Genomic DNA, 57,671 nt, shown 5'->3' on the forward strand with positions numbered 1-57,671 from the left:
TCCAGAGCTATACCTTATTTGTCTTTAAAATTTTACCTGCACCGGATTCGCCAGCTCACGGGCTGTTCTGTCCAGGTACTGCAGGAAAGTGGCTTCGTCTTTAATACCTCCCGGCTCCAGCTCCCAGGCAGCCAGGTAGTAGTACTCCAGCTTCTGGCCGCTCGGCTTTAGCTTCACCACATGGCTGTGTTCATCTGTGGTAAACTCCATGAAATCCTGCGGGCGGAAAAGCACCGCTATACCCAGGTTGTCGCCTTCGCCGTTCAGACTCTGCTTGCCGTAGGTGGCGATGTAGCCCCACTCGTCGCTGCCGCCTTTTTTGGTATGCAGCTTGGCTCGCTTGTCTTTAATCAGACCTGTGGCCAGGTTCTGTGGTTCATCACCTGCTATACCTACCTGATGGTGCGTCAGTCGTGTACCGGCGTGTATGTTGATGTTGGAGTTAATGTTAAGGTTCATGCCGGCGATCTTCCAGCCGTAGTAGTTTGTGCGGATGGACGAGTATACTGGGCCATTCTCGGTAATCACGCTGATCATGCTGTCGGTTTCGGCCATGCGGTTGGCAGCTCCGTTGTGGAAATGCGCCAGTGTGCCTACGCCCAGCGACTTGGCTACTTTGAGCACATCCATGCCCCAGTCCTGCAGTTCGTGGTACGAGTCGTAGCCGTCCTGCCCTGCCTTTTGCAGCACCATGTCGTGGGTAGTTTTGCCGAACACGTCGGTGCCGTTGCGCCAGTCCAGGTAAAAGCGGTAGCCCACCTTATCCGACTCCCAGCCCGGACCTTCGTAGCGGATATAGTAAGAGTGGTCGGTCACTTCATCCGGCACTCGCAGTGAATCCACATTTTGGAAGGTCCCGCCAATGTATTTACGGTCTTTGAACTCACCACCTACCTTATGCGATAGTTCGGCCTGCGTGCGCTTGGTATAGTTGCGGGTAGCTTCGCCGTTTTCTTTGTAGCGCACCGTAAGGGTACGGCTAGCTTTGGGGGCCATTTTGTCGAGCACCAGGTATACACCCGGCTTGTCGCCGTCTTTGTGATTGAATTGGCTCGGCACCTCGGTCTTCCCATCCAGCACCACAAAAGCGCGGCTGTTGAAATTCGGATACTTCTTCTGCAGCTCCCGAGCGCTCAGGTATACCGGGGCACTTTCACGCTCCTGGCTAAGGGGATTCGTCACTTTCACGGTGAAAGACTTCGGGTACTCCTTGCGCAGATCCTGGGCCGAAAGGTTGAGGCTGAGCAATACAGCCGCCAACACACACGCTCCTTTTTTCCACACCTTCATTTTAGTATTCATTTTCACTGTTATCGTCTTTATTTCACCTGCTCTTTGATGATATCATGCACCAGACTGTTGATGTACACTTCGATATCGTCGTAGGCAGTGCTTAGATTTCTTTTGTCCTGTGGCTTGTTCGGGTCCAGCTTGCGGGCCGTCTCCCAGTCATCCGGTATACCGTCGCCGTCTGTGTCTTTTGCAGCCGCCTTCGATTTCAGCTCAGGCCAGCCGCCCACATCCTCCTGCGAATCGATGATGCCGTTTGTGCTGCCGCTGGAACCCGGGGCCGTGTAAGAGTTATTGCGGACATTGTCCACTACCCGTACATCCACGGCATCACGCACCAGCGAGGCACCTGCGTAGTCCAACACTCTTTCGTAAGCAGCCTCAGCCGTATGGGTCGTCACATTGCTATTGATCGGGTGCGGAGATTCCAGGCGCATGGCTGCTTTGTCGGCGGCAGATACAGTGCCGTAGCTGCCATGAAACTGGTTGTACACCCCATAGGTCCAGTTGTCATTTGTAGCGCGGCTACTGCCCTCCACCACGTTGCCGTTGATGTAGAACTTGCCCCAGATGTCGTATACCTCTGTGCCTGCTGTCTTATTTTTATCGATTGAGAAGATACGTTCCTTTTTAGTGGTGACAGGCCCTGGCTTGTAGTAGTTGTTCACGATGTTGATGTTCATCGCTTCTCCGCCATAGGCGCTGTTGTTTCCCCAGTTGAAGGTCACGTTGTTGCGCATGTCCACCAGGTTGGTGAGAGCAAATGCTTTTCCGGCCTCTTCTCCGAAGCGTGGGTTACGACTGTCGTGATGAGCTAGCAGGTTGTGGTGAAACGAAGCATTTTTGCCACCCCAGATGCCGCCGTAGCCATGTGCTCCTTTCGCATGGGCGGAGTTGCGGAGGCTTTCTGAAATAATGCACCACTGCAGGGTGAAATTCTCGTTGGCGTAGAAGGAAACACACTCATCGGTCGACCAACTCATGGAGCAGTGGTCGATGATAATGTTCTTGCGGAAGCGCCCTTCCAGCGCATCAGCTTCCTGCCCGGCCGCGTCTCCCATCCGGAAGCGCATAAAGCGGATGATCACGTTATCCGCATTCACAATTACCGGATAGTTACGGATGGTAATACCGTCGCCCGGAGCTGTTTGCCCGGCTATGGTCAGGTCTCCGTTGCTGATGGTCAGCCTCGAGTTCAGAGCGATCGTACCTGACACTTCAAACACGATGATCCTTGCACCCGGCGTCGCAACAGCAGCCCGCAGACTGCCGGTACCGGAGTCGTTCAGGTTGGTCACTTTGATCACCTTACCGCCACGGCCACCTGTTGCATCCTTACCAAAGCCTTCGGCTCCCGGAAAAGCCAGCGCTTTCTCCACAGTAGGAGTAGGTCCTCCGGTAGTCGGTTCCTCTATCTTTGGATCGGGCTCAGGCAACTCACCTTCACCTCCCTTACAGGAGGCCAGCGCAAGCAAGATCACAAAAGCTCCTATAAATTGGTTGAAACGAAACAAGCTACTGGTATTAATTATTAAGGCTTAGAAAAGGTGCGGCTTCCAGGCCGCACCTTTTTTATTGATTTTTAGAACTATTAGCGTGTCCAGCGCAGGTCACCGATGGCGCCACCCGTAGTGCTGGCCGTGCGAAGCGGAGAACCAGCGGGCAACTCAAATGTGCGGGTTGCTGTAGTCCAGCCTAGGTCTACAGTCAGGTTATTTGACTGCTGTACAAAGCTTTGGAAAGTGAGCGGAGCTGGTGTATCGCCACCAGTTGTCAAGTTAAACAAGTTGTTGTTTCGAACAATAACTTCAGAACCGTCAGCCGAAGCACGTATCAAATTGGTGCCTACGGTTTCCTGACGCGGCGCATTTGCCACTATGCTGTTCTGTAGTGTGAAATTCACTTGGTTTCCATTCGCATCCAATAGAATGTGATTTCTGGTCGCATATCCAAAGCTATTAAGGGTTACCTGATCGACTGTGATTACAGGCTTAACCGGTGCCGTAATATTAGTACCCCAGCTGATAAAGGCTCTGGCGCTGTTAAAGAAAGTTGAGTTCGTGATCTCCAGTTTCTTAAACTCCATTTTATCGAGCAAAATGTAGTTGTAAGTAGAAGAGCCTCCGTTGTCAAATCCGATAGTGTTGGTAATCACGATGCTCTCGATTTTATGTGCATTGTTACCACCTCGGTTGGCACGCATAAAGCAGTTAGCAGTGTACTCTACAATGCAATTTTCTACCAGGATAGATGTAAAGTCAGCTGCCTCCCCATCGCTGTTCATACCAGACAGATTCAGGAAGTAGGCCGCATTGGCTTTTTCACCATTGAAGTGTATACCTGACAGCTTCACGCCTGCACCTGTACCTCTCAGGTTCACTTCCTTGAACAGTAGCTTGGTATCATCAGGGTTACCAGAAATAGACTGTATAGTCAGATGCTTCTGAGCGATCACAATGTTGGCATCGGAGTAGTCGTGTATACCCGACTCCAAACCGATCAGGTCGCCACTCTCAGCAGCCTCAATCACAGCTCTTAGATCTTCTGTCGGAGATACAGTTACAGTAAACAAGCTCAGTTCTTTGGTGGCAAACTCGGCGGAGCCTTTAATTCTGTTACCTGCAAAAATCTCTACTGTGTAATTAGTGCTTGGCGTCAGACCAGTCAACTGCTTCTGGCGGGCTTCCATATCCTCGGCTGTTACCTCATACTCTATCGCAGTACCACCTACAGGTGTCACAATGATCTTGGTCAGACCAGCCGTGTTTCTCCAGCGCAGTATTACAGACTTGTCTTTAATGTCAGCACTGGTAATCGGTGAAATAATTTGCTCGCCAGTGATCTGGAATTGTGGACTCACCATCCAGTTGGATTCTCCAGAGGTCCCTGTTGCGTTTGCTTTAACACGGGCAAAGTAAGGCACATTGATTTCCAGGAACTCGTCAGTGATAATCGCACCGGCCGTATCTGATGTTACGGTATGCACGATATTGCTAAACTCAGGGGTTTCGGCTACCTGCACAGTATAAGTAATGTCTTTACCCTGCGTAAAAAGCGAAGGATTCCAGCGAATGATAGCCTGTGTCTCGCCGCTAGCTGCGGTCATGTTCACTGGTGTGAATATGCGCTTCGGCTCAAAGTCCTCCAGTTCCTTATCCTTACAGGACTGTAGCGCTCCGCCTGCCAACATGGTCAGGGCAAGCCCTCCTATTACTATCGAGTTATATCTCTTTTTCATATTTGATCTCCTTGTGCATTCAATTAATAACCGTACTCCTGGTTGATGTTCGGGTTCACGTCAACCACTGTAGTATGCAGCGGCAGCAGCTCGCTCTTGTTCGGTGTGAAGCCTTGTGCATAATAGGTGAGGATTGTACTGGTAATCCCAGTGCCAGCCCATGACACGCTTCCAACATCAGCACCGGATGGCACAGGGCTCGGAACTGGCTGATACAAGGAATTTAACCACTCCAATGAAGTAGAGTTGGTGCGGAAGTACATAGTAGCCGGCAAGTTCGCATAAGCTCCCTGGCGAGCTGCCATAGCGGCTAGCTGCTGCTTAGTCTCCTCCAGTTTCTGTCCCAGCATGTTCCATCGGATCAGGTCATACTTGCGTATACCTTCGCCGCCAAGCTCCCAAGCTCTCTCCTGCACAATGGCATTAAAGAAAGCTTCCTTACTCAGGCCTGGCTCTAGATCCACAGTCGGATCTGCACTCATAATTGGTTTCCCGAAACCTCTTCTGCGAACCTGGTTAAATGCATCATAAGCTGCCTGTGTTGGGCCACTCAGTTCATTTTCTGCTTCAGCGAACATCAGTAGCACATCGGAGTAACGGATCATTGGCCAGTTCACGCCAAAGTACTGGGCAGACGAAGTAAGCTGATTCGGAATCCAGTCGCGACGGAATTTACCATCCACCATCGTTTGCAGCGTACGCGGCTGTATAACACCAGCAGCACTAATATTGTATGGAGCAGCTGTCACATCGCGACGCGTATCGCGCTCGTCAAACGAGTAGAAATAGGTTGGCAGAATAGTAAGAGCACCATTACCTATGCTTCCATTTAGTCGCGGACCGTTGTAGTAGCCCAGCTTGCTGTCACCATTTGCACTGTTGCCACCTGCCATGGCTACTTCCCATAGCACCTCACCGTTTGGCTCTATTCTATGTGCGGCTATCGCGTCCTTGAACACAGCTTCATAACTTGGGTTTAGGCGGTGATCACCACGCTGGATAATGGTATTAGTTTCCTCACGGGCAATTCTATAGTACTCCTGGTGATTAGAGCCTCGTTCCATCTGTCTGTTCAACCGAAGCGAGTAACCGCCACGGTACAGCGCGATCCGGGCGCGAAGCGCTCTTACCGCTCCTTGTGTAATTCTTTCATTAGCAGCACCTGCTTCAGATCTCCATGGCACCAGCGACGTGGCTTCCTCCAGGTCTGCAAGCAGTTTATCGTAAATTTCATCTCGGTTAGTCCGCCCCTTGAACAGGTCCGTCTCAAAGCTGGCTGGTTGGAAATGTGCTGGCACATCGCCCCAGTTACGGATCAGCTCCAGGTAGAACTGCGCACGCAGAGTAAGCGCTTCGCCGTGCAGCCTGCGCAACTCCCGCTTTTCAGCATTGGTGCCAGTCTCATACATCGGCATACGCGGAATGTAGTAGATGCTGTTATTGGCTCTTTCTATACCTTCATAAAGCTGTCTGTATGGTCCGGCCAGCTGCGTATTACTAGGCTGCACATTGTAGTGGGCAATGTCTCTTCTTTCATTGTCAGGAAAAGGATTGCCTCCCTGCCCCATCATCTCGTCATTGTCTAGCGGGTAGTACATGCTCAGACGAATACCATAACCTTGGTCACCAGCCAGAGCGGCATACACGCCCAGCACCTGCTTCTGCACATTGCTGATATTACTGAAAACATATTCCGGACCAAAAGACGAGACAGGCTCTTGTTCCAAATAGTCTTTACAGGAGGACATCGACAAGGTCATGCCGCCCGCGAGGAGTGCACTAAGTATAAATCTGGATAGATTATTCGTTCTCATGGATAAAGACATTTTAAATTAGATAGTCAGGTTAACTCCAAAGATGAAAGCACGGCTTCTTGGGTAAGCAGCATAGTCAACGCCTGCCGTAATTGGGGAAGCACGACGTGTGTTCACTTCCGGATCGTAGCCTGAGTAATTTGTAAATACTTTCAGGTTGTTCACGGTGCCATACACGCGCAGCTTGCTGACCTTAACTCTATTAAGCAGATTGGTAGGCAAGGTATAGCCCAACGTAATGTTATTGATGCGAATAAAAGAAGCATCTTCTACTGCCCATGAGTTAACATAGAATGAAGTAGATGTAGTGAGTGGGGTCCAGAGTGTTGCATTCTGGTTTAAAGCTGCCAACTCCTCAGGAGATGTTACCACCACACCCTCGCTGTTCACATTTGTCCAGCGGTTGTTCATCATCGACAGCAGGTTAGAGTTCTGGGTATAGCCGCTGCTAAACTCTAGCTTGTTAGCATTTAGCACATCGTTACCATACTGGAAGTTCACAAACACGCTCAGGTCAAAATTCTTGAAAGTCACCTGGTTGTTCAGGCCGCCAAAGAAATCCGGGTTGGCATCGCCAATGGCTGTTCTGTCTTTGTCATCTACAATTCCGTCTCCGTTCAGGTCACGGTATTTGATAACGCCTGGCTGTGGATCAAGCGCCGTAACAGAGCGGTTGTTTGCTATTCCTTCTCTTAAGACATAAACACCATCGGTGTAGTTGAAGTCATCCAAGGTATAGAAACCATCAGACACGAGGCCCCAAATAGTACCGACAGGCTGTCCAACAATAATAGCGTAGTCATGTGGCGCATTGGAACCAGCCCATCCAGACGGGAAAGTGGCACTGTTCTGCAGACCGTAGCTTTCCACGCGGTTTCTGTTAAAAGAAAGGTTAAAGCTTGTAGTCCAGTTAACAGCAGACGTTGCAACAGGCACCCCTGTCAATTGAAGCTCCACTCCTCTATTAGATGTTGATCCTACGTTCTGTAACTGTGTGCTATACCCTGAAGAGGTAGGGATTGGAACACGTACCAGCAGGTCTTCTGTTGTATTGTAATAGGCATCGGCTGTAAACTGTACGCGGTTGTTCAGGAAGGCAAGGTCCAGACCGACGTTCTTTGAAATCGTGGTCTCCCATTTCAAGAATTCATTTCCGAGCTCAGTTGTTCTGAATGCTGTTGTCTGTGTGTTACCCAGGCCGTAGAAGGTATTGGCTTCATACAGTGTTCTGTAAAGGAAGTCATCGATGCGGTTATTGCCGGCAGTACCATAACTCACGCGCAGCTTCAGGTCGTCCAGTTTTGTTCTGAAGCCTTCCATGAAGTTCTCGTTGAGCACACGCCAGGCAACAGAAGCCGACGGGAAGTATCCCCACTTATTATTTTGGGAGAATTTTGACGAGCCGTCCGCACGCATGGTCAGTGTCACCAAATATTTATCGTCATATGCGTAGTTGGCGCGGGAAAAGAAAGAGAGAAGCGTCGATTTCACTTCATTAGAACGCGGAATTTGAGGTGTTCCTAAAGACATATTCCCTAAGGCTATATCAGCAGATGTACCCAATGGGAAAAGTCTGTTCTCAATGTAATAACCTCTGTTGGTCACTTCGTATATCTCGTGGCCTAACAAAGCATCGATACTATGACGCTGACTGAACGGTGTGTTTGCTTTGCTGTTGGTAAAAGTCAGCACATTTGAGTTGTTCAGAATATTACGTGCACGTGTGTCGATCGAAGCGATCGGCTGACCAGAACCTTGCAACCTTGAGATACTTGTAATAGAATCGTTGAAGGCGTTGATGCGATTGTTGTTCATATCGACACCTACCGTGGTTCTTAATGACAGGTACTTGTTCAAATCAAAATTGACATAACCGTTCAGGTTAATCAGATTACCTGTATTTCGCTTGTACTCAGCAGCTGTCAGCAGGATAGGGTTTACCAGAGCCAAGCTGTTTGAATTGGTTTCCTCTGCATAGTCCGCATCATAATCGTTTATACCCTGTCCCGGAGTCAGGAATGGGCGGTACTTCACGGCATGGCGCAGTCTGTTTACAGAAGAAGAGCCTTCTGTAGCTGTACCTGCTCCATTTACAGTTGTATTATTGTAGCGTACATTAAAGCCGGTTCTTACTGCCTTGCTAATGTTATGGTCAAAGCGGAAGTTGACAAGTTTTCTGTCAAAATCGGAGCCTAGCATAATACCCTCTTCTTTATTAGAAGTGAGGCTCAGACTGAATTTGGTAGTAGCTGTACCACCCGCAATGCTCACGTTATGCGTCTGCATCACAGCATCTCTTCCAAACACCTCATCCTGCCAGTCTAAAAAAGGAGCATCGCGATAGAGCTCAATATCCTGGAAAGTGCCGTACGTGTTCATAAAGCTGGTTTCGTTGGCTGAGCTGCCTCGGCTTCTTTCGTACTGGTATCTCACAAAATCATACGGATTCATTACATCCAGCTTGTTGGCCAGTTGGCGTATACCTGTGAGGCCATTATAGCTAACTGTTGTCTTCATTTCCTTACCACCCTTGGTTGTAATGATCACTACACCATTGGCTCCACGTGCACCATAGATCGCAGTGGAAGAAGCGTCTTTCAACACGTCAATAGTTTCGATATCCTGCGGAGAGAGTACTGACAAGGCATTTTCAACCTGGATACCATCCACAACATATAAAGGAGAGTTGTCTTGTGTGATAGAACCGCCGCCACGCACACGAATCTGCACCTCAGCATTAGGCGTACCTTCAGAGCCCGTTACCTGCACACCAGCCAATCGGCCGGCTAGTGCCTCAGCAGCAGAGTTGATCGGGATATCAGCCAGCTGCTTGGAACTCACAGAAGAGACTGAACCTGTCAGATCCCTGCGATTTACGGTTGCATAACCGATCACCACTACTTCTTCCAAAGCTTTATCATCAGGCATCAACGTGACATTAACTACGGATCGCCCCCCTAACGGCACCTCCTGGCGCTTGTAGCCTATATAAGTAAACACAAGCGTAGCGTTGCTCTCCGAAACTGTCAGGCTATATGTTCCTTCTACACTAGTGCCAGTGCCAGTAGCCGAGGCACCCTTTTGTAAGACGGTCACCCCGGGCAAGCCCTCTCCTTTCTCATCCACTACTTTGCCCGTAACATTAAAGCCCTGGGCAAACGCGCCGGCAAAGGCGGCGAAGATAAACGATACCGTGAGCAGGTATTTCATCTTCTTTAGTAAAACATGTTGCATAGGTATAGATTAGTTTGTTATAATAAGGACTATATTTATTCTTCAGGTTTAAGACCTTGTGCATGTATTTTCGCCGTTGTGCCGGCTGAGCTTAAATTCGTGGAGAGCAGCAGTATAATTGCACCGTATGAACCTAAACTTTCGCCTTGTTTGCACAAATAATTTGCGCAACCGATTGCATTTTAATAACTCTCCTCAAAAAAAACAATAAAAAGTTCTTTTATTTTTCAATAAATCATTTCTAAGCAACCTTGTTTAAACATTTTTAAAAATAAGCTAATAAATAAGGCATTTCATTGACATTTTAAAACCCCTCCTCTCCAAATCATCTTTCATGGCGCCAGCAATCACAGGACATAATTTTTCTAAATTATTTATTGTTGTGTAAAAAAATTTACTACTTTGCGCAAACGATTACGCAAACTGAGAGTATAAAATAGCCATGAGCATTACCTATAAAGTAAGACACGCCACCCACCCGGCCGACAGCCGGCACTATGATACCGCAAAGCTGCGCGAGCACTTCCTGATCGAGCAATTGTTTGAAGCAGACACTGTACACGCAACCTATACCTTGCACGACAGACTGGTAGTGGGCGGCGCACATCCCGTACAGCAGCCATTGAAGCTGGAAACCTTCCCGACGCTGCGTTCCGAACACTTTCTGGATCGCCGGGAGCTGGGCATTATCAATGTTGGAGCGGCAGGAAGTGTAACCGTGGATGGCGAGACCTATGAGCTGGCGCCAAAAGAAGCCTTATATATAGGAAAAGGCGCAAAAGAGATCTATTTCAACACGAGCGAAGCAGGAAAAGCACTCTACTACTTTAACTCTGCCCCTGCGCACCACGCTTACCCTACCCGCAAGGTGTCGCTGAGCGAAGCGGAGACAGTAGAACTGGGTGCTCTGGAGAACTCGAATCACCGCATCATCCGCAAAGTGCTTATTAATAGTGTGGTCGAGACCTGCCAGCTTCAGATGGGCATCACGGAGTTGCAGCCGGGCAGCGTATGGAACACCATGCCGGCACACACCCATGACCGACGCATGGAGGCGTACTTCTACTTTGAATTGCCCGAAGACCAGGCCGTATGCCACTTCATGGGCGAGCCGGAGGAGACGCGTCACCTTTGGGTGAAAAACAACCAGGCCATCATTTCGCCACCATGGTCCATTCACAGCGGTGCGGGTACTTCCAACTATACCTTTATCTGGGGTATGGCCGGGGAGAACCTGGACTACAACGATATGGACAAAGTAACACCCACTGACCTGAAGTAAGATGAGCATGAACGCATTGTTTGACCTGACCGGACAAGTTGCCCTGATCACCGGTGCTACGCATGGCTTAGGTATGGCCATGGCCAAAGCACTTGGCAAGGCTGGTGCTACGCTGGTAATCAACGGCAATACGCCGGCCAAGATGGAAGCCGCCTTGGGAAGCTATGCAGCAGATGGCCTGAGAGCCTATGGTTACCTGTTTGATGTAACAGACGCACAGCAGGTAAAGCAAAACATTGCACAGATAGAGCAGGAAGTCGGCCCGATAAACATACTGGTGAACAATGCCGGGATCATCAAACGCATACCTGCACTGGAGATGGACGAGGCAGACTTCCGACAGGTGCTCGACGTAGACCTGACCGCCCCTTTCATCGTTTCGAAGCACGTGGCAAGGTATATGGTGGAGCGCCGGCAGGGCAAGATCATCAACATCTGCTCCATGATGAGTGAGCTGGGCCGCGACACAGTTTCGGCCTACGCAGCGGCCAAAGGCGGCCTTAAAATGCTGACACGCAACCTCGCCACGGAATGGGCCAGGTATAACATACAGGTGAACGGCATCGGCCCGGGCTATTTTGCCACTGAGCAGACCGCCCCTATCCGTGTGGATGGGCATCCGTTCAACGACTTTATTGTGCGCCGCACCCCGGCCGGTCGCTGGGGCGATCCGGAAGATCTGGGCGGAACGGCAGTTTTTCTATCCAGCAGCGCAAGTGATTTTATAAATGGCCAGATTATTTATGTAGATGGTGGTATATTAGCAACCATCGGTAAACCGGCCAACGAACAGTAGGGCACCGGTATCCGGTAAAGGCCCTAAGAGACAGACATGTCAACAAAGACGAAAGTAACCATACATGATATTGCAGAGAAGCTGAACATCACGGCTTCTACGGTGTCGCGTGCGCTCAATGACAATCCGCGCATCAGCGATGCCACCAAGAAAGCGGTGCTGAAAGCAGCCAAACAGCTCAACTACCAGCCCAACAACATAGCAGCGGCCCTCCGCCACGGCAAGAGCTACATCATCGGTGTGATCGTGCCAACGGCTGACCGTTACTTCTTCGCCTCCGTGGTACGAGGTATAGAGGAGATCGCCAACAACCTGAACTATAAGGTGATCATCTGCCAGTCGTATGACAACTACGAGAAGGAGGTGCAGACGATTGAGGCACTGCTGAATGCACGGGTAGATGGCATCATCGCCTCTATCGGAAAGAACACCGAGAACTTCGACCACTTCAAGAAGGTGCAGTCGAAAGGTATACCGCTCGTGTTGTTTGACCGCACCACCGACGAACTGGAAGTCAGTCAGGTGATGATCGATGACTACCTGGGCGCCTATAAAACAGTGGAGCACCTGATCCAGCAAGGCTGCAAGCGCATTGCGCACTTCACCAGCCCGAAAAAGGTAAGCGTGTTCAAGGAACGTTTGCGCGGCTACACCGATGCCCTGCGCGATAACGATATACCGTATGACGAGCAGCTGGTGATCAAAAGCGACTTACAGCTGGAAGACGGCAGGGAGAGCATGAAAAAATTGTTGAAACTCAAGCAATTGCCAGATGCCGTGTTCTCAGCCAGTGATTATGCCGCCATGGGCGCCATGCAGGTTCTGAAGGAGCGCGGCATCCAGATTCCACAGCAGGTAGCATTGGCCGGATTCAGTAACGAACCTTTTACCTCATTTACGGATCCGCCGCTAACCACCGTGGATCAGCGAAGCATTAAGATGGGCAATATCACGGCAGAGCTCTTTTTTGAGCACTTTAAGGCCGGCGAGAAGGGCATCGTATCGCAAAAGACGGTATTGAAACCTGAGCTGATCATCCGGAAGTCAACGCTGCGCAATTAGCTGGAGGCGCTGGAAGCTACACCTAAGCCGCTGTAAAAGGCGGCTTTAATTTAGGAGCGAAATACAATCGATTGCACAGTTTTGCTAAAAACAAGATGCCCTGGGCATAGCAGACAATAACGAGAAGTAACAAAGATTAAAAGAAGCTTATACCTATTCAAAATCAGACAATTATGAAGCAGCTCAACCGTCGTACAGCAAGTTTGCCGCAGCGGCACCCGGTGAAGGTATTGCAGTTCGGGGAAGGCAATTTCCTCCGTGGTTTTGTAGACTGGATCATCGACTTGCTCAATGAGCGCACCAGTTTCGATGGGCAGGTACAGATCGTGCAGCCGCTGGATAAAGGGATCGTGCATTTGCTCCAACACCAGGAGGGACTGTACCATGTTTTGCTGGAAGGTATACAGGGCGGCGAAACGACCCGCGAGCTGCGCCTGATTAGCTGCATCGCGGATGCGACCAACCCATACGAAAACTACAAGGCATACCTGGCCCTGGCCGAAAATCCGGAGCTGCAGTTTGTCATCTCCAACACCACAGAGGCGGGCATCGCTTTCGATGAAGCCGACACAGGTATGGAGTACATCCCCAACAGCTTCCCGGGTAAGCTTACGGCGCTGCTTTACCACCGTTTTAAGCAATTCAATGGTGCTGCAGACAAAGGCCTATACCTGATTCCCTGCGAACTGATCGAGAAAAACGGAGAAGCCCTGCGCGACTCCATTCTGGCATACGCCAAACACTGGAATCTTCCGGCCGGTTTTACAGCCTGGATCGAGCAGCACAATCACTTCTGCAACACACTGGTGGACCGCATCGTGCCGGGCTTCCCGAAAGACAACATACAAGAGATACAGCAGGAACTGGGCTACCACGATAACCTGGTTGTAAAAGCTGAGCCATTCCATCTGTGGGTGATCGAAGCTCCGGAAGTTGTTAGAGCAGCTTTCCCGGTTAATGAAGCCGATTTGCAGGTGAAGTTTGTAGAGGACCTCACCCCTTACCGCACCCGCAAGGTGCGTATCCTGAACGGAGCGCACACGGCGCTTGTGCCCGTGGCTTACCTGCAGGGACTGCGCACCGTGCGTGAAGCTGTTGAAGACAAAAAATCCGGTGATTTTATTCGTAAAGCCATCTTCGAGGAGATCATTCCGACACTGGACCTGCCGCAGGAAGAACTCGAGCAGTTTGCCAACGATGTGATTGAGCGATTCCAGAACCCGTTTATCCGCCACGAACTGATCAGCATTTCGCTTAATTCTATTTCAAAGTACAAGGTGCGCGTGCTGCCGTCGGTGCTGGAATACCACAAGCGCAAAGGGCAGTTACCAACCAGGCTGCTGCAGTCGCTGGCAGCGCTTATCCAATTCTACAAAGGGGAGTGGAACAGCGACAGCATTCCGCTGAACGATACGCCGGAAGTACTCGCTTTCTTTGCGCAGGCATGGCAGCAGGAATCAGCTGAAGAGGTGGTAACTGCTGTGCTGGCTAACAAGGACTTCTGGGAGATGGACCTCACAGAGATCCCTGGATTGAGGGACTTAGTTACAGCTAAGTTGAAAGCCTTGCAGCTAGCCGAGAAGCAGGCGAACATGGCCTAGCAACACGACAGGTATAGCCTGGCTATACCTGAACTGCCTAAGCTATACCTTCATTAAATCAGAAGACTCTAAATCAGAGTTTTCATCTATACATCAGAATTTAGTAGGCGCATTGCCTATACCGTACCCATGAGAACGATTACAGACACTTACACCGTTACCCCATTTCTGGACGAGAACTTTCTGTTGCAGACAGAGACGGCTCGCAGGCTATACCATGAGCATGCCAAAGACATGCCCATCATTGACTACCATTGCCACCTGTCGCCGCAGGACATTGCCAACGATCGCAAGTTCAAAAACCTGACGCAGATCTGGTTGGAGGGCGACCATTACAAGTGGCGCGCCATGCGCACCAACGGAATACCGGAGCGCTTCTGCACCGGTGATGCCGACGATTACGCCAAGTTTGAGAAGTGGGCCGAAACCGTGCCTTATACCATGCGCAACCCGCTTTACCACTGGACACACATGGAGCTCAAGCGTCCCTTCGGCATCGACACCATCCTGAAGCCGGAAACAGCCCGTGAGATCTATGACGCCTGCACCGACATGCTGCAAACTGACGAGTACAGCGTGCGTGGCATCCTCAAAAAGATGAACGTGGAGATCATCTGCACCACCGACGACCCGATCGACACGTTGGAGCACCACCAGAAGATAAAAGCTGACAACTGTGGCATTCAGGTACTCCCGGCCTTCCGCGCTGACAAGGTGCTGGCCATCGATGACGAAGCCGTGTTCCTGCCATACCTGCAGAAACTGGCCGAAGCAGCAGGTATAGCCATCGACAGCTACCAGGGGCTACAGGATGCCCTGCAGCAGCGCCACGACTTCTTCCACGAGAACGGCTGCCGACTTTCGGATCATGGTCTGGAAACGATCTATGCCGAAGCTTACACTGAGCAGGAAGTAAAAGCTATTTTTGAGAAGGCGCTGCAAAAGCAGTCGCTCACAAAAGAGGAAGTGCTCAAGTTCAAATCAGCCATGCTGATGCAGCTGGCCCTGATGGACCACGCTAAGAACTGGACACAGCAATTCCATCTTGGTGCGCTGCGCAACAACAACACCCGCATGATGCGTGAGCTCGGCCCGGATACCGGCTTCGATTCGATCGGAGACTTTGATGTGGCACGCCCGCTGGCTAAGTTTATGGACAAGCTCGATAACTCGAACCAACTGGCCAAGACTATCCTCTATAACCTCAACCCGAGCCAGAACGAGCTATACGCTACCATGATCGGCAACTTCAACGATGGCAGCACGCCGGGCAAGATCCAGTACGGATCGGCCTGGTGGTTCCTCGATCAGAAGGACGGTATGGAGCGCCAGCTGAACGCCCTGAGCAACATGGGCCTGCTGAGCCGCTTCGTCGGTATGCTCACCGACTCACGCAGCTTCCTGTCATACCCACGGCACGAATATTTCAGAAGGATTCTATGCAATCTGATTGGCAATGACGTGGAAAATGGCGAGCTTCCAGCTAGCGAAATGGCCTGGTTAGGCCAGATGGTAGAAGATATCTGCTATAACAACGCCAAGTCATATTTCAACTTTTAGAGCGTATGGGAAAGGTCCTTTCTTTTGGTGAGTTGCTGTTGCGAATCTGTCCGGATGAAAAGGGGCAGTGGCTTCAGGAGAATATGCTGCCATTTTATGTAGGTGGCGCAGAAGCCAACGTGGCGACAGCGCTGGCCCTTTGGGGTGTTCCTTCTGCATACCTGACCGCCCTGCCTGACAACTTTGTGGCAGAGCAACTGGTCGGCTACCTCAACAGCAAACAGGTACAGACGAATAGTATCGTGTACCAGGGCGACCGCGTCGGCCTGTATTACCTGCCCAAAGGAAAAGACCTGAAGAATACCGGCGTGATCTACGACCGGGCCGGGTCGGCTTATGCTGACCTGACGCCAGGCACGATTGACTGGGAAAAAGTATTTGAAGGCGTAAGCTGGTTCCATTTTAGTGCGATCTGCCCTGCCATCAACCAGAATGTAGCCGATGTGTGCGAAGAAGCCCTGAAAGTAGCAGTGCAGAAGAACATCACTATTTCCCTGGATCTGAACTACCGCGCCAAACTGTGGCAGTATGGCAAAGACCCGGTGGAGGTGATGCCCGCCCTGGCGCAGTATTGTGACCTGATCATGGGCAACATCTGGGCAGCCAACAAAATGCTGGGTATACCGCTCGGTGAAAACCTGATCGCAAACCTGGATAAAGAAAGCCTGCAGCAGCATGCCACCCTGACATCCAGGGCCATTCTGGAGAAATTCCCGAAGTGCCGCATGGTAGCCAATACTTTCCGATTCGACTACCAGCAGGGTATTCGGTATTTTACCACGCTTTTCGAAGCAGATAATCTGTATACCTCGCACGAATACCAGGTAGAGCAGATTCTGGACAAGGTGGGAAGTGGCGATTGTTTTATGGCAGGTCTGATCTATGGTTTCTACCACCAGCTCCCCCCTACCGAAACGGTTGAGTTTGCCACAGCCGCCGCCTTCAAGAAATTATTTATTCCGAGTGATGCCACGACCAGCACGGTTGCGGAGATCAATGATACCATCTTAGCTTATGCAAACTAAAGAAAGCGCCCTAAACGCCATTTTAGAACAAGGTCTACTGCCCTTGTTCTTCTACGAAAACCCCGAGGTAAGCCTGGAGGTTGTGAAGACGCTGTATCAGGCTGGCATCCGAACACTGGAATACACCAACAGAGGCCCGGCAGCACTCGAAAACTTCAGATTTCTTAAGAAAGAACTAACCGAGCTATACCCTGATCTGCATTTGGGCATCGGCACGATCAAAACCACCGACCAGGCTGAAGCTTTCATAGAGGCAGGCGCAGATTACATCGTGTGTCCGATCGTGAACCCGGCAGTGGGCGACCTGACACACGAAGCGGGTTTGCTTTGGATACCGGGTTGCTTTACCCCAACGGAAATACACACCGCTCAGCAGCACCAGGCGGCGCTGATCAAGATCTTCCCGGCCAATGTGCTGGGACCGGGCTATGTATCGTCTATCAAAGAGCTTTTTGCAGGACAGCTTTTCATGCCAACAGGAGGCGTAGAGATCGACCAGGACAACATCAGCACCTGGTTTAAGTCTGGCGTTTGTGCAGTAGGTATGGGCTCGAAGATGATCAGTAAGGACATTCTTGAAAACAGAGACTACACCAAACTGGATGAACTGACGAGGAAGGCAATAGAAATCGTGAAAACAGTCAGGAGGAAGTGATGAAACAGCTTTATCTATACCTCCTCCCCCGCTTCGCTTACAGGTATAAGCGCTATGCATTTTACGCTCCCCTACTGGCCATTCTGCTTGTTGCCAACTCCTGCCAGAAAATAAGCGATACCACCGAAGTTAAGCTTGCCCATACCCTCGAAACAACACACCCGGTTCACAAAGCCATGGTTTACATGGCCGAGCGTGTCAAGGAAAAGTCAGGCAGCAAGATGACTATCGATATTTACCCCAGCTCCCAACTTGGCAGCGAGCGCGAGAGCATTGAACTCCTGCAGATCGGCAGCATCGGTATGACCAAAGTGTCGGCCGCGGTGATGGAGAGTTTCTCCCCTAATTTCAAAGTACTTAGCCTGCCTTATGTTTTCCGGGATAAAGCGCATTACTACGACGTACTGGACGGCGGTATTGGTGATGATCTGCTTAAGGAAGGTGAAAAATACTGGCTGCGTGGCCTCTGCTTTTACGACGCCGGCAGCCGCAGCTTCTACAGCACAAAGAAACCTATTGACTCTCCGGCCGACCTGCGCGGCATGACGATCCGGGTACAAGCCAGCAACACCGCCTTCAGCATGATCAAGAGCTTTGGTGGAGCAGCTTCGCCGGTATCTTGGGGAGAGCTCTATACGGCCTTGCAACAGGGGGTGGTAGACGGTGCTGAGAACAACCCGCCGAGTTTCTTCCTGTCACGCCACTACGAAGTGAGCAAATACTACTCCCTGAACGAGCATACCATGATCCCGGACATCCTGTTGATCAGCACGGTGGTTTGGGACAGCCTGACGCCGCAGGAACAGCAGTGGCTGCAGGAAGCGGCTGAAGAATCGGCACAGGTGCAACGTGAACTGTGGGAAGAAGCTGAGGTAGAAGCTCTGCAGGCGATAAGAGATGCGGGCGTAACGGTAAGCACACCAGACAAAGCACCTTTCGCCAAACTGGTGGAGCCCATGTACGAGAGCTTCAAAAATGAACCTGAGGTATACAGCCTGATCCAGCGCATCCGCCAGACGGGTAACACGAAAGAAACCATAGTATCTGCAACAAAACCCTAAAATCGGGCATCTATGAAAATCAGGGAAAAGATAGACAAAGCATTATTCTGGTCACTTGTCGTGCTGATGAGTTTGATGGTATTGAACGTGCTCTGGCAGGTCGCCTCCAGGTATGTGATGAATTCGCCCAGCTCTTTTACCGACGAGCTTGCCCGCTTCATCCTGATCTGGGTTGGTTTGCTGGGCGCCAGCTACGTGACGGGCAAGAAAATGCACCTGGCCATCGACATTCTGCCTTCTAAAATGCATGGCCGGAAGGCCCGCAATCTGAGCATCTTCACGAATGTGGTAGTAGCAGCGTTCGCATTTTTAGTGTTAGTGTGGGGCGGTATCAAGCTTGTGTATATCACCCTTAAACTGGAGCAGACATCCGCAGCACTCAACATACCGCTGGGCTATGTATACACCGTACTCCCGCTCAGTGGACTGCTGATTGTGTACTATAGTCTGGTAAACCTGCGCCGGCAGGGCGAAGAGCCGGAAGAAATTGGAAAAGAGTTGGCTTAGCATCATATAATAACAGGAGCTTATGGAATTTCTTGAGATCATCGTACTGGTTGTCAGCTTTATCTTCCTACTGATCATCGGTGTACCCATTGCCTTTTCTATCGGTATTTCCGCGCTGCTGACCATGCTGGTGAGCATTGCGCCTGTACCGGCTTTCACCACCCTGGCCCAACGCCTGGCCACCGGACTTGACAGCTTCGCCCTGTTGGCTATCCCTTTCTTCATACTGGCCGGTCAATTGATGAACCGGGGCGGTATTGCGACACGACTGATAGATTTTGCCAAAAGCCTGGTCGGCACGCTACCCGGCGGACTCGCCTACGTGAACATCGTGGCCAACATGCTCTTCGGAGCTATCTCAGGTTCAGCGGTGGCGGCGGCTTCGGCCATTGGCGGCATCATGAACCCGCGCATGGTCAAAGAGGGCTACTCCAGACCGTTTAGTGCGGCCGTGAACATCACCTCGGCCACAACCGGCATGATTATTCCTCCGAGCAATATACTGATCGTGTATTCCCTTGCAAGCGGTGGCGTTTCGATTGCGGCCTTGTTTGTTGCAGGCTATGTACCTGGTTTACTGCTGGGAATGTCACTGGTGGGCGTGGCTGGTTTTATGGCTTACAAAAACAAGTACCCGGTGGGTGATCGCATTCCACTAAGCGTGGTTTTCAAAAAACTGGTCGATGCCCTGCCAAGTTTGTTTCTGCTCTTTATCGTGATTGGAGGCATCATAGCAGGTGTCTTTACAGCGACGGAGGCCTCGGCAATTGCGGTACTTTACACAGTTGTGCTGTCGATGGTGGTATACCGTGAGGTAAAAGTAAAAGATCTGCCGGATATCCTCATCACGACAGTGATCACCACTGCCATTGTGATGCTGCTGATCGGCACTTCGATGGGTATGTCCTGGGTGATGTCGTTTGAGAACATCCCGCAGGCGGTGAGTGAGGCACTGCTTTCCATCAGCGACAACAAGATCGTCATCCTCATTATCATCAACCTGATCCTGCTGTTTGTCGGCATCTTCATGGACATGACACCTGCTGTGCTCATTTTCACGCCTATCTTCCTGCCCGTTGTGACGGCCCTGGGCGTACATCCGGTACACTTCGGTATCCTGATGGTATTCAACCTCTGCATCGGCCTCTGTACTCCGCCTGTTGGTTCGGTATTATTTGTGGGCTGCGGGGTGGCTAATATCAGTATCAGCAAAGTGATCAAACCACTGGTGCCGCTCTTCGTAGCCATGTTGGTAGCACTGTTGCTGGTGACCTACATACCTTCGCTTAGCCTTTGGCTGCCAGAGGTGTTCGGTTTGTAATATTTAACTAAGTGAAGATGGGCTAAATTGCGGCGGTCGGCGTAGTTACTTCGTTACTCTATTCATCACCTTTAAGCAGTTTAATAATATTTTATGCTACTATTAGGTATAGACGTAGGCACTTCTTCGATCAAAGTTTCTGTGGTAGACGCTCAAACGCAGCAATGTCTGGCTTCGGCCCAGCACCCGGAGGAAGAGTCAGACATAATCGCTCCCAAAGCTGGTTGGGCCGAGCAGGCACCCGACATGTGGTGGGAACACGCCAAAGCCGCCATTCTGAAAGTGCACGCGACAGGCAGGTATAACTCAAAAGATATCGGCGCGATAGGTATAGCCTACCAGATGCACGGCCTGGTGGTGGTGAATAAAGCACAGGAAGCCCTACGTAACGCCATCATCTGGTGCGACAGCCGTGCCGTGGAAATTGGCAACAAGGCTTTCGAAGCGATCGGCGAAGAACGAAGCCTGTCACGATTACTCAACTCACCGGGCAACTTCACTGCCTCCAAACTGGCCTGGGTCAAAGCCAATGAACCCGAACTTTACGACAACATCGACAAAATCATGCTGCCAGGCGATTATGTGGCCATGCGGCTCACGGGTGAGGTGACCACCAGCGTCTCGGCTTTGTCGGAGGGTGTTTTCTGGGACTTCCAGGAGAACAACCTTTCCAGCGATGTGTTGGGCTACTACAAATTCAACGGCGAGCTTATACCTGTCATTCACCCTGTATTCTCAGAACATGGCAGAGTGCAGCAGCAGATAGCCGACGAACTTGGCCTGCAGGCAGGCATACCGGTTACCTATAAGTCAGGTGACCAGCCCAACAATGCCCTGTCGCTAAACGTGCTGCAGCCGGGCGAGGTAGCTGCTACGGCGGGTACCTCAGGCGTGATCTACGGCGTGAGCGACAAGCTGCTTTACGATCCGCAGTCGCGGGTGAATACCTTTGCCCACGTTAATTATTCTGACTCTCAGAAAAGGCTGGGGATGCTGCTCTGCATCAACGGCACCGGCAGCCTGAACCGCTGGATGAAGAACATAGCCGGGCCAGGTATAAGCTATGCCGATATGAACCAGATGGCTGCTACTGTACCTGTCGGCAGTAACGGTTTACGGGTGATTCCTTTCGGAAATGGCGCCGAGCGGATGCTCAACAATAAGATCGTTGGCACACACTTCCACAACATCGATCTCAACCTTCACTCCAAAGCCCATCTGTTCCGGGCGGCGCAGGAAGGTATAGCCTTTGCTTTCCGCTACGGACTGGACATCATGCGCGAGAACGGTATGAACCCCAGCATCATCCGGGCAGGCCAGGCCAACCTTTTCCTGAGCGATTGCTTTACGGAGGTTTTTGTGAACGCCACCCACGTCCCTGTCGAGTTATACCTGAACGATGGCAGCGTTGGCGCTGCGCTGGGTGCTGGCATCGGGGTAAAGGCTTTTGCATCCGAGAAGGAGGCCTTCACCAATATCGAAAGGCTGCGAGTTGTGGAGCCTAAAGCTATTGACCAGTACGAACCGGCTTACCAGGAATGGAAAGCCCTGCTCGAGAAACATCTGAACAAAGCATAACCTTAAACGCAAATAAGCTAACCCTCATACCTTATGGCAAACAAGACATTATCTCAAACAGAATATTTTAAAGGTATAAGCACCATTAAGTTTGAAGGACTCGACTCTGACAATCCACTAGCCTACCGCTGGTACGACGAAAACCGCGTAGTAGCCGGCAAGACACTAAAAGAGCACCTGCGCTTCGCCGTGGCTTACTGGCACTCATTCAACGCGGATGGTTCCGATCCTTTTGGTGGACCAACACTGAAGTATGGCTGGAACAAGAAAGAGGACGCTGTTGAAAGAGCCAAAGATAAAATGGACGCAGCCTTTGAGTTTATCACCAAACTGGGCCTACCCTACTACTGTTTCCATGATGTAGACCTGGTGGATTATGGCAACGACATCCGGGAGAACGAGCGCAGACTGCAGGCTATCGTTGAATATGCACAGCAGAAACAGAAAGAGACTGGTGTAAAGCTCCTTTGGGGTACAGCCAATGTCTTCTCGCACAGTCGCTACATGAACGGCGCAGCCACAAACCCCGACTTCCATGTGACAGCCCATGCGGGTGCCCAGGTAAAAGCGGCCCTGGATGCAACGATTGCGCTGGGGGGTGAAAACTATGTGTTCTGGGGAGGCCGTGAGGGTTATATGACGCTCCTGAACACAGACATGAAACGGGAACAGGAGCACTTTGCCAAGTTTCTGCACATGGCCCGCGACTATGCCCGCAAGCAGGGTTTCAAAGGGACATTCTTCATTGAGCCGAAACCCATGGAGCCAACCAAGCACCAGTACGACTACGACGCCGCCACTGTCATCAGCTTCCTGCGTCAGTACGACCTGCTCGACGATTTTAAGCTCAACATCGAAGTGAACCACGCGACACTGGCCGGCCATACCTTCCAGCACGAGCTGCAGGTGGCAGCCGACGCCGGACTGCTCGGCTCCATCGACGCCAACCGCGGTGATTACCAGAACGGCTGGGATACCGACCAGTTCCCGAATAACATCAATGAGCTCACAGAGGCTATGCTGGTGTTTCTGGAGGCAGGCGGCGTGCAAGGCGGCGGAATCAACTTCGACGCCAAGATCCGCAGAAACTCCACCGATCCGGCCGACCTCTTCTACGCCCATATCGGTGGTGCTGACACCTTCGCCAGAGCATTAATCACAGCCGACAATATCCTGCAGAATTCCGACTACAAGAAGCTGCGCCAGGAACGCTACGCCTCCTTCGACAGTGGCAAAGGCCAAGAGTTTGAGCAGGGCAAGCTGACACTGGAAGAGCTGCGTGACTACGCCATTGTGCATGGAGAGCCCGAAGTGAGAAGCGGCCGCCAGGAGTACCTCGAAAACCTGATCAACCGCTTCATCTAAGCGATAGCATCCTTCACCCTAACCCTGCTTCATCATGATGGAAAACGCTAAGGATTCTACCGCCGGCAATCTGCCTTATATTGCCGGCATTACCCTGATCGCCACACTAGGTGGACTGCTGTTTGGCTATGACACCGCTGTAATATCAGGTGCTGAGAAATCAGTGCAGGCATACCTGATCGACGGCCTCGGGCTCAGCACCTGGGTGCATGGCGCTACGATTTCCAGTGCCTTGATTGGCTGTATTATAGGCGGAGCAATTTCGGGGGTGCTGGCATCAGGTATAGGTCGTAAAAAGACCCTGTTGGTTGCCGCTTTATTGTTTTTCGTTTCTGCGCTGGGCTCTGCCTACCCTGAATTCTTTTTCTTTGAGCAGGGAGAACCGACCATGGGGCTGCTATACCTATTCAATTTTTACCGGATATTAGGAGGTATAGGTGTTGGGTTGGCTTCTGCCGTAAGCCCGGTATACATTGGTGAGATTGCACCCGCCCATCTTCGCGGCCGTTTGGTTTCGCTGAATCAGTTTGCCATCATTTTCGGGATGCTGGTTGTGTACTTCGTGAACTGGGGCATCGCCAGCGGTCAATCCATCGAGTGGATAAACGAAGTTGGCTGGCGCCGAATGTTTTTATCAGAGGCTATACCTGCCGGCCTGTTTGCCGCACTGCTGTTCTTCGTACCTGAAACGCCCCGCTACCTGACCATGGTTAACCGGGATGATGAAGCACTTAAAATCCTGACGAAAGTAAATGGTCCATCAGCGGCCAGGCAGATACTGGCTAACATTAAAAATACAGTGGAGCACCACTCCGGTAAGCTACTTGCCTATGGCCGCACCGTTATCGTGATCGGAATTCTGCTTTCCGTTTTCCAGCAGTTTGTAGGTATCAATGTAGCTCTTTACTATGCTCCCCGCATTTTCGAGAGCATGGGTGCCGGCAAAGATGCTTCGATGCTTCAGACCGTAGTGATGGGTGTGATCAATGTTCTTTTCACAGTCTTGGCCATTCTCACAGTAGATAAATGGGGTAGAAAGCCGCTGATGATGATTGGCTCCGTAGGTATGGCCATCGGCATGTTCGCCATCGCCGGACTCTCCTACTTCGAGATCATCGGGATCAGCACGCTGGTATTCATTATCATCTACACAGCCTCGTTTATGATGTCCTGGGGACCGATCTGCTGGGTATTAATCTCCGAAATTTTCCCGAATAAAATACGCGGAAAAGCCGTGGCAGTGGCGGTGGCAGCACAGTGGGCGGCCAACTATTTTATCTCCTCCACCTATCCGTCCATGATGGAGTTTAGCGGGGCCTTCACCTACGGCTTTTATGGTTTCATGAGTGTACTGTCGCTGCTGTTTGTCTGGAAAATGGTGCCGGAAACTAAAGGCAAGTCGCTGGAGGAAATGGAAGAGTTGTGGCACATGAAATCAGAGCAGCTAGAGGCGACTGCAGAAGTGTTTGCCGAGAAAGCAAAGGTATAGCCCAAACGTGAAGCGGAAAAAAAGCCCCGCCAGTTAATCTCCGGCGGGGCTCTATCAAATGCTCATTCACAAACTGCCCGGTTATACCCTATCACAAAAGTTTCTAGCTAACTCAGCGCATCAAAAACTGGAAACGGTCTATATTCCGCATAGCAGTGCCCGTGCCTCTCACGACAGCGCGGAGTGGGTCTTCTACCACGTGGGTCGGCAGTTTGGTTCTGGCAGAAATCCTCTTGTCGAGGCCGCGCAGTAAGGCGCCTCCACCGGTCAGGTAGATGCCCGTCTGGTGAATGTCTGCCGAGAGCTCGGGCGGTGTCATCTCCAGTGTTTTCATCACCGCCTCTTCTATTTTGGAAAGCGAGCGATCCAGAAAAAAAGCGACATCCGTGTAGGAGACGTATACCTGTTTCGGCAGACCTGTGAGCAGGTCGCGGCCTTTGATAGCCACATCAGCCGGAGGGTTCTGCAGCTCAGGCAGGGCAGACCCTACTGTCAGCTTAATCCGCTCAGCGGTGGACTGCCCTATCAACAGATTGTGGTGCTTGCGCATGTAGTGAACAATATCTGCTGTAAAACTTTCACCTGCCACTTTCAGGGATTGGTCGCAGACGATGCCACTCATGGCTATCACGGCGATCTCAGTCGTGCCTCCTCCAATGTCCACAATCATGTGCCCGTTCGGCTCCTCTACATCCAGCCCGATGCCGATGGCCGCGGCTATCGGCTCGTGCACCAGATACAGCTCCCTTGCCCCGGCTATGACAGCGGAGTCGCGTATAGCTCGCTTTTCTACTTCGGTTATACCGGATGGAACACAGATGACCATTCGGTAAGAGGCCGTCAGCTTCTTTTTGCCGCCATTGATCAGTTGCAGCATGCCCTTCATCATGTGCTCTGCTGCATGGAAGTCAGCGATCACACCGTCTTTCATCGGCCGCACAATACGGATGTCCCCATGCGCCTTCCCCTCCATCTGCATGGCCTTACGGCCAATGGCCAGCACTTTTCCTGATGAGCGGCTGTAGGCTACGATAGCAGGTTCGTCCACCACCACCTTGTCGCCTTGCATCACCAGAAAATTTGCCGTGCCCAGGTCAATGGCAATATCCTCTCTGAAAAAATCTAAAAAACCCATTCTCTATGGTAAAAATATTCTCCTCCGACAGACCAATCCGGCCAGCAAATTAAAGGGCCAGATCGCCTGCGGCTTCGGGTTGATACAAAACCTCCAGCACCTCGTACACTACCGTGCCCTTTGGCCCCGGTCGCTCCACCTTGTCGCCCACTTTACAGCCCAGTATGGCCGTGCCCACTGGTGCCAGCACCGAGATTTTGAACTTCGGCAAGTCAGCGTCTTTTGGGTATACTACCGTCAGCTCCATCTCTGCACCGCTTTTCAGCTCCTTGAGCTTCACCACCGAGTTCATGGTAACCACATTCTCCGGAATCTCCTCGGAGGCTACCACTTTAGCTCGTTTCAGTTCTCTGCTGAGGGCCTCTACAGTATGTGCACCGCTTACCTGGCGCTGCGCCTGTACCAGGTTGTGCAGGCGTTGTAGATCTTTTTCTGTTACATAAATTGGGTTCATATCATGGATATTTTAAAGCTTTGAAAAATCTTGCAGGTATAGCGCCGAGCCATGCCCCAAATGCAGGCGCTAAGCCTCCAGCACATGCAATATGGAGGCTGGTAAAAAGGCAAACACACAAAAACTCCCTTATCTGCAGCCTTTGCGCTGCGTAAAGGTGTTTTGTGAAACGATAAATGCTAGCATATTGAACAGGAATAACCTGTAAGGTATGGTGGCTTGCGCCCGGGGCCGGAGGTTTCCGGCTTACTTAATGAAGGCCTTAGGGGCTGTATAAAAGAAAAGACAATAGCCATTCAGCACATCACTTTGGGATACGTGATGCGATGCCGCAACAAAGCCTGTGAGTGGCTCTGAAAAGAAATGAATTTTTCTGTTTGGTGGCAGCACGGTTCTGATAGTATTCTTTCAAAGTAACGGATAAAGCCCCATAAAAGCAAGGAAACAACCACTTTACCGGCTATAGAGATCAACTTGCTGTCATGATGGGTCGCCTATATCTGGAGACCAGCCATTCTACCCCTTGAGAGAAAAAGAGTAAGTCTGAACAAACAAAAAAGCCCCGCCGGTTTATCGCCAGCGGGGCTTTTTAGCTTAGGATTGTGGAGATGCAGGGATTCGAACCCTGGTCCAGACAAGGAAATTGGCGGGCTTTCTACATGCTTAGACTTATTCGGATTGTCGGGAGCTTGCAAGTATAAGTCAAACTTATGCGCACTCCTTAGATGCTTTGTTTCGCCCGTGTACCGCACCCTTACACAGACTAGTAAATCGGATCGAAGCCTCGTATGTGCAAGCAGATTCACGAAACCTGCACGAGACTATGGCTAGTGCTTAATACCTAGATTAAGCAGCCATGGCGTAGTTATATTCGCCAGTTATTGTTTGAACGGATTTTTAACAGGTGGTACGTTCATCACCCGACATGCTTACACGCAATCTGCACAAGCTGTCAATTCCAGTCATCCCCATAAGTTAAAGAACGTCGTATTCCTACGCGTTATACTTCAAGAAGTATGCCACAAATGTAAGTAATTTGCGGCACACTTCTATCTGTTTTCTGTGTATAGAACACAATTAGCTACCCAGTGGTTTCATCTGCGCTTAGCTTCTTACTTCGCTGACAGAACTCCCTGCTCTGCCATTTTAGGTGCTTCGTATAGGTCAATCAGCGAATGTGTGTACTTGAGGTACTCCATTGGATACTTCACCTGGAATACTTTTGGCTGCTTGGCACCGGCAGGAACCAGCATCAGTGAAGACTTCCCGTCAATCGTTTCACGCTGCAGGGCTATACCTTCGCGGTTGTCGAACTTCACGTCGAAGTAGTACAGGTAAGGAAACACCCAGCCGATGTACTTATCTTTGGAGGCTCCTGACAGGCTTCTGATCTCCAGTGCTTCATAGTTGTTTACAATCGCATCCTGAAACTCCACTGCATTCAGCGGCACGTTGTTCAGAACCGGCATCACGTCAAACTGCCCGTCGAGCATCACCCATTTCTTCAGGTCCGGCAGGTATACCTCCAGCACCACGTGTCCTGCCCCTGATTCGATCGTTTCTACGTCTTTCATTTTCAGTCCCATGGTGCGGGCTGGTAAGCCTATCGCATTCAGGGCAGATGTAGTCACGACGCCATACTCTACGCAGCGGAACTGCTTGCCTTCTTTGACCTCTGCCAGTATGGTGAGCGCATCAGGTTTGCTCGGCACGTTCATGCCGTTGTGCTCCCATTGGTTGTGCACCCAGTTTACAATGCGCAGGGCCTTTTCCGTATCATTTTTAGCACCGGCTACAACAGCATCCAGCCGATACTGCTCGCGCAGTGTCTGCAGGAACTCGTTATTTTGATTCTGCTCATACAGGAAGGTATAGCCAGATACTTCCTGCGCTTTGTTGAATTTTATACTTTCAAAGCCAAAGCCCCGCAGCTCAGTGAGTGCGTAGTCCTTTTCGTTTAGCTGCACATAGAACTGATAGGTCTTGCCAGGCTTTACCTGAAAAGAAATGGAGTCGAGGTCGGTGCGGAAAGATACACCCACCTTTTTACCAGGTACTGGTACCAGCATGACATCTGGCACCAGTTCAGGCATAATGTTCCAGGAGCCTTTTGTCCACTCCTCCCCGATCTTGTAATCGGCCACCGGAGCAGCTGCCTTTATTACTGGAAGACCTTTGTGCTTCTGCTGTGCTAAAGCAGGTATGGCCAAAACAAACAGCACGAACAGGATTGATGATAATTTTTTCATGGTTTTAATTTGTACTTGTAGTGAATTATAGATGATAGTTGAATTTCAATTGTAACTGATGCTTTTCCTGCCAGACCAAGGTCAGTGTATGCCCTGACTGCTGAAAGAGTATAAGAAAGACAAATGCCACAAATACAAAACATTGATTATCAATAATTTAAACCATGATAAAATTTAGACCTGTCCGCTTACGATACACCCGCACCTGATACACCTGTGCGTTTTTGAGACAACTTGCTACTAGCTGTTACAGGACTGAATGGCTGCTAAAACCGACATCAACCCACAAAAAAAAGCCCTGCAAGCAGCTGGCTTGCAGGGCAATCTTTATTATGATTCGGAATTTATTTTACCTCGAAACAGTACCTGACTGATTAGGCTTTCAGGTCATGATGCTTTGGACAAACTCAACCCACTTGTGCTTGGGAATAGTGCTGTCTATGTAATAGTCCGGCTGAATTCCTTTGTCATCAATCGTGAAATCAGGTATACGCTTGCTTCTTGAGAGACTGTAGCCTAGCTCGAACTCCCCACACGGAGAATCGACGAAATACATGTTCGAGATGTCTAGCACTCCCCTCGTGGTAGTGCCATACAGCTTCACCTTCCGACTCTGCTTGGCGGCCAGCAGAAACTGCTCATCGGTGCTGCCATTGCCACTGTTAATAATGATTCCCACATTTTTAGGATATTCGTGCACCTTGTCGAGTTTTGTGATGCTCACATCGCTGCTGTTCAGGCTGACAAATTTGCCTGGTTGTTTCTCCAGTTTTTCGTACGACTCTCTGGCCCACTTCTTCTCGTCTTCACTAAACCCATACTTGGGATTGTTGATAAAATCGAGCATCCGCTGGTTGTTAAGTTTGGTGGACAGAAACTCAACACCAACTGTCCTGATCGGATTGGTATAAATGAAAGGGAGGATCTCTGCAAAACTGGCGTCGCTTCCACCTGTTCCGCTTCTGATGTCGAGGATCAGGTTTTCAGTCTGTAGTATCTTCTCTCTGTTTGCGAGCAGCAGACTGTCGATGCTCTTTTTGTGATCGTAGCTAAACGATGGTATCCGGATATAGAGCGTACTATTATCCCGTGTTTCTAGGTATGGCTTTTTGGCTGCCACCAGTTTCAAATAGTCGGCGACTTCCTTTTCCTGCTCTAGTTTGGGGAATACCCTTTCCAGGGTATTATTACCTAATTGCAGCACACTGTTTCCGAGCACTTCAACTTTATCTGACTCCACAGCGCTGTGATCACGCATATAGAAAGTTGATTTCTGCTCGTCGCCTTTTCCGCTTATCCGCAACTTCACCTGATCCTTTTTCCAGGTATCGGCGCCGGACTCTATGATAAAGCCCACATAGTCGTCCTTCACTTTTTTGATGCCAACCTTATACATTCCGGTTGTCCAGATTCCCTCGTAGTCATGCTCCTTCTTTTTTGCCAGGTATTTCTCAAACTTTGGCACATCCACTTTCAAGGTCTCCCAATCGTTATAATTCGCCACCGGGGCATTGGCCGTTGTACTGTTATTCCCGTTTTGTTTCAGCCGAATGCCCACATGCCCTGACCGGAAGAATTTCAGCCACTCATTCAGAACAGGTGCGCACTCAGAAATGGATTTGGCGGCTTTTACTTTTTCCAGTATTCGCTTGTTGTGATCCTGGTAGGCCTGCTCTCCTTTTGCATCCATTGCATAGCTGAAGCCGGCGTCATTTTCTTCGAAGGTCTTTTTCACCCATTGAAAGTTTGCTTCACAATCGCAGCTCTGCGCTTTGGCTGCAAATGCTGTCAAAAACGCCAAGGACAGTAGAAATAGTTGTTTTCTCATATTTGGTTTATAAGGTTGGAAATCTTAGGTATGGGCAACATTCTACTCCGTCCGCAGCGAACCAATTGGGTCGGCCATGGCTGTTTTGATGGCGTGGAAGCTGAGTGTGAGCATGGCGATGATGATAGTGGCAGCAAAAGCAGATGCAAAGATCCACCAGCTCAGGTCGGTACGGTGGGCGTAGTCGTTGAGCCAGTTACTCATCAGGTACCAGCTCAAAGGCAGCGCGATTACATTGGCAATGAGTACCAGCTTCAGGAAATCTTTGCTGAGCATGAACACGATCCCCGACACTGATGCACCCAGCACTTTGCGCACACCGATTTCCTTCTTGCGCTGCTCTGCTGTGAACAATGCCAGACCAAACAGTCCGAGGCAGGAAATGAAGATGGCTATGCCAGCAAAATAATTTGTTAGCTTTCCGATGATAGACTCGCTCTTGTACATGCGCTCAAACATGTCGTCCAGAAAGTGATATTCGAAAGGGAAAGCCGGGTTGTGCTTCTGCAAGACACGCTCCATGGCAGCAAGCGCAGGTGTGGTTTGCCCAGGCTCAACTCTGACATAGAGGTAATTCAGATTACCTGGGTCCAGCCTTATGATCAGCGGAGCAGGGCCCACCTGCATTTTCCTTGACTGGAAGTTCTCGATCAGGCCAATAATGCGTCCTTCAGCCCCCCAGAGTTTGAGCCGTTCTCCAACCGGTTGATCCATCTGCATGAGCTTGGCAGCTTCTTCATTTATAATGTAATTGGCTGTGTCGGCGCCGAATTCTTTAGAGAAGGTCCGTCCATCTTTCAGCTTCATTTTCATGGTTTCTACCAGGCCATAGTCAATGTGCATGTAATCTATCAGCACCGCAGCATCCGGGTCCTTTCCTGTCCACTCCACATCACTTGTGTTAGATCCCATCCGCAATGCGATCTGATCGGAGGCCGACACAGCTGCAATGCCGTTTATGTTCTGAAAGTCTTGCTTTATTACTTCATAGCGCTCTTTCATTTGCCCTTCTATCGGGATGAGCACCGTGTTTTCGCGCTGTAAACCGATGTCAGTGGTGCGGATGTAATGCAGCTGCAGGTATACTACCAGCGTGCTCACAATGAGCAGGGCCGACAGTACGAACTGAAATACCACCAGCCCTTTCCGGAAGAAGGCAACGCGATCGTTGAGCTTTACTGTGCCCTTGAGCACCACCACCGGGTCGAAAGAGGACAGAAAGAAAGCCGGGTAGCTGCCCGATACGATGCCTGTAAACAGCGCAACTCCCAGCAAAAGCAGGATAAGCTCGGGGTCTGTCAGATCAAAAACTACTGCCTTACCGGTCAGGTTATTGAATGCCGGCAGCAGCATGCCTGTCAGGTTGGCCGCTATAAAAAGCGCCAGGAAAGCAATCAATACGGACTCAATCATGAACTGCCGCACCAGCGACCCTTTGCTGGCACCGATGGCTTTGCGCACACCCACCTCCTTGGCCCGCTTGGCAGAGCGTGCAGTCGCCAGGTTCATAAAGTTGATGCAGGCGATCAGGAGCAGGAAAACGGCCACTACAGAAAACAACCTGACATACATGATCAGCCCGCTCTCCGTTCTTCCTTTCCGGAAGTCGGAGTACAGGTGAATATCCTTTACCGGCTGCACAAACAAATCGGTATCGCGGGAGCCTTTATCTCCTTTTGTCAGGAAGGGCTTGATCTTTTCGTTGAAAGCGGCGACATCGACCCCTGGCTGCAGTTGCACATAGGTGCGCAAGCCGTAGTTGCCCCACTCCTTGATCCATTCGTGCATCGCCGCGTAATCAGCGAAAGGGATGACGTACTCAAACTGAAGGGAGGAGTTCTTCGGCACCGACTGCATAACGCCTGAGATGGTATAGCTCTCGGTATTGTTCAGCTTTACAAGCCTGCCCACTGCCTCACGGGTGCCAAACAGCTTCAGAGCGAGGCTGTCGCTGATCACCACTGTTTTGGGCTGCTGCAGCACCTGTGCCGCATCGCCTTGCAGGAGCGGGAAGGAGAACACCTGAAAGAAGGTCGAGTCAGCATACACGCCATTTCCCTTGATTGCCATTTCCCCGTTGCTGAATAAGTTCTCCTGTTCCCAGGAAATACGAACGGCCTGCTGCACCTCTGGCAGTTCCCGCTGCATGGCCGGCCCCAACTGCCCTGGCCCTGACTCTGTGGTGAGGTCATCTGCCCCCGGATAGTGCTGTATGTTCATCACCCGGTATAGCTGATCCACATTCGTATGAAACCGGTCAAAACTCAGTTCATCCTTCACCCACAGCAGGATCAGGATGCTACATGTCATACCCAAGGCAAGTCCTGAGATGTTGATCAGGGAGAAACCCTTGTGCCGCAGCAGGTTGCGGTAAGCCATTTTGAGGTAGTTCTTCAGCATAAGATTCGTCATCAGATTATCAAACTCTTTTTTCAGAATACCAATCAGCATATGTGTGAGCAGTAAGTATGTAAAAGAGCAAGAAATAAAAATGCCACATTCATAAATAATTGATTTAAAGATAATTACACAAAACAGTGATATTAATGTGTCCGCTTCCGATACACATTCTGACGATACACCTGTGCGCTTTCGCAACATATGGTGCAAGGCTTAAAAAACTGACTTTACCTAAGGCAGAATTGCGAAATACTAATTATCTTCGATTTAAAATTAAAAGCATTTGGTGTATGGCTGTAGTAAAAAACGGACGGGTCTTGGTTGTCGACGACGAGGCGGATGTGCTCTTCGCCATGAAAATGCTGCTGAAGACCGAAGTGAAGGAGGTGGTGACAGAGAAGAACCCGGAGAACCTGATGAAGCTGCTGGACAAGGAGCGTTTCGACGTGATCTTCCTGGACATGAACTTCAAGAGTGCCCTCCACACCGGCAATGAAGGCATCTACTGGCTCAACCGGATACTCGAGAAAGACCGCAGCGCTACTGTCATCCTGATTACAGCCTATGGCGATGTGGAGCTGGCCGTACGCTCACTCAAAGAGGGTGCCTACGACTTTATTGTGAAGCCCTGGCACAACGACAAACTGCTCGAGACCCTGCACCACGCCCTGGAGTCCAAGCAGCTGAAACAGAAAGGGCAGTCTGCTAAGCCTAAAACAGATAATGCTATACCTATTCTGGGTGAATCGGACGCCATACGGGAGGTACTGTATAAGATTGACAAGATAGCCCCCACGGAAGCCAACGTGCTCATACTGGGCGAAAACGGCACTGGCAAAGAGCTGGTGGCACGGGCGCTGCACCAGAAGTCTTTCCGGGCCGACAAGCCATTTGTGAGTGTGGACGTAGGTGCCCTGACCGATTCGCTGTTTGAGAGCGAATTGTTCGGGTATAAAAAGGGTGCTTTCACCGATGCCAAAGAAGATCGGATGGGCCGCTTTGAAGCTGCCAACGGCGGCACGCTGTTCCTCGACGAAATCGGCAATATTTCGCTGCCCATGCAGGCCAAGCTGCTCACAGTGCTGCAAAACCGGCAGGTAACGCCGCTGGGATCTAACCAGCCTATACCTGTTGACATACGACTGATCACGGCTACCAATGCGCCTATTTATCACTTGGCTGCGCAGAACCAGTTTCGCAAAGATTTGATCTACCGCATCAACACCGTAGAGGTCGTGCTGCCGCCGCTGCGTGAACGCGGTGCCGATGTAGAACTGCTGGCACAGCATTTTGCCGCTTACTACGCACCAAAAAACCATAAGCCTATACCTGAATTTGATCCTGCTACGCTCAAAAAGTTGCGACAACACTCCTGGCCCGGCAACATCCGCGAGCTGCAGCATGCTGTGGAGCGGGCCATCATCATGGCCGAAGGCAATGTGCTGCAGCCGCAGGATTTCAGCTTTTCGGCTATGGAACTGGAGGCACCTCAGACTACGTCGGCCAATGCCCTGGTATTTGATCAGCAGCTGCCGCTCAGCGAGATTGAGCGGGAGACCATTCGTCGTGTGATCGAAAAGAACAAGGGCAATATTTCAAAATCAGCCAAAGAGCTGGGATTGACCCGTACTGCCCTGTACCGCCGCCTGAACAAGCATGAAATTTAAGCGCCTCGAGTTTGGCCTGCTGATCCGGTTCATCCTGCTGCTGAGCATGATGCTCCTGACTTCCCTCTACCTGGTGCAGTTTACCTGGCTACAGGTGGGCTCCGGCATCCTGGTGATGCTGGCACAGGTATGGGAGCTGGCCAACTATGTGACCCGGAGCAATTACGAGCTGGCAAAGTTCCTGCAGGCAGTAAGGCAGCGGGACTTTACACAGCAGTTCAACGAAAATCCCTCCAATCACTCACTGCGTCCGCTGCACCAGGCCTTTAACCAGATCAGCCATACCTTTAAACAACTGCAGATCGAGAAGGAGGCGCAGTTTCATTACATGCAAACTATCCTGCAGCTCATCGACACCGGCATCATGGCCTATGACGAAGAAGGGCAAGTGGAGTGGGTGAACGACGCCTTCAAGAAGATACTGGGTATACCGCACCTCAAGAGCCTCGACAACCTGGAGCGGCGCTACCCCCAGCTGTTAGAGGCCATTCTGGAGCTGCAGCCCGGCGAAAATAAGCTGCTGAAGCAAAAGCTGCCGCAGGGAACAACTCAACTCCTCCTTTCAGCTACGGCTTTTACCATGCAGACACACCCCCTTACACTCGTCGCGATCAAGAACGTGAGCTCTGCCGTGGACGAAACCGAAACCGAAGCCTGGCAGAAACTGCTGCGGGTAATGACGCACGAAATCATGAACTCCGTGGCTCCCATTGCCTCATTGGCTGACTCGTTGGGCAAGCACCTGCAGGCGGAGCGGGAGGAACAGGAGGCACAGGGGCAGCTCCTGCCAAACCATGAGCTGCTGCAGGACACGGAGGAGGGAATTGCCATTATCAGGAAGCGAAGCGAAGGACTACTCCGCTTTGCTCACTTCTACCGCAACCTCAACAAGTCGCAGCAGATCCTGCTGACCACTGTTTATGTGCAGGAGCTGCTCAACAGCATCGATGCCCTCATGCGCCCGCGCCTGGAAGAACAGGGTCTAGCCCTCAGCTGCCAGGCATCGTCTTCGGACCTGACCCTGAACGGCGATGTGAACCTGCTGGAGCAGGTGCTGATCAACCTCATCCTGAATGCGGCACGGGCTGTAAAGGATGTGCCGGAGCCGCATGTATGGCTTAGTGCGGGTGAGCTGGAAAATGGCAGGGTGTTCATCGAGGTGCGTGACAATGGCACTGGTATACCCGAGGCACTGATGGAAAGCATTTTCATACCCTTCTTCACCTCTCACAAGGACGGTTCAGGTATAGGCCTTAGCCTGGCCAAGCACATCATGCTGCTGCACAAAGGCACTATACAAGTGGAGTCGCAGGAGGACGTTGGCTCCGTCTTCACCCTTACCTTCTAGCGCAGACCACTCATTACTAACCATTTATTCCCGCTTTCGTTCATAGGCAAACGAGTATATACAGCACTCCAAATACTCCTGCATTATGAAAAGTGCCTCCCTACAGCAGCAGGTAACCGCCATGCTGGCTACAGCCGATGTCAAGGTTAATGGTCCCGATCCCTGGGACCTCCAGGTGCATGATGATCGCTTCTACAAACGTGTGCTCAGCCAAGGCTCCCTGGGCTTGGGTGAGGCCTACATGGACGGCTGGTGGGAGTGCGCCGAGATAGATGAATTTGTGAACAAGGTGATGCGTGCCGACCTATACAAAAGGGTGCGCTTTGGGTGGAGAACTGTGCTGGAGGTGCTGCTGGCAAAGGTGCTTAACCTGCAGGCCAGAGGCAGAGCGGCACGCAATGCTCAGCGCCACTACGATATCGGCAACGGTCTGTACCAGCGCATGCTCGACAAGCGCCTGGTATACAGCTGCGCCTACTGGAGAAACGCCGACAACCTGGATCAGGCGCAGGAGAACAAACTCGACCTTGTCTGCCGCAAGCTTCGGCTGCAGCCTGGCCAGCGGGTACTCGACATTGGCTGTGGCTGGGGAAGCTTTGCCAGGTATGCAGCCGAAAGGTATGGCGTGGAAGTGGTAGGGGTTACCGTTTCGCGGGAGCAGGCGGCGTTGGCACGGGAACTTTGCAAAGGGCTGCCCATCGAGATCCGGCTGCAGGACTACCGCGACGTGCGGGAGCAGTTTGATCATGTGGTGTCCATCGGGATGGCCGAGCATGTGGGCCTCCGCAACCACCGCACTTACATGCAAACAGCTGCCCACTGCCTTAAAGACGATGGCCTGTTCCTGCTACACACCATCGGCGTTAACTTCTCTAAAACAGCACCCGATCCATTCATAGACCGGTACATTTTCCCGAACTGCCTGATTCCTTCGCTGCGTCAACTCACTGGCGCCATGGAGCACATCTTTGTGGTGGAGGACCTGCACAACTTCGGCCCTGACTATGACAGAACCCTTATGGCCTGGCACCACAACTTCAACCAGCACTGGCCAGAGTTGCAGGGAGAGTACGGCGAAAGGTTTTACCGCATGTGGACTTACTACCTGCTTTCCAGCGCCGGCTCTTTTCGGGCCCGCAACAACCAGTTGTGGCAGTTCGTCCTCTCCAAGAAAGGTATACCGGGCGGCTACGAAGCGGTGAGTTAGGTATAGGGCTCAGGTATGGCAAGTCAAAATCTGATTTGATAAATGCCTACACAGAACAAAGGGCGGTTTGAGCCGCTGGAGGGGAGCAACTGTAGAGCCTTTTACGATTTATACCTAAAAAGCAAAGGCCGGAGAAATGAATCACCGGCCCCGCCTCGTTAGGATAGTTAAGCACGCATTATTTTTGCATCACAATTCTGATAAAGGATACGCCTTCATCTGTCACCAGTCTGGCGATGTACATGCCGCCAGCCAGTTTTCCTTTCTCAAACTGATAAGTTTTATGCTCACCCGCTCTGCCAGTACCTTGTGCCAGCACAGTCACCACAGAACCTCGCATATCCAGTACTTCCAGCTTATAGCCGCCGTCCTGCATTAGCGTAAAGCCGATGTCAGTTTTAGCACCGAATGGGTTAGGCACAGCACGCAGGGACATTCTCTCGGCGCTGATCTCGGCCTTTGCGGTTGCAGTAGATGTAGCAGTCAGTCCACAGTTCCCCAAGGTTCCATTGGCAGCTGTCAGCAGGTGTGGCACTGCGTTTGGAGCCACGCACTCAGCTACGCCGTCTACGCATACCAGCACTTTGTCTTTCTTCTTGCTGTCGCCGCAGCGTACATCTACCACCGTGATCGTGATCGACTGATGCTTGATACAGCCATCGCCGTTAACGGCACGCACCGTGAAGGTATAAGTGCCGGCTGCTTTCGGAGTGAAGATCACACTGGCACCTGTTGTTGCGCTCAGGCCTTCCGCTCCGCTCCAGGTATACTCGTTGTCAGCATCGCCACCAGCCTGCAGACGCACGTTCTGCGGACCATAACCCAGGTATAGGTTTGAAGCTACACCGCCTGTGTATACATCAGAAGTGGCAACAGCATCCAGTGTAAGCGGCGTGGTGCAAGCATAAGTCTCAGGCAGGTCAAACGCCTCTACCTGATCAAATCGGTTAAGGTTAGAGCCTTGGTCGGCGCTATAGCCCAGACCTCTTCTGGCAAACACTTTCCAGATCAGTTCCTGGTTAGCGCCCTCGTAATTCTGACGGTCAGCCAGCAGGATCGCATCGCGACCATCCACGAAGCCAGGGCGGCAGGCCTGCAGTTTCAGACCATCGATCACCAGCTGCATGGCCATGTTATTACCCCCTTTGCCATTGTAGAGGTCTGCATCGAAACCATATTTGTCGATCAGTGCCCAAGTCATATCCCATAGCATAGTAGACCATACAAAACCTACGCCGTGCGGTTGGCTGATGGCAGCGTTGTTCGTAGAAGCATAGGTATGCGGGTTTACACCGAAGTCAGTAGAGTAAGGTGCAGGTCGGATGCCGGGACCGTCCGTTGGCTGGCCTTTGGCATAGGTTCCGATGCCTCTTACTTTGGCTCCTGTGTCACCCGGCTTCATGGTCATCATCAGGCCAAACCAGTCGCTCCAGCCCTCGCCCATCTGCTCGGCGTTGCTCAGGCAGTTTGCCACAGTGCGACCACCTGTCAGACGGTTGGAGATACCGTGGCCATACTCGTGCACGATGATGCCGTTGTCGAAGTCACCGTCCAGCTCAGGTCTGCCATCATCTTTCAAACGAACAATCACTTCTTCACCAGCATCCATACGGGTTCTGAGCAGGGCGCCTGCCTCCTGGCTGATCATCACTGCAGGTATAGTGATCGGCATGGTTGGCGTTCCACCCATTGCAATCGGATCTCCGGGAGCATTATTGATCACAATCACAGCAATGGCGCCTGCCAGTTGAGCGGCTTCCACTTTCTCCGTAAATGGACAGTTTCCTCTATACGCCACGGCGATGTTACCCGCCACAGCTGTAGTATTTGTCAGTGCGCCACAGCCTTCCTGCGGTAGCCCGGCTGTGCCCTGCCCTACCACGAGTTTGCCTACTACAGGTTCAGAGTTGAGTTTTCTTGCCCATGCTGCTTCTGTTGCCGGGTAGCTACCAGCCACTGACGACGGAGAAGTTACGGAAACCATGTCAGCATCAGGCGGGCTGCTCCACAGGTACATCTGCATGCGGGGCGCGATGCCATCGACGTTGGTGGCAAAGTTTGCATTGTTTCGGGATGTGCCGTTTCGGTTATCCTGCGCCTCTGCCAGCACCGGGTCACCTTGTGAACCGCCTCTGCCATAGTTGTTGAGCTGGAAGTTTCCACTGGCCTCATCGAAACCATACTGGTACCACACATCGTGCACCACGTTGTTCCAATAGAACAGGTTTGTGATAGCGGCATCGCGGTTGGCAACTGGCTGCTTGTTGAAGTCGATCGGGAAGTCGAAGCTTAGCTCCTGACCACCATCCGGGCTATAGTTGGTGCTCCAGCTGTTATTATTGTTAGGGTCTTCATAAGCGTACACGTTATTGCCACGGGTTCTGGTTTCAGTGTGCCAGCCCTGTGGCGAAGCCAACTGGTTAGCTGCTGAAGTGCTCACAATAGAGCGTGGTCCATGGGTTGGACTTTCTACCGGCATGGCAAATACGTTGTAGGCATTGGATACCCGTACAATGCTTGCCTGTGGTACCGCTACATAAGGCGATGCCGTGCTGTGGCTGTGCTCATCATGCAGGAACTTTCCTCCAGGACCATCATTTTCAAACTGGCAGTGCACCACCATGTTGTCTTTGTCCAGCACAGCGCCTGTAGTGGCGTCTAAACGTAGATTCCACCAATTCTGGCCATCCAGTTCATAGATAGACACCTCCCAGGCCAGTCGCAGGCTGCCGTCCTCCATAGGTTGGTATACCAGCCTGGCAGGTATAGGCTCCAGCGAGATTCCTGCTTTGGAGAAGGTTACGGCTCTGCTTCGTCCATTGCCACGCTCCTGCACCGTTAGTGGTTCTTTCATGGTAATGCCCAGATACTGCGCGGCAGCGGCCACGGCTCCGGCTGCATCCAAACCCGGCTGGTTTGACTTCGCTCGTTTGCCTACCTGCTTCTGCAGTCGGTTGCCCATGGTGAGCACGCGGCCTTCTTTGCTCATGCTGATGTTTGTCACCGCACCATGCACTTCAATGCCTCTATAGAGCTGCTTGATATACAGGTGCTTCATGCCACTCTTTGGACTTTCGGTCTCACTGGCTAGTTCAAGCTCAGCTACATCTTCATCTTCCAGTTCGAGTTGCTTTTTGTTTTTCTGAATGTGATTCAGAGCGGCTTGCGGGACTGGCCTTTGGTCAGACCTCCCCTGCCCGAAGGCAGTAAAAGTGCCGGATAAGAACAGGACCAGCAGCAACAGCTGCCAGTGCAATTGTACACGTGTTTTCATGCGCTAATTTTTAAGGGTTAGACAATCGAGGTTGGAAGACTCAGACTGTGGGAGCGGAATAAATAACTTCCTAAAAGTAAACAGCTTAGAGCATGAAAAACAGGAATGATTCGGAGCAGAAGTAACTATAAAATTAGCACGATAAAATTTAATTAATACAACACAGAAAGCCATAATTGCTCCAATAATCATTAGTAAGAAGTACCATTTATCTTACATAGTTTTATCTTTATATTCAAATCTTACCTTAGATTTTCTACTATTTACTTTGAACCGTCCTGACAAGAACCCATTAAACCTGACACACGGAGTACTTTGAATGGCTATCTCCCTAATAAAGAAGCTGCAAGAACAGGTATAGCATAAAGCAAGCAGGGCCGGCGAATCGCTTCACCGGCCCTGCTTCTTATTTAGTAGTTATCGTTACTTCAGCAACAGCATGGTCCCCGATCGGGTGCTGCCACCATTCACAATTCTATAAATGTACATACCGTTTTCACGACCCTTCGCATTAAAAGTCTTATTGTACGTCTCACCCTGTTTCACATTTCCTTCGAAAACAGTTTCCACTTCTCGTCCAGTGATATCATATACCTTGAGAATGGTATAGCCCGTCTCTTTCGCTTTAAAGCTAATGGTGGTGCTTTCTGAGAAAGGGTTAGGATAGTTCAACAGGATTTCTCTGTCGTTCAACTCTGAAGAACGTAGTGACTGGTTTGAGTTTGCAGTGAGTGCGAAGTTTTCAGGCAGGTCAAAGGCCTCTTCCTGGTCAAAGCGATAGTAACTCAAACCCTGGCTGGCGCTGTAGCCCACACCTCTTCTGGCAAATGCTCTCCAGATCAGTTCCTGGTTGGCGCCACCGTAGTTCAATTGGTCAGCCAGCAGGATCGCATCGCGGCCGTCTACGAAGCCAGGGTAGCAAGGCTGTAGCTTCAGACCGTCGATCACCAGTTGCATGGCCATGTTGTTACCACCGTTGCCATTGTACAGGTCTGCGTCAAAGCCGTACTGATCGATCAGGTCCCAGGTCATCTCCCAAAGAATAGTCGCAAATACAAAGCCAATGCCATGCGGCGCTGAAAGAGCAGGATTGTTGGTTGCACCATAGGTATAGTTATTCACACTGAAGTCTGTGGTATATGGAGCTGGCCTGATACCTCGGCCGGTGGTTGGTTCACCTACGGCATAGGTACCTATACCTCTGATTTTATCGCGGGTGTCGCCTTTTTTCATGGTCATCATCAGACCAAACCAGTCGCTCCATCCCTCTCCCATTTGCTCTGTTGTCAGCACCTGTCCGGCTGTAGTCAGCACTTGAGTAGGCAAGCAGGATGTGGTACCAGGCCCACCTGTCAGTCGGTTGGAGATACCGTGGCCGTACTCGTGCACAATGATGCCATTGTCGAAGTCACCGTCGATCTCGGGTCCTGAGCCATCGTCTTTCAATGCCACGACAACCTCTTGGTTTGCATCCAGCAGGGCTCTGATACTAGCACCGGTCACGTCAGTGATCATAACGGAAGGGATGGTGATAAGCGCTGGATCAGTAGCACCAACTCCCATCACCGTAGGTGTACCGGGAGCATTGTTGATCACGATCACGGCAATAGCACCGGCGTTCTGAGCATTCAGTACTTTGACACCAAACTCACAGCTTCCTCTGTATACTACTGCTATGTTCCCAGCTATTGCACCTGCATTTGCCAGTGCATCACAACCTTCAACCGGGTTGCCGCTTGAGGCCTCCCCTAACACAAGTTTACCTGTGATCGGCGTTGAACTAAGTGGCGTTCCGAATGATGACTGCACAGCCAGGTAGCTGCCCGCAATAGAGGAAGGCGAGGTCACTCTGAACATGTCAGCATCGGGCTTGCCGCTCCACAGATACATTTGCATTCTTGGTCGTCTGCCATCAATAGGTGTCGCAAAGTTGGCATTGTTTCGCGAAACACCGTTTCTGTTATCCTGGGCTTCAGCCATTACATGGTCGCCACCCAGACCGCCCTTCCCAAAGTTAAAGGTCTGGAAGTTACCGCTGGCCTCATCAAAGCCATACTTGTACCATACATCATGCACTAGGTTGTTCCAATAGAAGAGGTTAGTAATGGCTGCATCCCGGTAAGCTTCCGGCTCCTGAGAAAAATCAACCGGGAACTTGAAAACGCGCTGGGTACCACCGTCAGGACTGTGCCCGTGCACCACGTCCTCACCATTGTCATTGTTGCTGGCGATATGCCCCGTATTATTCGGATCTTCATAAGCATACACGTTATTGCCACGGGTAATGGTATAGCTCATTTTATCTGTGGTATGCCAGCCAACAGGCGATGCGGTTCTGTCTGCCACGGCAGCAGCGTTCATCGGCTTTCTGCCGCCATGGCTTGGGCTCTCAATTGGCATTGGGTATACCTCATACAGACCAGGTGATTTCCCATTGTTGACAGGTCCGGCAGCTGGTGCATAAGGCGTCATATCCAGGTCCTGCGCCACCGGAGCAGCAGCTGTGTGGCTGTGGTTGGCATGCAGAAAATCTCCACCCGCACCATCATTCTCAAACTGGCAGTGCACCACCATGTTATCCTTGTCCAGCAGTTCGCCAGTGCTGGCATCTACTCTTAGGTTCCACCAGTTCTGGGCGTCCAGTTCATAAATGGAAACCTCCCAGGCCAGACGCAGCGTGCCGTCCAGCATGGGCTGGTATACCAGCTTGGCAGGTATAGGCTCCAGTGAGATACCTCCGTTGGATAGTAACACCTCCCTGTTTTTAGCGTTGGCACTTTCAAGCACCGTCAAGGATTCGCTTACAGTTGTACCCAGATGGCGGGCTGCCGCTGCCACGGCACCGTTTGCATCAAGAGCAGGCTGCTTCCCATTGATTTTCTGGTTAATGTCCTCCTGAAAGCGATTACCAACCGTTACCACCTCGCCACGGCTGTTCACACTGATGTTTGTAATAGCACCGTGAATCTCAATGCCATCCACCTGCTGTTTGATGTAGTAGTGTTTTACACCACTTTTTTTACTTTCGGACTCGCTGCTCAATTCCAGATCAGCTACATCCTTGTCTTTTACTTTTAGCTTCGCTTTGTTTTTGTTGATGTGATCAAGCGCTACTTGGGGTACCTGCTTTTTACCGGCAGGCCTTTTCCCTTGCGCAAAAGAGACGGTGGATCCGAACAGCATAGTCACAATGAGGACTAGCTGCAAATACATGCGTAATGCTCTGGTCATAGTTAATAGTTTAAGTTAGGAATAAAAGAATAATGGATAGAATTTTACTACGCCATTCAATTACTATAGTTATATTATAATACTTTATTTTATAAAATATTTTTATTCCATAACTTATTGAAGCACAATCAATTACAAATTAAATAATCCTATATTTCTATATATGGATTGGATCAGAATTTACATATAATACAAAATATAGATACATTTTAGACATCCTGTGTTATAGGATTAACTTTGTGGATAAACCCTTGGAAAACTACTGGATAAAAAGCTCTCCCATCTGAGCGTCAGATTGATTATCTTTGTAGTAATGGAAAATTTTGTAGTATCAGCGCGTAAATACCGTCCGTCCACGTTCGATAGCGTGGTGGGACAGCACCATATCACCAATACCCTCAAAAACGCCATCAGCAGCCACCATTTGGCGCAGGCATTTCTTTTTTGTGGGCCGCGTGGTGTGGGCAAAACAACCTGTGCCCGCATCCTGGCAAAGACCATTAACTGCCAGAACATCACCCCGGAGGTAGAGGCCTGCAATGAGTGCGAATCGTGCCGCAGCTTCAACAGCAACAGCTCCTTCAATATACACGAGCTCGATGCCGCTTCCAACAACTCCGTAGAGGACATCCGGAACCTGGTGGAGCAGGTGCGCTACGCTCCTCAAACAGGCAAGTACAAAATCTACATCATAGATGAGGTGCACATGCTCTCGAACCAGGCTTTCAACGCTTTTCTGAAGACGCTGGAGGAGCCGCCTGCCTATGCCATTTTTATACTTGCGACAACTGAACGCCACAAGATCATCCCGACTATCCTGTCGCGTTGTCAGATTTTCGACTTCAATCGCATCCGGATCGAGGACATGGTGCGCCATTTGGGTAACATCGCTCAAAAGGAAAGCATACAAGCTGAGCCCGATGCCCTACACCTGATCTCGCAGAAAGCCGACGGAGCATTGCGCGATGCCTTGTCCATCTTCGATCAGATGGTGACCTTCTCGGGCAGCAACGTGACCTACAAAGCCACTGTCGAGAACCTGCACATCCTGGACTATGACTACTACTTCCGTCTGACCGACCACCTGTTGGAGCAGAACCTGTCGGGCTCGCTGTTGCTGTTTGACGAGATATTGAAGAACGGCTTTGATGCCCACAATTTCCTGATAGGTATAGGCGAACATTTCCGCAGCCTGCTGGTGTGCAAAGACCCGCAGACCGTGCAATTGCTGGAGGTGTCTGACAACATCAAGGCGAAGTATGCCGAACAGTCGCAGAAGTCCTCTGTATCGTTTTTACTTTCGGGCCTGAACCTGGTAAGCACCTGCGACACCAACTACAAGAGCAGCAAAAACCAGCGCCTGCACGTGGAGCTTTGCCTGATGAAGATGGCGCACCTGAATGCAGCCTTCAGTTTTGCTCAGGAAGGAGCTGAATTAAAAAAAGCTAAGGTAGCAGCCCCGGCACCAGCCGCTACCAAACCTGTAGGTGCCCCGGCTATACCTTCGGCGGTCATGCAGCAGCCAGCTGCCGGCACAGTGCCGTCGTCGGCCATGCAAGGCGGGGGAGTTCCTTCCGTTGGTTTGCAGCAGCCACACCAGCAGGGCCATGTGCCGTCGCAGGATCTGCAACAGCCTCCTAAGCCGCAACAGGTCACACCAGATGCTCACCTGACTCCCCCTCAGGCACAGACAGCTCCCGAACCAGTCGTGAAGCGTCCGTCTATACCTGTGCCACCACAGAAAAAGCTGGGCAAACTACCTAGTCTGAAGGACCTGCAGAATCCACCTGCAGCAGTAGCCGAGGTGGCTGTAGCGGAGGAGGAAGAGGAAACCAGCTACGGAGCTGTGATGCCAGTAGATGCAGACCGCCTCAAGACAGTTTGGCACGCCATCCTGCGACGCAAGAAGGCAGAGAACATGATGGAGTATACCCTCCTCAACCGGCAGTATCACATCGGCGAAGACAACGAGATCATCCTGCACCTGGAGAACCATGTGATGATGGACCAGTTCACCAGCCTGCGTCCTGAAATACTCCGTGAGCTAAAAGCACAGACTGGGAACCGCAGCATTAAACTGAAAGCAGAGGTGATGGAGGTGCAGGAAGGAAACAAACTCTATACTTCACAGGACAAATTCAACTACCTGGCCGAGAAATATCCGGTGCTCGTCGATTTGAAGCAACGCTTCGGCCTTGACACTGACTTCTAATTCGGGAAAAATTTTATATTTGTAAAGTTCTAATTAAAACACAAGGTGAGTCATGAGGTTTTCTTCAGGGAAACTTCGTGACTTGGCCTTTTTTGTTTTGCTGGACCCTATACTGTATCCTAACTAAAGACCCATGAAAAAAGGATTATCGTTGTTTCTGGTTGCGTCGGCACTTACGCTCACGCAATGCAAGAACGAAACCTACCAGACAACGTCAGCCACTGACAGTGCGGTAGCCTCCTCTGCGCAGAAGGAGTATAAATACGAGACCGTTCCAAACGACCCGCTCAACGCCCGCGTCTATACCCTGGACAACGGCCTGAAGGTATACCTGACGGACTATGAAGATGCGCCGCGTGTACAGACCTTTATTGCAGTGCGTGCCGGCTCTAAAAACGACCCGGCTGATGCCACCGGCCTGGCTCACTACCTGGAGCACATGGTGTTTAAGGGTACCAGTAAGCTTGGTACACAGGACTGGGAGAAAGAAAAAGCAGAACTCGACAAGATCGAGGCACTGTATGAAAAGCACCGCAACACCACCGATCCGGTGCAGCGCAAAAAGATTTACCACCAGATTGACTCCATCTCGGGCGTAGCGGCTACTTATGCCGTAGCCAACGAGTACGACAAGATCCTGGGAGCGATCGGTGCCAAAGGAACCAACGCCTATACCTCCGTGGAGCAGACAGTGTATACCAATGACGTTCCGAGTAACCAGTTAGAGCGCTGGGTGGCCCTTGAGGCACATCGTTTCGGTGAGCTGGTACCTCGCCTGTTCCATACCGAACTGGAGGCTGTATACGAAGAGAAGAACCGCACCCTTGACAATGACGGCTGGAAAGTGATGGAAACGCTGAACGCGGCTATGTTCCCGACGCACCAGTACGGCACCCAAACCACCATTGGTACTATTGAGCACTTGAAGAACCCTTCGATCACAGAGATCAAGAAATATTTTGATGCTTATTATGTGCCAAACAACATGGCCATCGCACTGAGTGGTGACATTGACTTTGACCAAACGATCCGCATGATCGACGAGCACTTCGGCAAACTGAAGCCAGGTACTGCTCCTACTTTTAACGTAGCACAGGAGCAGCCAATTGCAAAGCCGATCGTGAAAGAAGTAACAGGCCCAAGCGCTGAAAACATCTCAATTGCTTACCGCTTCCCGGGTATGAGTTCACGGGACGCGCAGGTGCTGAGCATGATCAGCAGCATCCTCTACAACGGACAGGCCGGTCTGATTGACCTGAACCTGAACCAGCAGCAGAAGGTGTTGCAGGCCTACGGCTACGACAACCAGATGAAAGACTACTCCGTTTTCCGCCTGGGTGGTTCGCCACGTCAGGGTCAGTCGCTGGACCAGGTAAAGGACTTGCTTCTGGCACAGGTGGAACTGGTAAAGCAGGGCAAGTTTGACGACGACCTGATACCGGCCATCATCAACGACAACAAAATCAGCCTGATGCGTGCTTACGAGCGCAACTCAGAGCGTGCCGATGCCTTTGTAACCGCCTTTATCTACGACATTCCGTGGGCAGACTATGTGAACCGTCCGGAGGAGTTTGCTAAGATCACGAAGCAGGATGTGATGGAGGTTGCCAACAAATACCTCAACAACAACTACGTGCAGGTATACAAGCGTACCGACAAGAACGCCGCCAGCCTGAAAGTAGAAAAGCCAAGCATCACACCGGTGCCTGTTAACCGTGAGGCACAGTCAGCTTACTACAGTGAGTTCATGGCTAAAGAAGCTTCTGAGCTTTCGCCGGTGTTTGTAGACTACAAGACCGACATCAAAGAAGCCAAACTAAAGAATAACATCCCGCTGCTGTACACCAAGAACAATGAGAACGGTTTGTTCCAGATGTACTACATCCTGGACATGGGCAGCGACAATGATCCGAAGCTAGGTATGGCCGTGAACTACCTCAAGTTCCTGGGCAATGACAAATATACAGCGGAAGAGCTCAAGAAGGAGTTCTATAAGCTGGGCACCTCTTTCAACGTGTCTGCTTCAGGCGATCAGGTATATGTGTCGCTCTCTGGCCTTGACGAGAACTTTGAGCCGGCACTAGCCCTGTTTGAGAGTGTACTGCAAAACCCGGAGGCTGACCAAAAGGCACTGGACGACATGGTACAGGGTATGCTGAAAGCCCGCAATGATGCGAAGCTGAACAAAGGCGTGATTCTTAACCAGGCACTGGTGAACTATGCGAAGTACGGACCTAAGAATCCATTTACATCGGTGCTGTCTGAGAAGGAACTGAAGGCTGTGAAGCCACAGGAGCTGGTGAACCTCATCAAGAGCATCCCGACATACGAGCACCGCGTGCTGTACTATGGCCCACGTGAAACAGACAAACTGGTAGCAACGCTCAATGCCGGCCACATTGTGCCAGCCAAACTGAAGCCGGTGCCTGCTGAGAAGGTATACGCCGAGCTGGACATCAAGCAGCCGATGGTTTACTGGGTAGACTACAACATGGTGCAGGCTGAACTGATGTTCCTGACGAAAGCCGATGCCTTTAATAAAGCCATGATACCGACCATCCGCCTGTATAACCAGTACTTCGGAGCAGGTATGAGCTCGATCGTGTTCCAGGAGCTGCGTGAATCGAAGGCCCTCGCCTACTCTGCTTATTCCAGCTACAGCACCGCTGCTAAGAAAGACCGCTCGAACTACATCATGTCTTACATCGGTACGCAATCAGATAAGTTGCCTGAGGCGATGGCAGGCATGCAGGAGCTCCTGACGAACATGCCACTGGCCGATGAGAACTTTAACCTGGCGAAGGCTTCACTGCGCAACAGCATCTCTTCGGAACGCATCACCAAGTCTTCTATCCTGTTTGACTACGAGCGTGCCAAGCGCCTTGGCCTGGACTACGATATCCGCAAAGATGTATACGAAAGCGCCAACAGCCTGACTTTCGACCAACTGCAGGCATTCCAGAAGCAGTACGTGAGTGGCCAGCCACAGGCAATCCTGGTAATTGGCTCGAAAGATCGTCTGAACTTCAAGGAGTTAGAGAAATACGGTAAGGTACAGCAGCTGACATTGGAGCAGGTGTTTGGGTACTAATTCTTAGTGCTATACCTTATAAACAAAAGCGGCAGCCCAAACAGGCTGCCGCTTTTGTTTATAACTTCTGCCTCTCCTCTCTACTGGCTACTACGACCGCTCAAATTAAGCCAATCATCCTTGGTAAGCGACTTGAAAAAACTGTTGTCGGCCGTAACCAGATCGGTAGCGAGCTTCGATTTGTTCTGCTGCAGGACCTGAATTTTCTCCTCCACCGTATTCGGACAAATCAGCCGCACGGCAATCACTTTTTTCTCCTGCCCGATTCTGTAGCTACGGTCAATGGCCTGGTTCTCCACGGCTGGGTTCCACCACGGGTCCACGATAAAGACATAATCGGCTGCAGTTAAATTAAGGCCTGTTCCGCCCGCTTTTAGGCTCACCAGAAACACGCGTATCTCCTCGTCCGTCTGAAATTGGTCCACGACCTCGCCTCTATTGCGGGTGCTGCCGGTGAGGTAGGAGAATTTGATCTTCTCTTTCACCAGTTCTGCTTTAATCAGGTCCAGCATACCTACAAACTGCGAGAACACCAGCACCTTGTGGTACCGCGCTACATTCTGAATCTGTTGCATAAGCACCTGTATCTTGGCAGAAGTATCTGAGAAAAGCTTCGCGTCGCCGATGAGCAGGGGCGAGTTGCAGATCTGGCGCAGTTTGGTGATGCCACGCAACACGTGCATCGGGTGCTTGGTCAGCTCCTCCTCCCCGCTGGCGTTGATGTAGTCTCGGAATTCTTGCTCGGCGGTGTCGTATACCTTGCGCTGCTCCTCTCCCATTTCGCAGTAAAGGATCATCTCTGTTTTATCGGGGAGCTCTTTGGCTACTTCGGCCTTTGTTCTTCTCAGTACAAATGGGCCAATCTTCTCCTGCAGGGCCTGCGCACTACGCCTGTCCTTAAACTTATCGATGGGCATGGCATAAGTATTCCGGAAGTAGGTTCTGGTGCCCAACAAATCGGGGTTGACAAAGGAAAGCTGAGCATAAATATCAAAAGTGTTGTTCTCGAACGGCGTACCTGTGAGTACGATCCTGTTGTAAGATTGCAGCAGGCAGACCGCTTTGTAGCGCTGCGAGTTCGGGTTTTTGATGTTCTGCGACTCATCCAGGATGGTATAGCCGAAGGTATATTTCTTCAGAAAGACGATGTCAGCGAGCAGGGTATTGTAGGTCGTAATCACGACGTCATATCCTTGAAATGCGTCTGTGGCTTTTGCCCTGCTCGGACCGTGGTGTATGTGCACGTGTAGCGATGGCGCAAACCGCTGCAGTTCCGTCTGCCAGTTAGGTATAAGTGACGTTGGCACAACCAGCAAATGTGTTCGACGTTCCCGCTTCTCCCGAAGCAACAGCATAAATGCGATAACCTGTACTGTTTTGCCCAGGCCCATGTCGTCGGCGAGGCAGCCGCCAAACTGCAGGTCGTCCAGAAAACTGAGCCAGCTCAGTCCCTGTAACTGGTAGGGTCGCAATGTGGTTTGTAGTCCGGCTGGTACGGGCGCGGGGGCAATGTTCTCCACGTTGTTTAATTGTGCCTGGTACCACCACAGTTCTTTATGTACCTGCTCGTCCAGCATATAGTCCTTAAACAATTCGGTGAGCACGGCAAAGTTCGTTTTGGGAATTTGCAGCAGCTCTTCCTCTACCACCCCCGTGTCGAAATAGACTTTTAGCTTCTGGAGCCACTCCTCAGGTATAATGCCCATGGTGCCATCGTCGAGCAGCACATACTTGCTTTTGTTCACGACAGCTTTTTTCAGCTGCTTGAGCGAAGCCTTCTTGCGGCCGAACTTTACGTTTACCGTCACATTAAACCAGTTCAGGCCGCTATCTACCTGAATGGCCACCGTGGCTTTGTGCTGATTGAGCTTGTTACCTTTCAGATCGTTGAAGCCAAGGATAGCAACCCCATGTGCCGCCATGTTATCGAAGGCATCGAGAAACCACGCCTCGTCCAGGAACCTGTCTTTGTGCAGGTAAAAGTAATCGAGCATATTATCCAGCTGCTCCCAGAAATGCGGGTGCTGCTGCATCAGCAATTTGGTAAAAGCCGCTTCTGCCTCGGTATTGCGCGCCACAAAGAATGGCCGGCCCATGTTGTCCTGGTCATAAATCAGCTTATTAGACAGCAAAGGAATCTCGATTTCGCCGTAGCGCATGAACGGCTGCAACAGCACATAGTTCTCCGACTCGATCAGGTATAGCAGCTTCTCCGGTGCTTGGTTAAAACCTTTGCTCCGCAGCTGGGCCTTAGTGGCTGGTTTCAGGTAGGTATACTCCACGGGTACGTGCGTGTCTATCTTGACTAGTACCTGCTGCTGAAATTGCAGGAAAGCATCGTGCGGCAAGTGCAGTTCCTGATCGTGCTTTTTAAAATACCCCACTACGGAAGGCAAGTGCGGGTTGGAGCACAGGTACCAGGCATCATCGGCCACCAGAAAATGCTCATACCGAACATGGATGCGACTGAGGGGATAGTAGGTACCATTGATAAACAAATCGCTGGTGACGCTGAACACATCGCTATTCAGGCCAATGCGCACTTTAAAATCTATCTGGGGCTGTGTCACCTGAACAGGTGTAATAGAGCGAGGGGTTATTTTCTCTGAGACCTCGCTGTCGTGCAGGTAGAAGGTATAGCGGAGCGGGTTGCGCACCAGCGCTTTAAAACTGGCTGCATCCGTAGCTGACTTTTCGTAGAAACTCTGGAAGCGGGCAATGGCGCTGTAAAACTTCAACTCCTCCGGCCTATCGGTTCGCCATACCTGTTCGAGCGGGTTCAGTACCGTAAAAGGGGCTTTCAGCTCGCCGGTGCTGCTCAGGCTGCAGGAGACCAGCTGAACACTGAACAGGTTGTAATAGCGGTGCCGGCCTATGACAATGATCGTTCTGAAATCAGAAGAAGTTCCGGTTAACTGTGGTTGAGAAGCAAGATATGCAGCAAACAGCGACTCCGGGTCGTCTGTACTGTCAAAAGGTTCGAATGGGGGGTATTGCTCTTCCATTGTTGCTTCTCAGGCCGCCGCTGTACCTATAAGATTGGCTATACCTTAGCTTCAAAGTTAATGGTTTAAAACAAAAAAGGCTGCCCGATTTCTCAGGCAGCCTTTCCTATTTACACTTTATACCTCTGACTAAAAGCTAGCCAAAGCCGCATTCAAGGTCTCACTCGGACGCATGGCTTTGCTGGTTTTCTCCTCGTTCGGGTGGTAGTAACCGCCGATGTCAACTGGCTTGCCTTGGGCAGCGATCTGCTCGTCCACGATCTTCTGCTCGTTGTCGGTCAGTTCCTGCGCCAGCTTCGAGAATCTGTCTTTCAGCTCCTGGTTTTTGCTCTGCTCAGCAAGTGCCTGTGCCCAGTACATCGCCAGGTAGAAATGGCTGCCGCGGTTGTCAATACCGCCTACTTTTCGGGATGGTGACTTGTCGTTCTCCAGGAACTTAGCGTTTGCCTGGTTCAGGGTTTCGGCCAGCACTTCGGCTTTCTCGTTCTTAGTCTTGTAAGCAAGGTCTTCGAGCGATACTGCCAGGGCCAGGAACTCACCCAGTGAATCCCAACGCAGGTAGTTTTCTTCCACGAACTGCTCCACGTGCTTCGGTGCAGATCCACCGGCACCTGTTTCGAACAGGCCACCGCCATCCAACAACGGAACGATTGAAAGCATTTTGGCGCTGGTGCCCAGCTCCAGGATCGGGAACAGGTCTGTCAGGTAGTCACGCAGTACGTTGCCGGTTACCGAGATGGTGTCTTTGCCCGCTTTGGCACGCTCGCAGGTATAGCGCATGGCTTCTACCGGCGACATGATCTTAATCTCAAGACCGTTGGTGTCGTGGTCCTGCAGGTATTGCTCTACTTTTTTGATCAGGTTGGCATCGTGTGCACGCTGCGGGTCCAGCCAGAAGATAGCCGGTGTATTTGTGATGCGGGCTCTTGTAACCGCCAACTTCACCCAATCCTGAATCGGAAGGTCTTTTGTCTGGCAGGCTCTGAAGATATCGCCTTCCTCTACTTTTTGCTCCATCAGGGTGTTACCCTCCGCATCCACTATGCGAACGGTACCTGCGGCGGCCATTTCAAAAGTCTTGTCATGGGAGCCATACTCTTCGGCTTTCTGCGCCATCAAACCAATGTTTGGTACAGTACCCATGGTGGTCGGGTCGAAAGCGCCGTTCTCTTTGTTGAACTGGATTACTTCCTGATAGATCTGGGCATAAGAGCGGTCCGGAATGATTGCCTTCGTGTCGTGCAGTTGGCCATCCGGTCCCCACATCTGACCAGACGAGCGGATAGCCGCCGGCATAGACGCGTCGATGATCACGTCGCTTGGCACGTGCAGGTTGGTAATGCCTTTGTCAGAATTTACCATCGCCAACTCAGGACGCTTCTCCATTTCTGCTTTCAAATCAGCTTCGATTTGAGCACGCTGCTCGGCTGGCAGGCTCTGGATTTTCGCGTACACGTCTCCCAAGCCGTTATTCGCGTCAACACCCAGTTCTTTGAACGTGGCGCCGTGCTTCTCAAAAGTCTCTTTGAAGAATACCGTTACGGCGTGGCCGAACATAATAGGGTCAGACACCTTCATCATGGTGGCCTTCAGGTGCAGCGACAGCAGGATGCCTTGCTCCTTCGCCTCAGCAATCTCCTTCTCCAGGAAAGAGCGCAGGGCATTGCGGCTCATCACAGAAGAGTCCATCACTTCGCCGGCTTTCAACGCTACTTTATCTTTCAGCACTTTGGTCTCGCCGTTGGCGCCTACAAACTCGATGCGCACATCCGTCGCTTTGTCCACTACCACAGACTGCTCGCTGCCGTAGAAGTCGCCACCGGTCATGTGGGCTACGTGTGTTTTAGAGTCGGAAGACCACTTGCCCATGGAGTGTGGGTGCTTTTTGGCATACTGCTTCACAGCATCAGCCACACGGCGGTCAGAGTTACCTTCACGCAGAACAGGGTTCACGGCACTACCTAGAATTTTCGCGTAACGCGCTTTTACGTCTTTCTCGGTGTCGTTTTTCGGATCAGCCGGATAGTCAGGTATGTTGTAGCCTTGTGACTGCAGTTCTTTGATTGCTGCCGTCAGCTGCGGTATAGAGGCGCTGATGTTTGGCAGTTTGATAATATTGGCTTCAGGAGTTTTCGCCAGTTCGCCCAGGTAGGCCAGGTCGTCAGACTGCTGCTGCTCCTCGCTCAGGTTCTCCGGGAATGCCGAGATAATACGGCCAGCCAAAGAAATGTCTCTGGTTTCTACCTCGATATCGGCGGCTTTTGTGAAAGCCTGCACGATCGGCAGGAAAGAGCGCGTAGCCAGGGCAGGCGCTTCATCTGTGATGGTATAGATGATTCTGGATGCTTTTGTCGTCATTTAGGTCAGTGTTTTATTAGTTAATTCCGGGGATCATAATCTGCCATCTTTTCTTAGCTGGCAAGCCACCTATTCCCCTGCGCTAGTTTAAGAAGCAAATATAAGAGTCTTTTTGATAAGGCTAAACCTTCATCCGGTGTTTCGTTTGCACCATTCTCCATGCCCTCCTTTTTTGCAAAATTGGACAATTATGAGGTCACGCACTTCGCTTAAATGCAACCGAATTTTATACTTCTCGTTTTTAGCCACTGTGCTTACCTTATTACAAATTTGTACTCCCAGATATGTTTTCGAAATTTAAGATTAACTATAGATATTTATTATTTCTTTCATTTATCCTATTTTCTACTGCCTGTACAGACGATCAGACAAAGGAAGAAATAGAACCTCAACTGGAAGAAGCACCGCTTCGAATCTTGCCTTTGGGCAATTCGATCACGCAGGGAGGCGACATTCATCCCAGTTACCGATACGAACTCTGGAAAATGCTGGTGGATGCCGGACTGGACTTTGAGTTTGTAGGCTCTATGGATACGAACTGGCACTTTGATGCAACCAACCCGGAACAGAGCGCCGATGCAGCCTCGCCTGTAATCGGGCAGGAATATAAGGGAGCTAAATTTTCTAACAAGCATGAAGGTCACTGGGGTTGGACAACCAGCGACATGCTGAACGGCTACGAAAAACCCACCCAGTACAAGCGTGACAAAGGAAAGTTAAGTGATTGGCTTAAAGGCTACACGCCTGATGTAGTACTCATGCACCTGGGTACAAATGACATGATTCATGGCAAAACGACAAAGGGCACTCTGGAGCGAATAGAGCAGATCGTTGGTCTGTTGCGTGCAGATAACGAAAACGTCGCTATCCTGCTGGCCAAGATCACACCTATACCTTCCACTTATGCCAACGTGGACTCTACACAGCACTTTGTGTCCCTTATACCTGAGCTGGCTTCACGACTTTCAACCCAGAAATCTCCAATTATAGTAGTGGACATCAATACCGGTTACAATCCTGACACCTATACCTATGATTCGCTGCACCCCAACACTGCCGGCGAGAAATTTATAGCCAGGCGCTGGTATGATGCCATCAAAGCGAATGAAGAGACATTGTACAGTTTAGCTGCACAACGCCATCGCAGAGAGTCAGGAGAGTAGCACCTGGAGCCTGTTAATAAGCGCAACTCAATAGGGTTGCGCACGTTTTATGAGCTACTTAGTACCCACCACTTAGCTTACAGTTCTATGCTCCCCTTTCTCTCCCGCTACCGAAAACATGCTTATACCCTTATCCTGCTCCTGCTCATTGGCTTAGATGCCTACCCTCAGGCCCAGCCCCTCAAGATCATGCCGCTTGGCAATTCGATTACGCAGGGGAATATGGAATTTGTCAGCTACCGGTATCCATTGTGGAAAAAACTGATTGATGCGGAAGTCAACTTTGAGTTCGTAGGCTCTCAAACAGAAAATAATGGTGGTACTCCTGGTTTTGAAGATTACGGGGGACAATCATTTAGTAACAGACATGAAGGACATTGGGGCTGGACCACCGATCAGATCCTGATCAACATAGCACAGTGGGCAGACACCTACAAACCGGACATTGTTTTGATGCACCTCGGCACAAATGACATGTTCTCTGATCAGGATATAGGTGGTACTGTAGAAGAAATTGAAGCTGTAATAAACGCCATTCATGAAAAATCTCCAGGAGTTACCATTTTCCTGGCCAAATTAATTCCAGCAGACGGGCAGGTAGTTGGACCGGATAAAGCTCAAAACATCCAGCTATTAAATCAGCAAATTGAAGCAATAGCAAATGGGCAATCTTCCGATGGCCCTCCTCTTATATTGGTCGATCAAAACACTGGTTTTGATGCAAGGGAAGGGAAAGATACTTATGACGGTGTGCATCCGAACAATAGTGGTATGGAGAAAATGGCCCAAGTCTGGTTTGAGGCCATTATGAATGAAATCATTATTCCTCTTCCAGTCGAGCTGCACAGTTTCAAAGGCAAACCGACCCAAAGCGGCGTGCAGTTGGATTGGGAAACGGCTTCGGAGCAAGACAATGCTTATTTTGAAGTGCAGCGTGGGCAGTCTGCTACCGAATTTGCTGCTATTGGTCGTGTAGAGGGGACAGGCACCACCTCCTTACCTCAGAGCTATACCTTTCAGGACAAGGAGGCTGGCAATGGGGTAAACTACTACCGCCTCCGCCAGGTGGACTACGATGGTACAGAGAGTTTCTCGCCGGTGCTGGCTGTAAGCTTAATGCAGGCCACAACCGAAGAGATGCGCGTATACCCTACCCGCACTAAAATCAATAGCCCGGTCACAGTGCAAATGCTGGCACTGCAGCCTCTGGAGAAGTTCAGTATCTCGATCTATACCCTGGAAGGGAAACTTGTAAAGGAGTTTGAGGCGGAAGCTGACAATCGGGGCAATTTCATACAACTGCTCAACACGGCAGAGCTAAGCGACGGCGTGATGTACATGGTACGGGCAACGCTACCGGGCAGAGCCTTTATTCGCCACCTGCTCGTCGACCGCTAAGCACAGCCCCTATACCTACTGATTACTATCCTGTTGTCTGAGCAGGCGAATCACCTCTTCGTCGCTTACCTGCCCGAACTCTTCATAAAACTGCCCCACCGCCTGAAAGAACGGGGGCACCAGCAGGCACACCACTTCGTCCACAATAGCCTCGAACTGCGCAATTGCAGCTTGCGGTGCCACGGGCACAGCTACAATGATCTTGCGGGGCTGCTTATGCCAGGCCATATTCACGGTAGACAGCAGCGTTTTGCCGGTTGCAATGCCATCATCCACGATGATCACGATGCGGTCGCGTAGGTCAACGGGCTGCCGGTCGCCCATGAAAAGCTTATACTTTTGGCGCAGGCTTGTTTTTATACGCTCAACCTCAGCCTGGATGTATTCTTCTGGCACATCAGACCGGTTATCCACCTCCACATCCTCCAGGCTAACAGCTCCTATCGCAAACTCCGGATTAGCAGGATGGCCGATCTTCTTGGACACGATCACATCCAGTGGCATATCCAGTCGCCTGGCGATAGGCGCTGCCACGGGCACTCCTCCGCGGGGTATAGCCAACACCACTCCTTTCTGCCCCTTGTAATGCTCCAGTCTGTCGGCCAGCATCTCCGCAGCCACCTGTCTGTTGGGTATCATTTCCATGAACTTCTTGTTATTGAGTGAATGAGGGAGTTAGTGAATGAGTGAATATTAGTTAAAGGATGAATTGACCTCTTTGATAACGTTCCTTGCGACTCTTTTTTTGAAGATTTAATTATTTAAAATCCCCC

Annotated in this window: 35 protein-coding genes and 1 other RNA gene; 20 read left to right on the forward strand and 16 right to left on the reverse strand. The window is 50.9% G+C overall.

The genetic code is table 11. From position 1 onward, the window contains the following. Nucleotides 1-24 precede the first annotated feature (24 nt). The 5 genes from AC5FXQ_RS03725 to AC5FXQ_RS03745 all read right to left on the reverse strand — a co-directional run bounded on the left by AC5FXQ_RS03725 (nucleotide 25) and on the right by AC5FXQ_RS03745 (nucleotide 9,576). Nucleotides 25-1,302 (reverse strand): DUF4861 domain-containing protein, encoded by a 1,278-nt coding sequence (locus AC5FXQ_RS03725; RefSeq protein WP_493601144.1) that lies wholly within the window; start codon nucleotides 1,300-1,302, stop codon nucleotides 25-27. 17 nt (nucleotides 1,303-1,319) lie between these two features. After that, a complete protein-coding gene (locus AC5FXQ_RS03730) occupies nucleotides 1,320-2,804 on the reverse strand; it encodes a pectate lyase (RefSeq protein WP_493601145.1) in 1,485 nt (494 codons plus the stop codon). A 77-nt stretch (nucleotides 2,805-2,881) separates the two neighbouring features. Continuing rightward, complete coding sequence (locus AC5FXQ_RS03735; protein WP_493601146.1) at nucleotides 2,882-4,528, reverse strand: hypothetical protein; 1,647 nt, start codon at nucleotides 4,526-4,528, stop codon at nucleotides 2,882-2,884. Nucleotides 4,529-4,551: 23 nt separating this feature from the next. Beyond that, nucleotides 4,552-6,342, reverse strand: coding sequence for a RagB/SusD family nutrient uptake outer membrane protein (locus AC5FXQ_RS03740; RefSeq protein WP_493601147.1), 1,791 nt, complete (start codon nucleotides 6,340-6,342; stop codon nucleotides 4,552-4,554). 18 nt (nucleotides 6,343-6,360) lie between these two features. After that, a complete protein-coding gene (locus AC5FXQ_RS03745) occupies nucleotides 6,361-9,576 on the reverse strand; it encodes a SusC/RagA family TonB-linked outer membrane protein (protein WP_493601148.1) in 3,216 nt (1,071 codons plus the stop codon). A 442-nt stretch (nucleotides 9,577-10,018) separates the two neighbouring features. Between AC5FXQ_RS03745 and kduI the strand changes: the two genes are divergently transcribed. The 13 genes from kduI to xylE all read left to right on the forward strand — a co-directional run bounded on the left by kduI (nucleotide 10,019) and on the right by xylE (nucleotide 24,878). Next, entirely contained in the window at nucleotides 10,019-10,858 is an 840-nt protein-coding gene (gene kduI, locus AC5FXQ_RS03750) for a 5-dehydro-4-deoxy-D-glucuronate isomerase (RefSeq protein WP_493601149.1), read from the forward strand. A gap of 7 nt (nucleotides 10,859-10,865) precedes the next feature. Continuing rightward, nucleotides 10,866-11,654 carry a gluconate 5-dehydrogenase gene (locus AC5FXQ_RS03755; RefSeq protein WP_493601150.1) on the forward strand — a complete coding sequence of 263 codons (789 nt, stop codon included), beginning with the start codon at nucleotides 10,866-10,868 and terminating at the stop codon, nucleotides 11,652-11,654. A 36-nt stretch (nucleotides 11,655-11,690) separates the two neighbouring features. Further along, on the forward strand, nucleotides 11,691-12,716 hold the full coding sequence (locus tag AC5FXQ_RS03760) for a LacI family DNA-binding transcriptional regulator (protein WP_493601151.1): 1,026 nt from the start codon (nucleotides 11,691-11,693) through the stop codon (nucleotides 12,714-12,716). 173 nt (nucleotides 12,717-12,889) lie between these two features. Then, the gene (locus AC5FXQ_RS03765; RefSeq protein WP_493601152.1) at nucleotides 12,890-14,317 is read left to right on the forward strand and encodes a tagaturonate reductase; all 1,428 of its coding nucleotides are present in this window, start codon (nucleotides 12,890-12,892) and stop codon (nucleotides 14,315-14,317) included. Between the two features lie 129 nt (nucleotides 14,318-14,446). Next, a complete protein-coding gene (gene uxaC, locus AC5FXQ_RS03770) occupies nucleotides 14,447-15,877 on the forward strand; it encodes a glucuronate isomerase (protein ID WP_493601153.1) in 1,431 nt (476 codons plus the stop codon). A gap of 5 nt (nucleotides 15,878-15,882) precedes the next feature. Beyond that, on the forward strand, nucleotides 15,883-16,902 hold the full coding sequence (locus AC5FXQ_RS03775; RefSeq protein WP_493601154.1) for a PfkB family carbohydrate kinase: 1,020 nt from the start codon (nucleotides 15,883-15,885) through the stop codon (nucleotides 16,900-16,902). Further along, nucleotides 16,892-17,557, forward strand: a complete 666-nt coding sequence (locus AC5FXQ_RS03780) for a bifunctional 4-hydroxy-2-oxoglutarate aldolase/2-dehydro-3-deoxy-phosphogluconate aldolase (RefSeq protein ID WP_493601155.1) — start codon at nucleotides 16,892-16,894, stop codon at nucleotides 17,555-17,557. Before AC5FXQ_RS03775 ends, AC5FXQ_RS03780 begins: the two co-directional genes overlap by 11 nt. Further along, complete coding sequence (locus AC5FXQ_RS03785; protein WP_493601156.1) at nucleotides 17,557-18,618, forward strand: TRAP transporter substrate-binding protein; 1,062 nt, start codon at nucleotides 17,557-17,559, stop codon at nucleotides 18,616-18,618. Before AC5FXQ_RS03780 ends, AC5FXQ_RS03785 begins: the two co-directional genes overlap by 1 nt. A gap of 12 nt (nucleotides 18,619-18,630) precedes the next feature. Next, nucleotides 18,631-19,125, forward strand: a complete 495-nt coding sequence (locus AC5FXQ_RS03790; RefSeq protein WP_007653095.1) for a TRAP transporter small permease — start codon at nucleotides 18,631-18,633, stop codon at nucleotides 19,123-19,125. A gap of 22 nt (nucleotides 19,126-19,147) precedes the next feature. Next, nucleotides 19,148-20,446 carry a TRAP transporter large permease gene (locus AC5FXQ_RS03795; protein WP_493601157.1) on the forward strand — a complete coding sequence of 433 codons (1,299 nt, stop codon included), beginning with the start codon at nucleotides 19,148-19,150 and terminating at the stop codon, nucleotides 20,444-20,446. 93 nt (nucleotides 20,447-20,539) lie between these two features. Next, on the forward strand, nucleotides 20,540-22,024 hold the full coding sequence (locus AC5FXQ_RS03800) for a xylulokinase (RefSeq protein ID WP_493601158.1): 1,485 nt from the start codon (nucleotides 20,540-20,542) through the stop codon (nucleotides 22,022-22,024). A 33-nt stretch (nucleotides 22,025-22,057) separates the two neighbouring features. Beyond that, on the forward strand, nucleotides 22,058-23,389 hold the full coding sequence (xylA, locus tag AC5FXQ_RS03805; RefSeq protein ID WP_493601159.1) for a xylose isomerase: 1,332 nt from the start codon (nucleotides 22,058-22,060) through the stop codon (nucleotides 23,387-23,389). Nucleotides 23,390-23,423: 34 nt separating this feature from the next. After that, the gene (gene xylE, locus AC5FXQ_RS03810; protein ID WP_493601160.1) at nucleotides 23,424-24,878 is read left to right on the forward strand and encodes a D-xylose transporter XylE; all 1,455 of its coding nucleotides are present in this window, start codon (nucleotides 23,424-23,426) and stop codon (nucleotides 24,876-24,878) included. Nucleotides 24,879-24,990: 112 nt separating this feature from the next. On the opposite strand, the gene AC5FXQ_RS03815 is transcribed toward xylE, so the two are convergent. The 6 genes from AC5FXQ_RS03815 to AC5FXQ_RS03840 all read right to left on the reverse strand — a co-directional run bounded on the left by AC5FXQ_RS03815 (nucleotide 24,991) and on the right by AC5FXQ_RS03840 (nucleotide 32,995). Next, nucleotides 24,991-26,013: a rod shape-determining protein gene (locus AC5FXQ_RS03815; RefSeq protein WP_493601161.1), complete on the reverse strand. Its 1,023-nt coding sequence runs from the start codon at nucleotides 26,011-26,013 to the stop codon at nucleotides 24,991-24,993. Nucleotides 26,014-26,062: 49 nt separating this feature from the next. Beyond that, nucleotides 26,063-26,467, reverse strand: a complete 405-nt coding sequence (gene rnk / locus AC5FXQ_RS03820) for a nucleoside diphosphate kinase regulator (protein ID WP_493601162.1) — start codon at nucleotides 26,465-26,467, stop codon at nucleotides 26,063-26,065. 600 nt (nucleotides 26,468-27,067) lie between these two features. Further along, nucleotides 27,068-27,437: a transfer-messenger RNA gene (gene ssrA, locus AC5FXQ_RS03825) on the reverse strand. Nucleotides 27,438-27,579: 142 nt separating this feature from the next. Beyond that, nucleotides 27,580-28,716: a transglutaminase-like domain-containing protein gene (locus AC5FXQ_RS03830; RefSeq protein ID WP_493601163.1), complete on the reverse strand. Its 1,137-nt coding sequence runs from the start codon at nucleotides 28,714-28,716 to the stop codon at nucleotides 27,580-27,582. Nucleotides 28,717-29,098: 382 nt separating this feature from the next. Beyond that, nucleotides 29,099-30,544 carry a S41 family peptidase gene (locus tag AC5FXQ_RS03835; RefSeq protein WP_493601164.1) on the reverse strand — a complete coding sequence of 482 codons (1,446 nt, stop codon included), beginning with the start codon at nucleotides 30,542-30,544 and terminating at the stop codon, nucleotides 29,099-29,101. A gap of 42 nt (nucleotides 30,545-30,586) precedes the next feature. Then, nucleotides 30,587-32,995, reverse strand: a complete 2,409-nt coding sequence (locus AC5FXQ_RS03840) for an ABC transporter permease (RefSeq protein WP_493601165.1) — start codon at nucleotides 32,993-32,995, stop codon at nucleotides 30,587-30,589. Between the two features lie 239 nt (nucleotides 32,996-33,234). Here AC5FXQ_RS03840 and AC5FXQ_RS03845 point away from each other — a divergent pair, with 239 nt between their 5' ends. The 3 genes from AC5FXQ_RS03845 (at nucleotide 33,235) to cfa (ending at nucleotide 37,166) form a co-directional block, all read left to right on the forward strand. Further along, entirely contained in the window at nucleotides 33,235-34,611 is a 1,377-nt protein-coding gene (locus AC5FXQ_RS03845) for a sigma-54-dependent transcriptional regulator (RefSeq protein ID WP_493601166.1), read from the forward strand. Then, the gene (locus AC5FXQ_RS03850; RefSeq protein WP_493601167.1) at nucleotides 34,601-35,959 is read left to right on the forward strand and encodes a sensor histidine kinase; all 1,359 of its coding nucleotides are present in this window, start codon (nucleotides 34,601-34,603) and stop codon (nucleotides 35,957-35,959) included. Before AC5FXQ_RS03845 ends, AC5FXQ_RS03850 begins: the two co-directional genes overlap by 11 nt. Before the next feature lie 85 nt (nucleotides 35,960-36,044). Next, on the forward strand, nucleotides 36,045-37,166 hold the full coding sequence (cfa, locus tag AC5FXQ_RS03855) for a cyclopropane fatty acyl phospholipid synthase (protein ID WP_493601168.1): 1,122 nt from the start codon (nucleotides 36,045-36,047) through the stop codon (nucleotides 37,164-37,166). A 178-nt stretch (nucleotides 37,167-37,344) separates the two neighbouring features. On the opposite strand, the gene AC5FXQ_RS03860 is transcribed toward cfa, so the two are convergent. Beyond that, nucleotides 37,345-40,440: a T9SS-dependent M36 family metallopeptidase gene (locus AC5FXQ_RS03860; protein ID WP_493601169.1), complete on the reverse strand. Its 3,096-nt coding sequence runs from the start codon at nucleotides 40,438-40,440 to the stop codon at nucleotides 37,345-37,347. Nucleotides 40,441-40,863: 423 nt separating this feature from the next. After that, nucleotides 40,864-43,671 carry a T9SS-dependent M36 family metallopeptidase gene (locus AC5FXQ_RS03865; protein WP_493601170.1) on the reverse strand — a complete coding sequence of 936 codons (2,808 nt, stop codon included), beginning with the start codon at nucleotides 43,669-43,671 and terminating at the stop codon, nucleotides 40,864-40,866. Between the two features lie 313 nt (nucleotides 43,672-43,984). Here AC5FXQ_RS03865 and AC5FXQ_RS03870 point away from each other — a divergent pair, with 313 nt between their 5' ends. Further along, nucleotides 43,985-45,883 (forward strand): DNA polymerase III subunit gamma/tau, encoded by a 1,899-nt coding sequence (locus AC5FXQ_RS03870; RefSeq protein WP_493601171.1) that lies wholly within the window; start codon nucleotides 43,985-43,987, stop codon nucleotides 45,881-45,883. Between the two features lie 133 nt (nucleotides 45,884-46,016). Then, complete coding sequence (locus tag AC5FXQ_RS03875) at nucleotides 46,017-48,974, forward strand: M16 family metallopeptidase (protein ID WP_493601172.1); 2,958 nt, start codon at nucleotides 46,017-46,019, stop codon at nucleotides 48,972-48,974. Between the two features lie 80 nt (nucleotides 48,975-49,054). Here the strand turns inward: AC5FXQ_RS03875 and AC5FXQ_RS03880 are convergent, their stop codons facing one another. Further along, the gene (locus AC5FXQ_RS03880; RefSeq protein ID WP_493601173.1) at nucleotides 49,055-51,979 is read right to left on the reverse strand and encodes a DEAD/DEAH box helicase; all 2,925 of its coding nucleotides are present in this window, start codon (nucleotides 51,977-51,979) and stop codon (nucleotides 49,055-49,057) included. 129 nt (nucleotides 51,980-52,108) lie between these two features. Further along, the gene (locus AC5FXQ_RS03885) at nucleotides 52,109-54,337 is read right to left on the reverse strand and encodes an NADP-dependent isocitrate dehydrogenase (RefSeq protein ID WP_493601174.1); all 2,229 of its coding nucleotides are present in this window, start codon (nucleotides 54,335-54,337) and stop codon (nucleotides 52,109-52,111) included. A gap of 422 nt (nucleotides 54,338-54,759) precedes the next feature. Between AC5FXQ_RS03885 and AC5FXQ_RS03890 the strand changes: the two genes are divergently transcribed. Both AC5FXQ_RS03890 and AC5FXQ_RS03895 read left to right on the forward strand, forming a co-directional pair. Next, entirely contained in the window at nucleotides 54,760-55,500 is a 741-nt protein-coding gene (locus AC5FXQ_RS03890) for an SGNH/GDSL hydrolase family protein (RefSeq protein WP_493601175.1), read from the forward strand. 87 nt (nucleotides 55,501-55,587) lie between these two features. Then, nucleotides 55,588-56,898: an SGNH/GDSL hydrolase family protein gene (locus AC5FXQ_RS03895; protein WP_493601176.1), complete on the forward strand. Its 1,311-nt coding sequence runs from the start codon at nucleotides 55,588-55,590 to the stop codon at nucleotides 56,896-56,898. Between the two features lie 15 nt (nucleotides 56,899-56,913). Here AC5FXQ_RS03895 and AC5FXQ_RS03900 read toward each other — a convergent pair whose 3' ends face one another. Beyond that, on the reverse strand, nucleotides 56,914-57,543 hold the full coding sequence (locus AC5FXQ_RS03900) for a phosphoribosyltransferase (RefSeq protein WP_493601177.1): 630 nt from the start codon (nucleotides 57,541-57,543) through the stop codon (nucleotides 56,914-56,916). Nucleotides 57,544-57,671: the final 128 nt, after the last annotated feature.

It is taken from the genome of Pontibacter sp. LHS1, assembly GCF_058932855.1.

What these genes read in the sequence shown, in the direction of transcription:
- AC5FXQ_RS03845 (WP_493601166.1), top strand. Translation starts at nt 33,235, where the DNA reads ATGGCTGTAGTAAAAAACGGACGGGTCTTGGTTGTCGACGACGAGGCG.
- AC5FXQ_RS03895 (WP_493601176.1), top strand. Translation starts at nt 55,588, where the DNA reads ATGCTCCCCTTTCTCTCCCGCTACCGAAAACATGCTTATACCCTTATC.
- AC5FXQ_RS03850 (WP_493601167.1), top strand. Translation starts at nt 34,601, where the DNA reads ATGAAATTTAAGCGCCTCGAGTTTGGCCTGCTGATCCGGTTCATCCTG.
- AC5FXQ_RS03860 (WP_493601169.1), bottom strand. Translation starts at nt 40,440, where the DNA reads ATGAAAACACGTGTACAATTGCACTGGCAGCTGTTGCTGCTGGTCCTG.
- AC5FXQ_RS03790 (WP_007653095.1), top strand. Translation starts at nt 18,631, where the DNA reads ATGAAAATCAGGGAAAAGATAGACAAAGCATTATTCTGGTCACTTGTC.
- AC5FXQ_RS03840 (WP_493601165.1), bottom strand. Translation starts at nt 32,995, where the DNA reads ATGCTGATTGGTATTCTGAAAAAAGAGTTTGATAATCTGATGACGAAT.
- cfa (WP_493601168.1), top strand. Translation starts at nt 36,045, where the DNA reads ATGAAAAGTGCCTCCCTACAGCAGCAGGTAACCGCCATGCTGGCTACA.
- uxaC (WP_493601153.1), top strand. Translation starts at nt 14,447, where the DNA reads ATGAGAACGATTACAGACACTTACACCGTTACCCCATTTCTGGACGAG.
- AC5FXQ_RS03830 (WP_493601163.1), bottom strand. Translation starts at nt 28,716, where the DNA reads ATGAAAAAATTATCATCAATCCTGTTCGTGCTGTTTGTTTTGGCCATA.
- AC5FXQ_RS03870 (WP_493601171.1), top strand. Translation starts at nt 43,985, where the DNA reads ATGGAAAATTTTGTAGTATCAGCGCGTAAATACCGTCCGTCCACGTTC.
- kduI (WP_493601149.1), top strand. Translation starts at nt 10,019, where the DNA reads ATGAGCATTACCTATAAAGTAAGACACGCCACCCACCCGGCCGACAGC.
- AC5FXQ_RS03900 (WP_493601177.1), bottom strand. Translation starts at nt 57,543, where the DNA reads ATGGAAATGATACCCAACAGACAGGTGGCTGCGGAGATGCTGGCCGAC.
- AC5FXQ_RS03835 (WP_493601164.1), bottom strand. Translation starts at nt 30,544, where the DNA reads ATGAGAAAACAACTATTTCTACTGTCCTTGGCGTTTTTGACAGCATTT.
- AC5FXQ_RS03785 (WP_493601156.1), top strand. Translation starts at nt 17,557, where the DNA reads ATGAAACAGCTTTATCTATACCTCCTCCCCCGCTTCGCTTACAGGTAT.
- AC5FXQ_RS03875 (WP_493601172.1), top strand. Translation starts at nt 46,017, where the DNA reads ATGAAAAAAGGATTATCGTTGTTTCTGGTTGCGTCGGCACTTACGCTC.
- AC5FXQ_RS03865 (WP_493601170.1), bottom strand. Translation starts at nt 43,671, where the DNA reads ATGACCAGAGCATTACGCATGTATTTGCAGCTAGTCCTCATTGTGACT.
- xylE (WP_493601160.1), top strand. Translation starts at nt 23,424, where the DNA reads ATGATGGAAAACGCTAAGGATTCTACCGCCGGCAATCTGCCTTATATT.
- AC5FXQ_RS03745 (WP_493601148.1), bottom strand. Translation starts at nt 9,576, where the DNA reads ATGCAACATGTTTTACTAAAGAAGATGAAATACCTGCTCACGGTATCG.
- AC5FXQ_RS03795 (WP_493601157.1), top strand. Translation starts at nt 19,148, where the DNA reads ATGGAATTTCTTGAGATCATCGTACTGGTTGTCAGCTTTATCTTCCTA.
- AC5FXQ_RS03725 (WP_493601144.1), bottom strand. Translation starts at nt 1,302, where the DNA reads ATGAATACTAAAATGAAGGTGTGGAAAAAAGGAGCGTGTGTGTTGGCG.
- AC5FXQ_RS03755 (WP_493601150.1), top strand. Translation starts at nt 10,866, where the DNA reads ATGAACGCATTGTTTGACCTGACCGGACAAGTTGCCCTGATCACCGGT.
- AC5FXQ_RS03735 (WP_493601146.1), bottom strand. Translation starts at nt 4,528, where the DNA reads ATGAAAAAGAGATATAACTCGATAGTAATAGGAGGGCTTGCCCTGACC.
- AC5FXQ_RS03885 (WP_493601174.1), bottom strand. Translation starts at nt 54,337, where the DNA reads ATGACGACAAAAGCATCCAGAATCATCTATACCATCACAGATGAAGCG.
- AC5FXQ_RS03815 (WP_493601161.1), bottom strand. Translation starts at nt 26,013, where the DNA reads ATGGGTTTTTTAGATTTTTTCAGAGAGGATATTGCCATTGACCTGGGC.
- AC5FXQ_RS03800 (WP_493601158.1), top strand. Translation starts at nt 20,540, where the DNA reads ATGCTACTATTAGGTATAGACGTAGGCACTTCTTCGATCAAAGTTTCT.
- AC5FXQ_RS03765 (WP_493601152.1), top strand. Translation starts at nt 12,890, where the DNA reads ATGAAGCAGCTCAACCGTCGTACAGCAAGTTTGCCGCAGCGGCACCCG.
- AC5FXQ_RS03740 (WP_493601147.1), bottom strand. Translation starts at nt 6,342, where the DNA reads ATGAGAACGAATAATCTATCCAGATTTATACTTAGTGCACTCCTCGCG.
- AC5FXQ_RS03760 (WP_493601151.1), top strand. Translation starts at nt 11,691, where the DNA reads ATGTCAACAAAGACGAAAGTAACCATACATGATATTGCAGAGAAGCTG.
- xylA (WP_493601159.1), top strand. Translation starts at nt 22,058, where the DNA reads ATGGCAAACAAGACATTATCTCAAACAGAATATTTTAAAGGTATAAGC.
- AC5FXQ_RS03780 (WP_493601155.1), top strand. Translation starts at nt 16,892, where the DNA reads ATGCAAACTAAAGAAAGCGCCCTAAACGCCATTTTAGAACAAGGTCTA.
- AC5FXQ_RS03775 (WP_493601154.1), top strand. Translation starts at nt 15,883, where the DNA reads ATGGGAAAGGTCCTTTCTTTTGGTGAGTTGCTGTTGCGAATCTGTCCG.
- AC5FXQ_RS03880 (WP_493601173.1), bottom strand. Translation starts at nt 51,979, where the DNA reads ATGGAAGAGCAATACCCCCCATTCGAACCTTTTGACAGTACAGACGAC.
- rnk (WP_493601162.1), bottom strand. Translation starts at nt 26,467, where the DNA reads ATGAACCCAATTTATGTAACAGAAAAAGATCTACAACGCCTGCACAAC.